General features: G+C 41.0%; 54 protein-coding genes, 1 pseudogene and 1 other annotated feature (1 of these 56 running past the window's edge). Of the genes and pseudogenes, 45 read left to right on the top strand and 10 right to left on the bottom strand.

All coding sequences use genetic code 11. The features are described from left to right. Positions 1 to 534: 534 nt before the first annotated feature. The 5 genes from CSV74_RS04855 to CSV74_RS04875 all read left to right on the top strand — a co-directional run bounded on the left by CSV74_RS04855 (position 535) and on the right by CSV74_RS04875 (position 9,034). A complete protein-coding gene (locus CSV74_RS04855) occupies positions 535 to 1,800 on the top strand; it encodes a YbfB/YjiJ family MFS transporter (RefSeq protein WP_158231748.1) in 1,266 nt (421 codons plus the stop codon). 210 nt (positions 1,801 to 2,010) lie between these two features. Beyond that, complete coding sequence (locus CSV74_RS04860) at positions 2,011 to 4,314, top strand: PAS domain-containing sensor histidine kinase (RefSeq protein ID WP_099690786.1); 2,304 nt, start codon at positions 2,011 to 2,013, stop codon at positions 4,312 to 4,314. Between the two features lie 162 nt (positions 4,315 to 4,476). After that, positions 4,477 to 6,156 (top strand): hypothetical protein, encoded by a 1,680-nt coding sequence (locus tag CSV74_RS04865; RefSeq protein ID WP_099690787.1) that lies wholly within the window; start codon positions 4,477 to 4,479, stop codon positions 6,154 to 6,156. Between the two features lie 301 nt (positions 6,157 to 6,457). After that, the gene (locus tag CSV74_RS04870) at positions 6,458 to 7,249 is read left to right on the top strand and encodes a gluconate 2-dehydrogenase subunit 3 family protein (protein ID WP_099669280.1); all 792 of its coding nucleotides are present in this window, start codon (positions 6,458 to 6,460) and stop codon (positions 7,247 to 7,249) included. Positions 7,250 to 7,276: 27 nt separating this feature from the next. Then, positions 7,277 to 9,034, top strand: a complete 1,758-nt coding sequence (locus CSV74_RS04875; RefSeq protein WP_099669281.1) for a GMC family oxidoreductase — start codon at positions 7,277 to 7,279, stop codon at positions 9,032 to 9,034. Positions 9,035 to 9,112: 78 nt separating this feature from the next. Here the strand turns inward: CSV74_RS04875 and CSV74_RS04880 are convergent, their stop codons facing one another. After that, complete coding sequence (locus CSV74_RS04880) at positions 9,113 to 9,811, bottom strand: pseudouridine synthase (RefSeq protein WP_099690788.1); 699 nt, start codon at positions 9,809 to 9,811, stop codon at positions 9,113 to 9,115. A 242-nt stretch (positions 9,812 to 10,053) separates the two neighbouring features. Here CSV74_RS04880 and CSV74_RS04885 point away from each other — a divergent pair, with 242 nt between their 5' ends. The 4 genes from CSV74_RS04885 to CSV74_RS04900 all read left to right on the top strand — a co-directional run bounded on the left by CSV74_RS04885 (position 10,054) and on the right by CSV74_RS04900 (position 13,506). Further along, entirely contained in the window at positions 10,054 to 10,575 is a 522-nt protein-coding gene (locus CSV74_RS04885) for a GNAT family N-acetyltransferase (RefSeq protein WP_099690789.1), read from the top strand. 210 nt (positions 10,576 to 10,785) lie between these two features. Beyond that, a complete protein-coding gene (locus tag CSV74_RS04890; protein WP_029054604.1) occupies positions 10,786 to 10,986 on the top strand; it encodes a cold-shock protein in 201 nt (66 codons plus the stop codon). 105 nt (positions 10,987 to 11,091) lie between these two features. Then, positions 11,092 to 11,607 carry a peptide-methionine (S)-S-oxide reductase gene (locus CSV74_RS04895; protein ID WP_099690790.1) on the top strand — a complete coding sequence of 172 codons (516 nt, stop codon included), beginning with the start codon at positions 11,092 to 11,094 and terminating at the stop codon, positions 11,605 to 11,607. 90 nt (positions 11,608 to 11,697) lie between these two features. Continuing rightward, positions 11,698 to 13,506 (top strand): M3 family oligoendopeptidase, encoded by a 1,809-nt coding sequence (locus CSV74_RS04900; protein WP_099690791.1) that lies wholly within the window; start codon positions 11,698 to 11,700, stop codon positions 13,504 to 13,506. Between the two features lie 57 nt (positions 13,507 to 13,563). Here the strand turns inward: CSV74_RS04900 and brnQ are convergent, their stop codons facing one another. Next, the gene (gene brnQ / locus CSV74_RS04905) at positions 13,564 to 14,865 is read right to left on the bottom strand and encodes a branched-chain amino acid transport system II carrier protein (RefSeq protein WP_099690792.1); all 1,302 of its coding nucleotides are present in this window, start codon (positions 14,863 to 14,865) and stop codon (positions 13,564 to 13,566) included. Between the two features lie 247 nt (positions 14,866 to 15,112). Beyond that, positions 15,113 to 15,363: a binding site (T-box leader), on the bottom strand. Positions 15,364 to 16,103: 740 nt separating this feature from the next. Continuing rightward, a complete protein-coding gene (locus CSV74_RS04910) occupies positions 16,104 to 16,664 on the bottom strand; it encodes a TetR/AcrR family transcriptional regulator (RefSeq protein WP_099690793.1) in 561 nt (186 codons plus the stop codon). Between the two features lie 264 nt (positions 16,665 to 16,928). Here CSV74_RS04910 and CSV74_RS04915 point away from each other — a divergent pair, with 264 nt between their 5' ends. From CSV74_RS04915 to CSV74_RS04955, 9 genes are all read left to right on the top strand, one after another. After that, the gene (locus tag CSV74_RS04915) at positions 16,929 to 17,852 is read left to right on the top strand and encodes a DsbA family protein (protein WP_199170320.1); all 924 of its coding nucleotides are present in this window, start codon (positions 16,929 to 16,931) and stop codon (positions 17,850 to 17,852) included. A 2-nt stretch (positions 17,853 to 17,854) separates the two neighbouring features. Beyond that, positions 17,855 to 18,160, top strand: coding sequence for a monooxygenase (locus tag CSV74_RS04920; RefSeq protein ID WP_099690795.1), 306 nt, complete (start codon positions 17,855 to 17,857; stop codon positions 18,158 to 18,160). 72 nt (positions 18,161 to 18,232) lie between these two features. Then, the gene (locus tag CSV74_RS04925; RefSeq protein WP_099690796.1) at positions 18,233 to 18,970 is read left to right on the top strand and encodes a pirin family protein; all 738 of its coding nucleotides are present in this window, start codon (positions 18,233 to 18,235) and stop codon (positions 18,968 to 18,970) included. 376 nt (positions 18,971 to 19,346) lie between these two features. Next, positions 19,347 to 19,943, top strand: a complete 597-nt coding sequence (locus CSV74_RS04930) for an NADPH-dependent FMN reductase (RefSeq protein WP_199170314.1) — start codon at positions 19,347 to 19,349, stop codon at positions 19,941 to 19,943. A 151-nt stretch (positions 19,944 to 20,094) separates the two neighbouring features. Then, positions 20,095 to 20,619 (top strand): YceI family protein, encoded by a 525-nt coding sequence (locus CSV74_RS04935; protein ID WP_099690798.1) that lies wholly within the window; start codon positions 20,095 to 20,097, stop codon positions 20,617 to 20,619. Positions 20,620 to 21,193: 574 nt separating this feature from the next. Next, on the top strand, positions 21,194 to 21,547 hold the full coding sequence (locus tag CSV74_RS04940; protein WP_099690799.1) for a hypothetical protein: 354 nt from the start codon (positions 21,194 to 21,196) through the stop codon (positions 21,545 to 21,547). A 167-nt stretch (positions 21,548 to 21,714) separates the two neighbouring features. Continuing rightward, positions 21,715 to 22,629 (top strand): conserved phage C-terminal domain-containing protein, encoded by a 915-nt coding sequence (locus CSV74_RS04945; protein ID WP_099690800.1) that lies wholly within the window; start codon positions 21,715 to 21,717, stop codon positions 22,627 to 22,629. Between the two features lie 153 nt (positions 22,630 to 22,782). Further along, positions 22,783 to 24,246, top strand: coding sequence for an MDR family MFS transporter (locus CSV74_RS04950; RefSeq protein ID WP_099690801.1), 1,464 nt, complete (start codon positions 22,783 to 22,785; stop codon positions 24,244 to 24,246). Positions 24,247 to 24,408: 162 nt separating this feature from the next. Next, the gene (locus tag CSV74_RS04955; protein WP_099690802.1) at positions 24,409 to 25,665 is read left to right on the top strand and encodes a YeeE/YedE family protein; all 1,257 of its coding nucleotides are present in this window, start codon (positions 24,409 to 24,411) and stop codon (positions 25,663 to 25,665) included. A gap of 84 nt (positions 25,666 to 25,749) precedes the next feature. Here the strand turns inward: CSV74_RS04955 and CSV74_RS04960 are convergent, their stop codons facing one another. Further along, a complete protein-coding gene (locus CSV74_RS04960) occupies positions 25,750 to 26,589 on the bottom strand; it encodes a pyridoxamine kinase (RefSeq protein WP_099690803.1) in 840 nt (279 codons plus the stop codon). Between the two features lie 298 nt (positions 26,590 to 26,887). On the opposite strand from CSV74_RS04960, the gene CSV74_RS04965 reads away from it, so the two are divergent. From CSV74_RS04965 to CSV74_RS04995, 6 genes are all read left to right on the top strand, one after another. Then, a complete protein-coding gene (locus CSV74_RS04965; protein WP_369823685.1) occupies positions 26,888 to 27,373 on the top strand; it encodes a YkvA family protein in 486 nt (161 codons plus the stop codon). 503 nt (positions 27,374 to 27,876) lie between these two features. Then, the gene (locus tag CSV74_RS04970; RefSeq protein ID WP_099690805.1) at positions 27,877 to 28,701 is read left to right on the top strand and encodes a transporter substrate-binding domain-containing protein; all 825 of its coding nucleotides are present in this window, start codon (positions 27,877 to 27,879) and stop codon (positions 28,699 to 28,701) included. 39 nt (positions 28,702 to 28,740) lie between these two features. Then, positions 28,741 to 29,406, top strand: a complete 666-nt coding sequence (locus CSV74_RS04975; RefSeq protein WP_099690979.1) for an amino acid ABC transporter permease — start codon at positions 28,741 to 28,743, stop codon at positions 29,404 to 29,406. 14 nt (positions 29,407 to 29,420) lie between these two features. Further along, on the top strand, positions 29,421 to 30,146 hold the full coding sequence (locus CSV74_RS04980; protein ID WP_099690980.1) for an amino acid ABC transporter ATP-binding protein: 726 nt from the start codon (positions 29,421 to 29,423) through the stop codon (positions 30,144 to 30,146). Between the two features lie 340 nt (positions 30,147 to 30,486). After that, the gene (locus tag CSV74_RS04985; RefSeq protein WP_099690981.1) at positions 30,487 to 32,097 is read left to right on the top strand and encodes a catalase; all 1,611 of its coding nucleotides are present in this window, start codon (positions 30,487 to 30,489) and stop codon (positions 32,095 to 32,097) included. 723 nt (positions 32,098 to 32,820) lie between these two features. After that, positions 32,821 to 33,273 carry an SgcJ/EcaC family oxidoreductase gene (locus CSV74_RS04995; RefSeq protein WP_369823686.1) on the top strand — a complete coding sequence of 151 codons (453 nt, stop codon included), beginning with the start codon at positions 32,821 to 32,823 and terminating at the stop codon, positions 33,271 to 33,273. Between the two features lie 217 nt (positions 33,274 to 33,490). Here the strand turns inward: CSV74_RS04995 and CSV74_RS05005 are convergent, their stop codons facing one another. After that, a complete protein-coding gene (locus tag CSV74_RS05005) occupies positions 33,491 to 33,802 on the bottom strand; it encodes an SRPBCC family protein (RefSeq protein WP_099690808.1) in 312 nt (103 codons plus the stop codon). A 235-nt stretch (positions 33,803 to 34,037) separates the two neighbouring features. Here CSV74_RS05005 and CSV74_RS05010 point away from each other — a divergent pair, with 235 nt between their 5' ends. Then, entirely contained in the window at positions 34,038 to 34,406 is a 369-nt protein-coding gene (locus CSV74_RS05010) for a spore germination protein GerW family protein (RefSeq protein ID WP_099690809.1), read from the top strand. A gap of 199 nt (positions 34,407 to 34,605) precedes the next feature. On the opposite strand, the gene CSV74_RS05015 is transcribed toward CSV74_RS05010, so the two are convergent. Both CSV74_RS05015 and CSV74_RS05020 read right to left on the bottom strand, forming a co-directional pair. Next, positions 34,606 to 35,832: an AI-2E family transporter gene (locus CSV74_RS05015; protein WP_099690810.1), complete on the bottom strand. Its 1,227-nt coding sequence runs from the start codon at positions 35,830 to 35,832 to the stop codon at positions 34,606 to 34,608. Positions 35,833 to 35,877: 45 nt separating this feature from the next. Continuing rightward, a pseudogene (locus tag CSV74_RS05020) lies at positions 35,878 to 36,560 on the bottom strand (MOSC domain-containing protein). 206 nt (positions 36,561 to 36,766) lie between these two features. Between CSV74_RS05020 and CSV74_RS05025 the strand changes: the two are divergent. Further along, a complete protein-coding gene (locus CSV74_RS05025) occupies positions 36,767 to 37,009 on the top strand; it encodes a hypothetical protein (RefSeq protein WP_099690811.1) in 243 nt (80 codons plus the stop codon). 44 nt (positions 37,010 to 37,053) lie between these two features. On the opposite strand, the gene CSV74_RS16995 is transcribed toward CSV74_RS05025, so the two are convergent. Beyond that, positions 37,054 to 37,188: a hypothetical protein gene (locus CSV74_RS16995; RefSeq protein WP_255408325.1), complete on the bottom strand. Its 135-nt coding sequence runs from the start codon at positions 37,186 to 37,188 to the stop codon at positions 37,054 to 37,056. Positions 37,189 to 37,504: 316 nt separating this feature from the next. Here CSV74_RS16995 and CSV74_RS05030 point away from each other — a divergent pair, with 316 nt between their 5' ends. From CSV74_RS05030 to CSV74_RS05060, 7 genes are all read left to right on the top strand, one after another. Continuing rightward, complete coding sequence (locus tag CSV74_RS05030) at positions 37,505 to 38,875, top strand: PepSY-associated TM helix domain-containing protein (RefSeq protein ID WP_099690812.1); 1,371 nt, start codon at positions 37,505 to 37,507, stop codon at positions 38,873 to 38,875. A gap of 332 nt (positions 38,876 to 39,207) precedes the next feature. Beyond that, positions 39,208 to 40,197, top strand: a complete 990-nt coding sequence (locus CSV74_RS05035; protein ID WP_099690813.1) for an Rpn family recombination-promoting nuclease/putative transposase — start codon at positions 39,208 to 39,210, stop codon at positions 40,195 to 40,197. A 772-nt stretch (positions 40,198 to 40,969) separates the two neighbouring features. Next, a complete protein-coding gene (locus tag CSV74_RS05040; RefSeq protein WP_099690814.1) occupies positions 40,970 to 41,803 on the top strand; it encodes a squalene/phytoene synthase family protein in 834 nt (277 codons plus the stop codon). Positions 41,804 to 41,835: 32 nt separating this feature from the next. Then, positions 41,836 to 43,599, top strand: coding sequence for a LytS/YhcK type 5TM receptor domain-containing protein (locus tag CSV74_RS05045; protein ID WP_099690815.1), 1,764 nt, complete (start codon positions 41,836 to 41,838; stop codon positions 43,597 to 43,599). After that, positions 43,565 to 44,296, top strand: a complete 732-nt coding sequence (locus tag CSV74_RS05050; protein WP_099690816.1) for a LytR/AlgR family response regulator transcription factor — start codon at positions 43,565 to 43,567, stop codon at positions 44,294 to 44,296. The genes CSV74_RS05045 and CSV74_RS05050 overlap by 35 nt, the downstream gene beginning before the upstream one ends. Positions 44,297 to 44,434: 138 nt before the next feature. Beyond that, complete coding sequence (locus CSV74_RS05055) at positions 44,435 to 45,889, top strand: carbon starvation CstA family protein (RefSeq protein WP_029053780.1); 1,455 nt, start codon at positions 44,435 to 44,437, stop codon at positions 45,887 to 45,889. 214 nt (positions 45,890 to 46,103) lie between these two features. Continuing rightward, positions 46,104 to 46,559, top strand: coding sequence for a helix-turn-helix transcriptional regulator (locus tag CSV74_RS05060; RefSeq protein WP_099690817.1), 456 nt, complete (start codon positions 46,104 to 46,106; stop codon positions 46,557 to 46,559). Between the two features lie 52 nt (positions 46,560 to 46,611). Here CSV74_RS05060 and CSV74_RS05065 read toward each other — a convergent pair whose 3' ends face one another. Next, positions 46,612 to 47,391 carry an NRDE family protein gene (locus CSV74_RS05065; protein WP_099690818.1) on the bottom strand — a complete coding sequence of 260 codons (780 nt, stop codon included), beginning with the start codon at positions 47,389 to 47,391 and terminating at the stop codon, positions 46,612 to 46,614. 218 nt (positions 47,392 to 47,609) lie between these two features. On the opposite strand from CSV74_RS05065, the gene CSV74_RS05070 reads away from it, so the two are divergent. The 8 genes from CSV74_RS05070 to CSV74_RS05105 all read left to right on the top strand — a co-directional run bounded on the left by CSV74_RS05070 (position 47,610) and on the right by CSV74_RS05105 (position 55,710). Next, positions 47,610 to 48,362, top strand: coding sequence for a DUF2087 domain-containing protein (locus CSV74_RS05070; RefSeq protein WP_099690819.1), 753 nt, complete (start codon positions 47,610 to 47,612; stop codon positions 48,360 to 48,362). Between the two features lie 78 nt (positions 48,363 to 48,440). After that, the gene (locus CSV74_RS05075; RefSeq protein ID WP_099690820.1) at positions 48,441 to 48,854 is read left to right on the top strand and encodes a pyridoxamine 5'-phosphate oxidase family protein; all 414 of its coding nucleotides are present in this window, start codon (positions 48,441 to 48,443) and stop codon (positions 48,852 to 48,854) included. A gap of 201 nt (positions 48,855 to 49,055) precedes the next feature. Then, positions 49,056 to 50,306 carry a Y-family DNA polymerase gene (locus CSV74_RS05080; RefSeq protein ID WP_099690821.1) on the top strand — a complete coding sequence of 417 codons (1,251 nt, stop codon included), beginning with the start codon at positions 49,056 to 49,058 and terminating at the stop codon, positions 50,304 to 50,306. Positions 50,307 to 50,477: 171 nt separating this feature from the next. Then, positions 50,478 to 52,238 (top strand): ABC transporter ATP-binding protein, encoded by a 1,761-nt coding sequence (locus tag CSV74_RS05085; protein ID WP_099690822.1) that lies wholly within the window; start codon positions 50,478 to 50,480, stop codon positions 52,236 to 52,238. After that, on the top strand, positions 52,231 to 54,003 hold the full coding sequence (locus CSV74_RS05090) for an ABC transporter ATP-binding protein (protein WP_099690823.1): 1,773 nt from the start codon (positions 52,231 to 52,233) through the stop codon (positions 54,001 to 54,003). Before CSV74_RS05085 ends, CSV74_RS05090 begins: the two co-directional genes overlap by 8 nt. Positions 54,004 to 54,133: 130 nt before the next feature. Next, complete coding sequence (locus CSV74_RS05095; protein ID WP_099690824.1) at positions 54,134 to 54,844, top strand: cytochrome c biogenesis CcdA family protein; 711 nt, start codon at positions 54,134 to 54,136, stop codon at positions 54,842 to 54,844. 31 nt (positions 54,845 to 54,875) lie between these two features. Continuing rightward, positions 54,876 to 55,205, top strand: coding sequence for a thioredoxin family protein (locus CSV74_RS05100; protein WP_099690825.1), 330 nt, complete (start codon positions 54,876 to 54,878; stop codon positions 55,203 to 55,205). After that, positions 55,198 to 55,710, top strand: coding sequence for a CcdC family protein (locus CSV74_RS05105; protein WP_099690826.1), 513 nt, complete (start codon positions 55,198 to 55,200; stop codon positions 55,708 to 55,710). The genes CSV74_RS05100 and CSV74_RS05105 overlap by 8 nt, the downstream gene beginning before the upstream one ends. Positions 55,711 to 56,206: 496 nt before the next feature. Here CSV74_RS05105 and CSV74_RS05110 read toward each other — a convergent pair whose 3' ends face one another. Further along, positions 56,207 to 56,617: a DUF2621 domain-containing protein gene (locus CSV74_RS05110; RefSeq protein ID WP_037561795.1), complete on the bottom strand. Its 411-nt coding sequence runs from the start codon at positions 56,615 to 56,617 to the stop codon at positions 56,207 to 56,209. Between the two features lie 133 nt (positions 56,618 to 56,750). Here CSV74_RS05110 and CSV74_RS05115 point away from each other — a divergent pair, with 133 nt between their 5' ends. From CSV74_RS05115 to CSV74_RS05130, 4 genes are all read left to right on the top strand, one after another. Continuing rightward, positions 56,751 to 56,972: a DUF1659 domain-containing protein gene (locus CSV74_RS05115; protein WP_099690827.1), complete on the top strand. Its 222-nt coding sequence runs from the start codon at positions 56,751 to 56,753 to the stop codon at positions 56,970 to 56,972. Positions 56,973 to 56,995: 23 nt separating this feature from the next. Next, the gene (locus CSV74_RS05120) at positions 56,996 to 57,214 is read left to right on the top strand and encodes a DUF2922 domain-containing protein (protein WP_099690828.1); all 219 of its coding nucleotides are present in this window, start codon (positions 56,996 to 56,998) and stop codon (positions 57,212 to 57,214) included. Between the two features lie 75 nt (positions 57,215 to 57,289). Beyond that, positions 57,290 to 57,418 carry a YvrJ family protein gene (locus CSV74_RS05125; protein WP_081657891.1) on the top strand — a complete coding sequence of 43 codons (129 nt, stop codon included), beginning with the start codon at positions 57,290 to 57,292 and terminating at the stop codon, positions 57,416 to 57,418. A 119-nt stretch (positions 57,419 to 57,537) separates the two neighbouring features. Beyond that, positions 57,538 to 57,671 carry the start of an SCO family protein gene (locus CSV74_RS05130; RefSeq protein WP_099690829.1) on the top strand. The gene runs 457 nt beyond the window's last position, so 134 of the gene's 591 nt are visible here — the first part of the coding sequence; it begins with the start codon at positions 57,538 to 57,540; its stop codon lies beyond the right edge, outside the window.

Here is a 57,671-nt window from a genome sequence, read left to right on the forward strand (position 1 = left end):
GATTCACTTTAGAATTCATGTGAGTCCTCCTTGGTTATTATTAGGGGTCAAGTAGTCGATGCCTTGACACCCCCGAATCATACCAAGGGGACTTTTCTATTTCAATAGGGCTCCACTAACCAAACAGGAATGCTCCCGGAGGATCAGCGTGCGCCTTGAGACCCTGGTGAGGTGCCTTAATTTCTGTAAAGTACACAGAAATACGGCAAAGCAAACCCTGCGCTGTTCGCTTGGCTCAAGCCACGCCCTCGGGAAAGCGTCCACCTGGAACGTCGATCAACGGTGCCATCCTACTCGCTTTTCATTTCAATCTTTTAATAATATTATTATGTAAACTAGAATGAATTTCATTATAAAGAAGTTGGAATATTCTATCACGAATGCTATAGTGTAAATGTTAGAGTTCACACATTAGACATATGTTAACCATTTCAGAAATGTTGCCAAACCTACTATGATTAAACACCCTGACGCAACTCTGAGTGAATATCTTTACTAGAAATTTTACGATGAATGAAAAAGGGTGGGATCCGCATGCTAGCTAAGGAACACGAACAAAACATTTGGAAATACGCATTTGCAAGCGTTGCCGTCACCGTTAGTTCTCTCGGTTTTGGACGGATGTCATATGGAATCCTTATGCCGTTCATGAAAGAAAACCTCGCCATGTCCTATAAACAAGCAGGACTGCTCGCAACGACGGTGTCAATTGGCTATTTAATGATGGTGATATTTGTTGGATTGCTTGTGACTAAATACGGTGCGAAAAAGCTCGTGATTTTTGGAACAGGTCTCGTATCATTTGGACTATTTATGCTTTCATTCGTAGCTGGTTATGGCTGGACACTATTCGCCATGCTGCTCCTCGGAATAGGAACCGCTTTCACATATACGCCGCTCATCACCATACTTGTCGGTTGGTTTCCGAGGAAGCGTGGGATGCTTATCGGATTTCTCGTTAGTGGCATGGGGTTAGGAACACTCATTTCAAGTGCGTTAATTCCGTTCTTCACCACATGGTTCGGCGATATGGGCTGGCGCTATCTATGGTTCTTCTATGGCGCTCTGTCGATTGTATCTATCATCATCGCGATGATCATTTTACGTGATCCACCGATACCGTTACTGCCAAAGGAAACGCAGAAACGTTCATTCTGGACGAAAGTATATTTAGATAAACGTGTACTTCGTGTCGCATTCATTTATGGACTCGTTGGATTTGCCTATTTGGTCCCACAAAGCTTCTTGTTCAGCTATATTCTCGAAGTGGGATTGACGAAGTTCCAAGCAGGGCAGATCATGGCAATCAGCGGAATCATGGCGATTTTTAGTGGTCCATTATGGGGCGGAGTATCTGACCGGATCGGAAGAAAATCTGCGTTGCTAGCGACACTCGGAATAGGTGCAGTTTCACTCATTATTCCTGTGATTTTCCCCGTGTATAGTGGACTTATCGTCAGTCAATTCCTATGGGGTGCGACAATTGTCGGGATGCTGTCGCTCTGCCAAGCGTTGTCTACGGAACAAGTGCATCCGACGTACGCACCGGTTGCACTAGGCTATGTAACGTTCTTCTTTGCGGCAGGACAGTTGCTCGGACCGGGCATCGGTGGCTGGATCATCGACCGTTTCGAGCAAATTCCACTCGCGCTAATTATGTGCAGTGTCCTACTCGCTTTGGCGTTCTTGCTGACGATTCGAATGAATGCGCATGCGGTGGATGTGGATGTGACGGAGTTGAAAGCGAAGCCTGTGTTGGCTACTTTTTGTAAGAAAGAAACTTCTACTAAGGAAGTATAAAAGAGCATTGCTTTAGTAATGTGTATTTTCTAATAAAGTACGTGAGCCTGACAACAGCAAATTTGTAAAAATAAAAGGTATCAGCATCCCACAAATGAAGGGATCTGGTACCTTTTTATCTCGTTTAATGGTATAATAAGTAAAATTAATTTGAATACTTCGAACCATTACCAAATAGCAGTAAAGTACAAAACATGGAGGTGAGAGATTATGAAAAATGACGTAGAGAGAGTAGCTAAAAACCCACACCTATATACTAAAGACAATATAATTCATTACGTGAGCAATGGATTCCTGGAATTAACTGGGTATGAAGAGTGTGATGTATTAGGAAAATCCCTTAGTGATATAGATGCATTATTACGATCTGAACACCAAATATCTATTCAAGAGATTAAAGTGACAGATTATTTATATATTTTCACTAGGAATAATTTGCCAATGGAAGTTGAAATAAGTATTGAATTCGTAAATAATGGAGACGCTAAAGTCTATTACTTTAAAGAAATGAAAGATTCAGCATTAAAATTTACATTAGATAACTTTGTTTGTACTGATACTTATAAAAATGGATCTGTAGCAATATTTAGCTATCCGGATGGTATTCTTCTACAACATGATGAGAACTATATTCATACATTGTCCTTAATGAACATGATTTCAGAAAATCCACTAGGTAAACATCCTTCATTTTCGAATAATATTTTAGATTTATTAAAACAAGGCACTTCTTTTCATGAATTTGAGGTGGAATCAAAAGGTTCTAATGGAGTAGCGACTTATTGGGATATAAATGTAAAAATGATATGTGGAAATAAAAACAACAAGTATGCAATATTTTCTATTTACCATGTGACAGACATCAACCGTGAAAGAAAACGTACTACTAAACAAAGATGCGAAATGGAACTACTAGTTAGCAACACACCAAATATTGCAAGTACTATAGATACAGTAGACAATATGTCAAATATTATAAATGGCATAGATATGGACGGACGACATACCGATATAAAAAAAGTCGGCAGGCAAAACCTATCCCAACCTATCCCACAGCATGTTCCGGATATACACTCAGTAACTAGTGAAATAGCATATAACTCTTTTGAAATGAACGATGTGAATGGGAATAAAATACTCTGTGAAGATACTGCCAATCAAAGGATATTCCGTGGAGAAAAGCTTATTGATCATACGGGAATTGTAAAAAGTGAATTTCTCACTACTTATTTTGGATGTGATCGAACGCCTAATTATAAAGAGCAAGGAAATGTAGACAGTGGTATTCTAAACTATAAAAATATAGAAAATATTTATAATACTGAAGAATATAAAGCTTTGCAGGAAAATGTAGAAGATATTTCACTTTATTATGCGTCATTCTCTCACAAAGACTTCAAAATAACATATATTAATGACTATGCATTTGAAATATTTAAAAAAGAAATACCCGATGTACATACAGAATTAGATGTAATCGGGAAAAGTTTTTTTAGCTTTTATAAGACTTTAGATGTAGATGAATTGATTAAAGAAATCTATAAATCTATTGAAAAAAAATCCTCGTATACACATAAACTTAGTTTTTGTGTAGATGGGACTACTCACTATACAAAAACCATTTTTCAACCTATGTTCAATCAAAATAATGAAGTAGAAAAGATTATTGCCTTGGGGTTAGATATTTCCGATGAAGAATTAGCTAACAAAAGAATGGAAAAACTTCTTACAGCCCAAGAAGAATTATTCATCAACACATCTCACGAACTAAAGACACCATTAAGTGTAATATTTAGTGGAGCTCAATTATTGAATTTATATTTGGAAAATGATTCTCTGGAAGATTGTAGAGACGATATTTTTAATATGAATAAAACAATAATAGGGAATTGTTATAGACTAATCAAACTCATAAATAATATATTAGATATTTCAAAAATAGAATCGGGACTAAATGAATTATACTTATGCAATTACAATATTGTGGAGATCATAGATAGTATTGTACAATCAGTTTCAGAATACACCAAGTCTAAAGATATTCAAATTATATTTGACCCAGATGTGGAGGAACTATTAATAGCATTGGATGTGTATAAGTTTGATAGAATTTTACTCAATCTTATTTCGAATGCAATAAAATTCTCTATTACGGGTAAAGTTATATTTATACAGCTAGAGGTAACAGATCATCAAACAGTAAGTATTTCTGTAACTGACGAAGGTATAGGTATAGCTCCGGAGAGTATGGGCTCTATATTCGGAAAGTTCATACAATTAAACAGGAATTTAAATCGTATATCTGAAGGCACTGGGCTTGGTTTACCCTTAGCTAAGTCTATGGCTGAACTTCATGGAGGGAGTCTAACCGTAGAAAGCATTCTCGACAAAGGGAGTACATTTACTATTGAACTTCCTATTAAGACAATAGATACTACAAATAGTAACCAAGAAGATACGACTGACATTGATCGAGTTGAGATAATAAAATATGAATTCTCAGATATATATTAAAAATGAGTGCCTATGTGAGAAACTTACGTGAATGTATAAACATCCATGAAAGTTTCGTGCATAGGTGCTTTTTTACAATTTCAATAAATATGAAACAATTTCCCACCTTATCCGTATACGTAGTAGGAAACAAAATCTAGTAACCGGAAAAGAGTGTTGGATATGTTAAGTTTACTACTATTTTCATTACTTGTAGGGGTTGTGGCAAGTGCGATGATCGTGCCGTTCCTCTCTGTAAATAACAAAAAAGAACCATTGTCTTTTAACCGCTGGGTCGCTTTTGGGTCACTGACGGTGATCAGTTCGATTGGGGTATTCATATTTTATTACGTGACGAATTTAGATCGCAACTGGACCTCGTTGTGGGCATTGCTACTGATCGTTGCTATTTTAGGGGCAGTTGTTTCCCAAGGTATGGAGCGTAAAGTCAAAATGGTCGTATCGTTGGCTGCGTTACTCGTTGGAGTGTATGTGTTAAGTGCACCTCTTTTCAACGCAAATAAAAAGTATGAAACGGTTGCGATGACGCAAAAAGTGGAAATTACTGCGTTTGATGAAACGAAAACGCCGGCTAGTGTACCACCAAAGTTTGCGCGCAATAAAATGAAAAAAGCGTTTGGTCAAGTACCGGATACGAGTTATTATGAACTGGGACATTTACAAATTCAAAAAGTGAATGACGAATTTGTCTATATTGCACCTGTTGAGTTTTCAGGGTTTTTCAAATGGTTTAATGGCAAAACAACACCTGGTTACTTCACGATGAGTGCAACGGATTCATCGGATAATCCGAAATTCATTAAAACGGAAATGGCCTATACGACATCTTCTTACTTCCATAAAAAAGTGTATCGTAAAATGCGTATGGAAATGCCGGATTTGATTTTTTACGGAGATGTTCAATTAGAAATTGATGATGAAGGGAAGCCGCATTATATTCGCACGTATGGGGAATTCATTACGGCGCGTAACGGATTTAACGCCAAAGGAATTGTCATGTTGGATCCTGAAACAGGTGCTACGAAGAAGTATGCGTTAAAAGATGTTCCTGAATTTATTAATGGAGCGGTTTCACCTGAAGCGGTAAGTCTTCAAAATAGCTATTTCGGGAATTACATTCATGGTTTTTGGAATTCACTTGTTGGGAAAAAAGATGTGAAGATTCCTTCAGATGAAGGGACAGAAGCGAATGTTAGCCCGATCTTTGATGCGGAAGGACATATGTATTACTTCACTGATTTCACCAGTCCGAAAGAAGGCGTGGATTCCATGCTTGGCTATGCGTTAACAGATGGTCGAACAGGGAAAGCTACGTATTATACGGGGGATTTGGAAGAGTCGTACATGGATTCACAAGGTGCGCTCCAGATTATTGAAAAGAAGTTTATCGAAAAGAAATGGAATGGTGAAATGCCTGTCTTGTATAACTTCTACGGTGAAGCAAGCTGGTTGACGCCGGTACTCGATTCAAATGGATTCTTGCAAAATTACTTTATTGTTTCCGCTGCGAATCCTGAGATCTCGGTATTTGCAAATTCACCAAACGAAGCGTTGAAATTGTATAAGACAGCACTTCAACGTGGTGGTAGTACAGTCGATGGAAGTTCTGATGCAGAAGAAGCGAAAGCGACGATTACAGCGATGCGCGTGTTTAAAGAACGCGTCGGTGATTTTACACTCGTTTCAATCTTAGCAAAAGATGGTCGAAACTTCCTTGTTTCATCGGAAGTCGAGCCTCTTTCGATTTATGTGGAAGAAGGCGATCAGCTAGCAGTGACGTATTTGGAAACGGGTGAGTTATTCTTACCTGTCAAGGAATTGGTTAATAACAGTGTGAAATAAATGAGTAAGAAATGGCTTGACAGCGCATTAGCGTTGTCAGGCCTTTTTAATTATTCATGTAATTTTATTTAAATGGCTCTTATCTCTATATTTAATTATCAAATAATTTAAAAATATACATACATAACGTATTGAATAGCAAAATGAACTGTGGTAAGGTCGGGGGACTATGGTGAAATTGCTAACATTTTGTCAATATAGGTAATCTCTATTTTTGTTTGAATAAATTAACATTTTCTCTATGTGGCAATAAAGCGATGGATACTAGTAATGACTACTTTTCATGCATAGGAGTGATTAAATGGCTGATAACAATAACCCAAAAACAGAAAGTCATGATCCAGGGCGTAGAAACTTTCTGAAAAACACCGGTCTAGTTGTAGGTGGCGTAGCAGGTGGATCTTTACTAGGTGGTTTATTTACGAATCAGATGAAATCAGATGACGGAAAAAAAGGAATGAATGAAGAAACGGCCAAAGTGGATCCGTCCCATGCACGGGTGTTTTTCGGGCGCTTTGAAGACTTTATCGTGCTAGCAACGGCTACAGAATTGATTTTCCCTGAAGACGACAACGGCCCGGGGGCTATCGGTTTAGATGTACCGTATTTTATCGATAAACAACTAGCTGGGACTTGGGGTATAAATGGCGACGACTATCGCCAAGCGCCTTTTACCAATCTTGAAGGTTTGAAGAAGATCGAGAAGGCTGATGAAAAAGTGAATCATTCACGGGCGAACCGAGGGAAAATTTTCTTGGAAGGTTTACGCTTGATGAATGCAGAAAGTATGAAGCGGTTTGATGCTTCTTTTGACCAGGCTACTGAAGAGCAACAACATGAAATCATGGGTGATCTTGCAGCGGGTAAGCTCGACATGAAATCTATTCCTTCAGATGCGTTCTTTGCGCTACTCAAGCAAGCCACATTAGAAGGTGCGTTTTCAGATCCTTTATATGGTGGCAATAAAAACATGGACGGTTGGCGTATGAAAGAATTTGCTGGGGCTCGACCATCTTATGCAGACGTCATTGAAAGTGAAGAATTTGTTAAACTAGATCCAATTAGTTTGACGGACTATCAAAGAAAGAAATAAATTCAACATTTTCAGGAGGTAGAAGATATGGCTGAAGAACTAAAAAAAGTGGACGTAGTAATTGTGGGTACTGGCTGGGCTGGTGGAATTACTGCTGCTGAACTCTCTAAAAAAGGCTACAAAGTGGTGGCGCTTGAAAGAGGTAAAGAACAATCACGAAACGACTTTATTGGTGCGAAAGATGAATTAAAGTATTCCATTCGTTACGATATGATGCAAGATTTATCCAAAGATACTGTGACGGCTAGAGGTAGTATGGAAGAAACTGCAAAGCCGGTCCGAAATAATAACTATGCACGATTTGGAAATGATACAGGCGGCGCTAGTGTCCACTGGAATGGCGTCAGCTTACGCTGGTTACCGTATGACTTTGAGATTCATAGTCAAACAGTTGAAAAATACGGCGCAAAAAAAATTCCGGAAAATTGTACAATTCAAGACTGGGGCATTACATACGATGAACTAGAACCGTATTATGATAAATTCGAAAAAACGGCTGGAGTGTCTGGTGAAGAAAACCCTGTTGGACCTCCACGTTCGGATAAGTATCCCAATCCACCTTTGAAAACAACTCCATCGATTGAGTTGTTTAAAAAAGCTTCGACAAATCTTGGATATCACCCGTATCGTTTGCCAGCCGCTAATATGTCTGAGACTTATACAAATCCAGACGGGGAAACGATCAATGCGTGTATGTATTGTGCGTTCTGTGAAGAGTATGGTTGTGATTTCGGCGCCAAAGGAGATCCAATCGTAACGGTATTGGAAACAGCGAGAAAGACAGGGAACTTTGAAATTCGTAATGAATCCACAGTAACTGAAGTCATTCATGATGGAACGAAAGCTATCGGGTTAAAGTATATTGATAATATTACAGGTACTGAATATATCCAGCCTGCAGATATTGTCGTGTTAGCTGGATTTGTCTTTACGAATAATAAATTATTATTAAAGTCTAAAATAGGTAAGCCGTATAATCCGGAAACACAAGAAGGTGTGATCGGGAAAAACTTTACAGGTCACTTTAGTAATATTAGTACCTACATAGGTGCACGTGGCTTCTTTGATAATGAAAAGTGGAATTTATCAATGGGTACAGGCGCACTAGGTGCAAAAGTGGATGACTATGCAGGTGATAACGTAGATCATACGGACCTTGATTTCCTTCATGGTTATGAAATCCGTTACTACCATTTGGGGCAACGTCCGATTGATAATAACCACGTTCCAGAGGGCACGCCTGCATGGGGTAAGGAATACAAAGAGAAAAATTTGTTTTATCATAACCGTAGTTTAATCATTCGAGCGAAAACTGCTTTCCTGCCTAACCGCTATACGTATCTGGATTTGGATCCTACGTATAAAGATGAACTAGGCGATCCGCTAATTCGTGCGACTGTGCATTATGAAGAGCAAGACATTAAACGTGCACAACATGGCGTTGAAACGTGTAAAGAAATCATGACAGAAATGGGCGCGGATATTATTGACCTAGTCGACGTGCCGGACGACGTGAAGTTTGATAGTAAGTTTTATACAAACCACTTCCTTGGTGGTGCCATAATGGGTGAAGATCCTGCTACATCCGCTGTGAATAATTATTCGCAAATGTGGGATATGGACAACTTGTTTGTGCTTGGTGGATCTTCCTTCCCGCATAACAGTAACCATGATCCTACTGAAACAATCGGTGCGTTCGCTTACCGTGCTTCAGAAGGTATGATCGAGTACCTTGGCGGTGAGGGTGGCTTGTTAGTAGAAGCCAAACAAACGAGCAAAGCGTAATTTTACAACAGCACGTGTAGGAATGCCTATCATAATAGCCTAGCGTCGCAAATGCGATGCTAGGCTATTTTTAACGAATTAAAGTTTCAACTTCGCTATCTCTTCTTCAGTCAAATAACGCCACTGTCCACGTTCCAATGGCCCAAGCACAATATGCTTGATACGAACCCTCTGCAAGTGCGTAACGGTATATTGAAACCGTCTGCACATTCTACGGATCTGTCGATTCAATCCTTGTGTCAATGTTATGCGAAACGTAAAGTCATCCAACTGAGTAACGGGACAAGGGTTAGTCGTCGTATAGCCTTTTGTTCTTGGATTATAAATAGCTACACCATTTGATAAATCTTGTATAAACGTCCTCGTGATTTTTTTATTGACGGTTACGACATATTCTTTTTCCTGCTGGTTTTCTTCTTTCATTAACTCATTTACAATACTGCCATCATTGGTTAATAAAATGAGACCTTCCGTTTCTTTATCTAGTCGTCCAACGGGAAATATACGTTCAGGATAGGATATAAAGTCGATAATATTACCGGCAATAGCAGGAGAGGCTGTACAAGTGACCCCGCTCGGTTTATTAAGCATCATATAAATGTCTTGTGCCGTGTGCGTGATGGTGTGTCCGTCTATTTCGACGTAATCATCCTCTTCAACAAAATAAACATGTGAGGCAATCTCACCGTTCACTAGAACCTTCTCTGCCGTAATATAGCGCTCCGCTTGTCTTCGGGAACAAAATCCCGAAGAACTAATATATTGATTCAACCTCAACGTGTCCGCTCCTTGTCTATCTAGGTGTTTCTTTTATTATAACATGTTTGCTATTTCACATAGTGACTTCAAGTGGATTACTACTATAGAAGGAAATCAACTTACAGCATCATTTTATAAATGATGCATGTTCTTTATAGTACGTAGAAAGCATGTAGTTATATTATAATGATAGTGTCTAAAGCGTAATCGTTAAAAATGGTCATCAAATTGCAGAACGTAGAAAACAGGAGGTGCTGTCAATGAATATTGAAATTATACCATTAACCGAACCAACATCCATCCTTGTGAATACATTCAATCGATGGGGGAACGACCTGAATTTAAAATCATTGTCTCAACCTAATCCAAGTAGAGCGGAATTGGAACGAGAAAGCATTTTGACTATAGAAGATATATGCCATCGTTTAAAATACCAACATGTATACCTGATTTATTTGGAAAACCGATTAATAGGTGAAATGAGTTATACCGTTGACCCTGAACATCTGTTTCACAAGAAGTCGGAAACAGCATGGATCAGTATTTTGATTGGTGAGCCTGAATGTCGCGGAAAAGGGATTGGTGTAATGGCTTTGGAGTACTTGGAAGAGCAAGTGAGAAAGCATGGTCTCGAGCGAATCGAGCTAGGCGTATTTGTGTTTAATGAGCCTGCGTTGAAGCTGTATAAGAAATTAGGATATCAAGAAATAGGACGCATAGAAAACTTCACATATTATGAAGGAGACATGTGGGCTGATATCCGTATGGAGAAGTGTTTTTAATCTTTGAAGGATGTTCTTCTTGGTCTTTAATTCACAAAAAATATTTGAGTTGCTTTTTTATTTAATCTCTGTTATATTTAAAGAGTATTATCTTTGTTCTTTTTCAGATCGAGAATATATTTCCAGTAAATATATTTTGTTTTTCGTCTAAAGTTTTGAGCAAGTATAGTAACTTATTGTGTGGACAACCACACTAGGAGGCAATTAATTATGGAACAAGGTACAGTAAAATGGTTTAACGCAGAAAAAGGTTTTGGCTTCATCGAACGTGAAGCAGGGGAAGACGTATTCGTACACTTCTCAGCAATTCAAGGCGAAGGTTTCAAATCTTTAGACGAAGGTCAAAGTGTAACATTTGAAATCGAACAAGGACAACGTGGCCTACAAGCTACAAACGTTCAAAAAGCTTAATAACAGCTTGAAAGAGACCCTACTTGTAGGGTCTTTTTTTATTTGTTAAAATTTATTTATTAATATTCATTATGTCGATTATTCACACATGAGAGGAGTCTCAATATGGAAGTTGTATATATTGCCGGTGGCTGTTTGTGGGGAGTACAGGCTTTTATAAAAACCTTACCTGGCGTGACGTGTACGGAAGCTGGGAGGGCAAATGGATCGGGCCGTACACTGGAAGGCGATTATGATGGGTACGCTGAATGTGTAAAAACAGAATTTGATCCTACAGTTGTAACAATCAAGAGATTAATGGAGTATTTATTTGAAATCATTGATCCATATAGTTTGAATAAACAAGGGGCAGACATTGGCGAGAAGTACAGAACAGGTATCTATAGTGAAAATCCTGAACACTTGAAAGAAGCAAAAGCGTTTCTTAAGGAGAGAAGTGATGCTGACCGTATAGTGGTGGAAGTACTTCCTCTTACAAATTATGTGAGAAGTGCAGACGAACATCAAGACAGATTAGCTAAATGCCCAACTGATTATTGTCATATACCCGATAGATTATTAAATAAGTATGCCAAAGAAGGATACCGACTTGAAAACAAACTGAATGAAAACACTGTATGACGAGTTGGTTTATAATGGACTCAGTTAACAAAACTTTCTTATTTGAGTAACAAAGTTTACAGTAGAGAGATCAAAGGAGAGTGACATACAGTGAAATATAGTAACACGTGGGATTTAGAAAGTATTTTTGCGGGTGGAACTAATTCTGAGGAAGTACAAACAAAACTTTTGGCTGTCAAAGAAAATATTGCCCTTTATGCAGATGAGTTAAACGCGTGGAACAGTGAGCCAGCAAACGATGCCGCTACTTTGCAAGAACTATTAAAAAAGCAAGAAGTCATCGGTAAAAGTCTGGGCCAAGTAGGAACATTTATCAATATGTGGCGTGACGCCTTTATGGATGATCCATATGCAAGCGTTGTCAAAGGCCAAGTAATGGAACTAAGCAGTGAAATCCAGCAACTATCTACAATCTTTACTAAAAAATTAGTAGCCATCTCGGATGAACACTGGGATACACTTCTTAAAAACGATAATTTACACGTAATTAGTTTCTCGTTAAATGAAATACGTGAAGACGGTAAACGTCTATTATCAGAAGCAGAAGAAAAGCTCATTGCTAAATTAAATAAAGATGGTCTCGCTGCATGGAGTGATCTATACAATACAGTAGGCTCTACTATGACCGTTCCCTTTACAGATCAAGACGGAAAAACAATCGACTTGTCTATTGGGCAAGCTATGAACAAAATGTACGCAGATCCTGATGTAGAAGTGCGTGCAGCGCTTTTTGAGAACTGGGAAAAGACATGGTCGACAAACGGACCAATTTTTGCAGACATCTTGAATCATTTAGCGGGGTATCGTTTAACGTTACAAGAGGCTCACGGAAGAGAGGGCCATTTAGAAGAGCCCCTTGAATATAACCGAATGTCTGAAGATACGCTTACTGCGATGTGGTCCGCAGTGGACGCGCAGAAGCAAACATTTATTAATTATTTAGGAAGAAAAGCAGATTTGTTTGGCATGGATCAACTCGGTTGGCAAGACGTGGCGGCTCCAGTTGCGGTAGGCGAAACGAAGCCGACACGTTTCACATATGACGAAGCTTGTGATTTTATTATTGATAACTTCGCTTCATTTGGTCCGAAATTGACTGAATTTACGAAACACGCAATAGAAAATCGCTGGGTTGAAGCGGAAGATCGTGCAAACAAACGTCCAGGTGGTTATTGCACAAGCTTGCCTGAATTTGAAGAGTCACGTATTTTCATGACGTTCACGGGTTCACCAAGTGATACGAGTACATTAGCGCATGAATTAGGCCATGCATTTCATAGTCACGTAATGAAAGATTTACCGACACTGAACCGTAGTTATGCGATGAACGTCGCAGAAACAGCGAGTACATTTGCTGAAACGATTATTGCGGATGCGACGGTGAAAAATGCTGCATCGGATGAAGAAAAAATCTCTCTTTTAGCCAATAAATTAGAAGGCGCGACAGCGATGTTTTTAAATATCCGCGCTCGCTTCTTATTTGAGGACCGCTTTTATACTGAACGTGCAAAAGGCATTGTATCAGAAAATCGCTTGAATGAATTAATGGTAGAAGCACAAAAAGAAGCATTTGGTACTAGTTTATCTACTTATCATCCGCATTTCTGGGCAGCCAAATTGCACTTCTTTATCGATAGCGTGCCGTTTTATAACTTCCCGTACACATTTGGGTACTTGTTCAGCCTAGGGATCTACGCAGAATACTTGAAACAGCCTGAAGGATTTGAAGAGAAGTATATTGCGCTATTGCGTGATACAGGATCGATGAAAGTAGAAGACCTAGCGAAGAAACATCTAAATGTAGATATTACGAAAGAAGATTTTTGGGCAGCCGGCATTGCGCTAGTTGCAAAAGACGTAGAAGAGTTTATTGGATTGACGAATACAGTACAGAAGTAACCCTGAAGACAAAAAATCCCGCTCCTTTTATAAAAGAAGCGGGATTTTCTATTTGTTTTACTTATTTCCTTGCCGGCCGAACTTATCGATTATGTAACCAGCCAATGCTGCGACGAAAGCTGGTAAAGCCCAGCCAAGTCCGTATTCGAAAAACGGGATAATTTTTAACCACTCGGTAACCCGATCCGGACTGTACCCTGTGCTAGTCAATACTTCGTATAACGCAAAAATGGATGTAATACATATGGAAAGCCGATACATCATCTTTCCGCCACCTGCGACATGTTGGACTAAAGACAAAATGATTAACACAATAGAGATTGGATAAATAAATACTAATAAAGGGATTGCCAATGCTAATATAGCATTCAATCCTAAATTAGATACTAACAAGGCGAATAATACAAAAATCGCGACATATGCCTGGTAACTGATCTTCGGATATATTTCATTAAAGAATCTTGAACAGGCATTAATTAAACCGACACAAGTCGTTAAACATGCCAGCATGACAATGACTCCGAAAAGAAGTCCACCACCGCTTGGGAACAACATGCGGGCTGCTTCAGTTAATACTTCAGCGCCATTTCCAAGAGCTTGTTCTTTTGGAATCACCTTGCCAATCCATCCTAGTGAGAAATAGACAGTGGCCAATCCGATGCTAGCTATGATGCCGGCACCAAACGTGCCTTTAACAAGTTCCGACTTCGACTTCGAACCTTTATCTCTTAAAGCATTGATTACGACAATTCCAAACGCCAGCGCTGCGACAGCATCCATCGTGAAATAGCCTTCCAAGAACCCGTTAACAAATGGAGCTGACGCATAATCTTCTTTCGGAGCAAAGGATATATTATCAAATTTGATAAACGCTTGGACGACTAGCACTCCTAAAACCAACAATAGAATAGGTGTTAAAAATTGGCCGATACGATCCACGATTTTTTTAGGGTTTAAACTGATGTAGTATGTTAAGGCGAAAAATAGTATAGAGAATACAAGCAAAGGGAAATTGCCATCGACTTGAACTATTTGTTTGAACCCTAACTCATATGCAACATTTGAAGCTCTTGGTATGCCGTAAAAAGCTCCGATTGACATATAGATGATAATCGCGAAAACGATTCCAAACACTTTATGTACCCGGCTACCCATCGATAATAGACCGTTATCAGACAAGGCGATCGCCATGACCGCCATAAACGGTAGTAGAACGCCTGTGATGAGAAAGCCAGCAATTGCCGGGGCAAAGTTCGTTCCTGATTCTAACCCAAGAAATGGGGGGAAGATGAGATTTCCAGCTCCGAAAAATAAAGAGAAGAGCATGAATCCTGTGAATAGTATGTGTTTTTTACTCATTAGAGTACCTCCTGATGTTTATCTGTCTAGAACAAAAATGAAAGTATATAATATTGAAATATAGTGTAATTGTAATATAGAATATTGAGACTTTGCAAAATATAGTGTCAATTATGTCGGTTATTTTACCGACACAGTTAATTTCGACCTATACATTTCACTGCACAAGATGATTCCTGTCAACCTGGTGCGGTGTGCATCTTCAATCTTCTCTTCTTTATTTTTGCGCATAAAAAACTCGCCCCCTAATAGGGACGAGTTTTACTCGCATACCACCTATGTTTCAAAAAACTTCGTAAAACGATGAAAAATCTGACTCTAAGTCATCGTACGATTAAACGTGTTCCATGTAACGTTGGAAATCCGGCAAAATTTACTGTTTTCAACTTTGCATCTAAGAGATGATTTTCGGATATGATCTGTCCATCGACTTTCACCAAACGCCGACTCTCTGGGGAACAAGTTTCTTATCGTACTTTTTCTCGTCACTGAATATTATATACTACAATATAATTTAACAGACAACTATTAGAAAGGTCAATACCTTTTAATATATTCAGAATATTAACACGGAATTATTTGCTTGAATAGGAGGAAAATTCAGCCAAAAGTGGAAAGTTTAGAGTTTTTCTATCGTAGTATCGAGAATAGGTTTAATAAATCGCCGATTACAAGGTTTTTTTTGCTAGTTAATACTTTTCCTTGGTATCTATTAAGTAACGCTTTGACTAGCGTCGAGACACTCAAAACGACCTCTACGTTCATTCCATTTAGCATCGCTTGCAGGTAGCGCTGCAAAGATTATTGCTCATTTAGCGGAAGGTTCCCTAAAAAATGATATATGAAAGTAGCAATATAAAAGGTTAGCACTCCGAGTCCTAAAAAGACTTGATCAAGTTGCTGCAACGAAGCGGCTACTACAACAAACCCGATTTACGCAGAGCGGGCATGGCGGAGTTGGTGTATGCAAAGACGATTCCAGCCATCATACTAATTGTTAATACAACGATAAGACTTTTAAGAGTGATGAGCCATTGTCACGCTTTTGCACATCCTGTTCATGAATCAACCTTTTACTTAAGGCTATGGATTTCAGCGCGCTGTGGGATGCATTGTCCGAAGCAAGAACTATCGATGGCAACAGCAATACGCAGAGATTGACTAAGACAGCACGAAACCCTGTATAATAATCCAATCATATATTTTCATAACTCGTCTATTATGTACAGGTTACATGTTTATACACCGTTATCCCTTGGCAGTAAATGAGGGATGGCTAATTGAATAAAATCTTCCGGTGTAATTTCGTTACTCTTTCTTTTCCATTCTACAGAAGCTCCGTAAATTCCCCAGCTTAATATAACAGCGGTAATTTTCAACCCTTCATCTTCTTCCGTGTGATGTGGTTTTAACAGCATTTTATAAAAAATGATTTCGAGCTGTTCTCTAATATTCCGAGCAATGGTATCCTCATATCCTCTGTGACAACGATTCGATAATGATTGTTGGAAGTTCGTGATCGCTACAAATATACTGGTGATGACTTCTTCATTTAATTCCTTGTGTTGGTAATTACTACAATCCAAATTTACTAATAATACTTCCGATAGTACCTTTTCCAATAAGTCATATATATCTTCAAAGTGGTAATAGAACGTGGCACGATTAATCATCGCTTCAGCTGCAATATCTGTAATGGTAATATCTTTAAATTCTTTTTTACCCGACAGTTCCATAAAAGAATCCATGATTAATTTACGAGTTCGTTGAATTCGTGGGTCCGTCTTTGGTTGATTCATGTTGTTATCCCTCCTACTTTTCCAACAATTTCATCAATGTGTTGCATAAGCGACAAAATCCAGTTTCTATTGGTGTTGATAAATTTCATTATGTTATAGAATGTAGTTGTATTCAAATGATTAACCCGTGAAGTAATGAATACTTCTTACAATATGCATACACAGTAGGAGTAAACACGATCAGTAACTTAATTTAAGCGGACGAAATTGATCGATACGTATTGTATAGAAAAGAGGAATAATTCATTGAAAAACAACAAGAATATGATATGTGATATAGAAACAGGTGTATGTGGAGAAGCTGGAAATGAGGAGATGGAAATCATCGACTTTAATCAGCCGGCAAAAAAGATTAATCTTTATTACGTGACGGATCCTATTTGTTCTCATTGTTGGGCGATTGAACCTGAGCTCCGTCGTTTTGTAGAGCAGTATGGTAGTTATTTCAACATGCATACGGTGATGGGCGGTTTGTTAGAAAAATGGCATGATGGGCCTATTGATCGCGCAAATGGAATTTATAAGCCAGCTGACGTCGCGGGTCACTGGAGAGAAGTTGGAGAACATTCAAGAATGCCGATTGATGGTAGTGTAATGATTGATCATCCCGTACAATCTTCGTATCCACCATCTCGTGTATATAAAATCATTCAAAAAAACCATAGTGACGCACTAGCATCTGCTTATCTACGTCGTACAAGAGAAGAACTGTTCGTATTCAATCAAAATATTTCGGAGCGCTCTGTAATGGTGGAGATCGTCAATACACTAGGCCTGGATGGGGAAGCGGTTGTCAATGAAGCTGAACAACCAATCGGACAACAATTATTGAATGAAGACTTTGCTTTAGCTAGAAGTTTAGGCGCTAGAGGTTTCCCAAGTATTCTGATGATCAATGCGGAAAATAAGGGCGTGAAAATTGTAGGTGGCCGTCCATTTGAATCATACGTAGACGGATTAAAAAAAGTGCTAGACGTGGAAGTACTTCAGCCGAAGGAACAACCAGCACTTTCTAGCTTACTTGAAAAAGAGAGACTACTTTTTTCAAAAGAAATTGAAGTCATGTACGATGTTGAACAATCCAATATACCTTCCTATGTAGAAAAAGAACTACCATCAAATCGTTATCAAGCAATAGAAATGCTAGGAGAAATCTATTTCACAACGACTGAATCCAAAGGAGAATGATCATGACATACGTATTACAAGTCGATTTTAAGATGAATGGGCCATTCGGACAAGAAATGGCAGAGGGCTTTGCTGACTTAGCGAAGAGTATCAATGAAGAAGAGGGATTCATTTGGAAAATATGGACAGAAGATCCTGAAGCAAATGAAGCCGGTGGAATTTACAATTTCGAAACAAAGGAATCAGCTGAAAAATATGTAGAGATGCATACAAAGAGATTAGCTAGCTTTGGCATCACTGACATTAACACGAAAATCTTTGCTGTCAATTCTGCACTTACTGCGATTAATAGAGGACCCGTAAAATAAAAACTGAAGTATTTGTATAAACACTTTGGATAGTCGATTTTATTATATACGGTGAAAAAGGGGGAGTTACTAGTGTTACAAAAACTTGCAGCAGGAAATCATACGGTGCCGTTTAGAGGGCCATTCACCATTACACGCATTCAACCGGGGAATATTCTTGGAGATGAAACGACAGACACTGCATTTGGACCGTTAGCGATCATTGATCATGCGGTAATGAAAAAAGGGTTAACGATTAACATGCATCAGCATATAAATGATGAAATCTTAAGCTATATTAGCTCAGGCGTCATGCATCATCGAGATTCGGCGGGTTTTGAAGCGCCTATTGCACGAGGAAAATTAATGATGATGAATGCAGGGGCTGGCTTTTGGCATGAAGAAAAAGTGAAAGAAGATGAGGTCGAAATGCTTCAAATCTTCATCCGACCAAATGAAACCGATCTCTCACCAGAAATTCAATTTCATAATAAGCCGGTAGACAATGAGGATTGGTATGTCATGGTAGGTCCTAAAGGAAGCGAAGCACCTCTTTATTTGCGACAACACGTCTACATACTAGACGCGCATCCTAGAGCGGGTGAAGCGCTAGACGTTCCAGCCTATACAGGTCTTACACCTTTTCTATACGTCATGAATGGGGAGATCACGATGCAGCATCTCACAATCGGCAAACAAGAAGCGGTAACCGATGTAGTCAATCCACTCCCATCGTTTATTGCGAATGAAGACGCTACTATTGTATTGTTCTTTGTTGATCTGAATGCGCCCATGTCTATAGATGGAACTATTAGTGGTTGGACGAACTAGCCGACGGATTCATTAACATAATTTAAAGTGTTGACATATGAAATGGACCCATGGTATATTTATATCGAATTCGAGATAAATTAATTAATTGCAAATATAGTCAGATTTCCAATTCACGCAATCTCATTTTTTTGAGTGAAATTACCTCGAATTAATAATAAATTAATTCAGTCTAATGATAGAGGGGAGTATTTCGTATAAATTAAAAGCAATTTATTACGTAACAGCTATATTTAGCTATGGTAAAGAATTATAAATTTTTCACCTATATATTAGAAATGCGTTTCGTGAAAAAATGGTTTCATTGAAAGGAACAAAATGATAGCAGCAGTGAAACCAATCGATAAAGAGTAATTGTCTGGAGTTGGAATGTAAAATGGGCTTTTTCAGTAAAATATTTGGAACAACACAAGAGGAGGAAATAACTATGACAAAATCAAACATAGGGATAATTTTAGGATCAACACGTGAGGGACGCGTTAGTCCACAAGTGGGAGCATGGGTAAGGAAATTGGCAGATCAACGTGGAGACGCACATTACACGATTATTGATATCGCTGATTATAAATTACCACTTTTAGGTGAAGCGGGTGGCGATGCATCAGGCGCAGCTGCTTGGTCAGAAATCATCGCAAAACAAGACGGATTCGTATTCATCGTACAAGAATACAATCATTCCATTTCGGCTTCACTTAAAAATGCATTAGACTACCTTCGTGTAGAGTGGAACGACAAAGCAGCAGGTATCGTTTCATACGGTTCAGTAGGCGGAGCTCGTGCTGCAGAACATTTACGTGGTATTTTGAGTGAATTATCCGTGGCACATGTTCGTGTTCACCCTGCATTATCATTATTTACAGACTTTGAAAACGGCACAGAACTCAAACCAGCTGATGTGCAAGCTGCTTCAGTCAATCAAATGTTAGACCAAGTCATCCCATGGACGACGGCATTAAATACAATTCGTAAATAATGCAATAGTAAAAAGTCTTTAAATGGTTTATAGGAGTAGAACTATGAACTAAGTAATCATGATTTAAGTTATAATCAAACAAAATATATTGAATTAGAGATAATTACGCTATGTGATCATCTTAACACTTATAAAAAGAGGAGAGTTTTAAATGACAAAATGGAATGTAGATGCAGCGCACACGAACGTAGGATTTTCGGTTAGACATATGATGGTGTCAAATGTGAGAGGTAGCTTCACTGGACTTGAAGGGTCAGTGACTGGAGATCTAGACAATTTAACAGATGCAAAAATTCACTTTACGATTGATGTGAACACCATTCATACAAATAATGAAGATCGTGATAACCACCTTCGTTCAGCTGATTTCTTTAATGTAGAACAGTATCCGAATATTACATTTGATTCAACTGAAATTGTTAAAACAGGAGAAGACGAATATGATGTGACAGGGGATCTGACAGTTAAAGATGTTACGAAGAAAACTACGTTTAACGTGACGCGTACCGGAGCTGGAAAAAATCCTTGGGGTGTAGATGTAGTTGGTTTTGAAACAGCAATAAAAATTTCTAGAAAAGAATATGGTTTAACTTGGAGCCAAACACTAGAAACAGGCGGCGTATTAGTAGGCGATGATATTAAAATCACAGTAGAACTTCAAGTGAATCCAGCATAATGAATTTGCAATTGTTGAGTTCATTTACAGAAAAGGCGATCAACCACTACAAAAAATGATGAGAAAGTGTTCATTGCCAGTAGTAGCATTACGTATGGGGTAGATTAGTTAGAAAAGAAAAACGTGTTAAGAAGATAACCGTGTCCGAAAGTTCGTCAGGTTATATATGCTACAATAAAATTTGTAGTTTTATCCTTTGATATCTCGAATTCATAATAAATGGTTTGGTGCTAAATGTATAGTGTTTCGACTGGAGCGCTAACGTTTTGGGAACAACGGGTAGACGTATGTAACGAAGACTAAACGATCTAGTGGCTTTAGAGAATAGTTAGGGCGTAAATTACAACACATCTACTGATCTTTAACTGATGTATATACTAAAAGAAGCTAGTGATTAGAGTTTAAATGTTCGTGAAATCTTTAACAAACGACATTTTCATTCTGAACTAGCTTCTTTTAGTGCGTATCTTTAAAAAATTTTAAAAAGGTGTATCCTTATTCAAAAAGCTCTCTATATAGCTAGTGAAGAGGCAAATAGCTGTCGCTTACAACTAGTTAGTAGGGGGAAACCATAATGCAAATGAACCATGAAGAATTTCTACAATTTCATCCACACACAGCAGCGAAGATCGGACTCAATGAATCGATGTTCCTGCAACAAATCCATGAGCTATCTTTCGGCCCGAATGATACGGAAGAAGGAACGCAGTGGGTGAGTAGGTCGTATAAGGAGTGGCATACCGTGATGAGTTTCTGGTCAATGGCTACGATTATCCGCGCGATACGAAAACTGGAGAAATCCGGCTACATTCGTTCAAAGCGACAGAACTTTGGGGAAAAGATGTATCTCATAAATTATGAAGTATGTGAGTCGAATGCGATACATCTGCTACAACCAGCGAGTGAAGAAGTATTGAACATCAATTAACGACTAATACAGAAGAGTGGAGGCCTAACGCATCCGCTCTTTTTTCGTGTGCTTTTGTAACTCGAAAAAATATTTTCAAAACCAGTATCCTTATGCAAAAAGCCTTCTATATAGTAAGTGAAGTGGTGGATTGCTATCACTTACATACATTCTAGGAGGAATTCAATATGAAGTTATTAATCAATGAACAGCCATTACAATTACTACCATCACTTGTACATTTAGTGGGTTTAAATGAGGCGTTATTTCTGCAGCAACTGCATTTCCGTTCACTCATTTCAAAAAACGTGCGCGACGGCCATCAGTGGGTGTATAAAACGTATGATCAATGGCTAGAGGAATTTTCGTTCTTGTCACGTATGACAATTAAACGCACGATCTATAATTTGGAAAAACAAGGATACCTCATTTCGACTTCAGAATACAACAAGATGAAAATTGATAAGACGAAATGGTATCGGATTGATTACACCAAACTACCCGCTTTTTCTATTCAAAATGATACGTCGGTTGAAGAAGTGATGCCGGCAAATAGTGAACTGGAAATAGATCATGCGACGTTTCAATCTGATACATCAACAGATCAAAAAGAAGACGATGCGATGTTTCAATCTGATACAACGGACGTTTCACTTCGAAACGCTGTGTCGTACCAAAGTGAAACGAAGGACTGTACCAATGTGGTACGGCCTATAACCAAAGAACTTAAAGAACTTAGAAAAATAAAGAATAAAGAGCTTGTCGAGAAGCCTCTCGACGTTACGCATTTCGTCATTGCTTATTTGAATGAGAAAACCGGTAAGCAATTTAAAGCTACATCCGCAGCTACTAAGAAATTTATTAACGCAAGAGTGAAAGAAGGCTATACACAACAGGATTTCGTACAGGTCATTGATCTCAAAGTGTCGCAGTGGAATAACAATCCGGAATACCGAGCATACTTACGTCCTTCGACGTTATTCAACCCGACGAACTTTGAAAACTATTTGAATGAACAACCGGCAGTTCCTGTACAAGCTACGCAAAGACACGTGCCTCAGTCACCTGTATTGGATTTTAGCCAAGGGGAAAATTTAGGCTAGACCGCCTGTGTAAACGAGAAACTATAACGTTGAAAAAAGATTGTCATTTTGGATCTCGAAAGATTGACACGTCGCCTATAAAAAAGCATGATTAGAGTAAATGTACGGTAACTATATTGCCGAATACACGTGATCAACGAAAGAGGTTTTGAGATGGAAGAACAGAAATACGAATACTTGGCGGATAACCCAAATAGTAAAGTAATGCCTATTATGTTGGCTCTTATTATCGGTGCATTTTTCGCCATTTTGAATGAAACACTATTGAACATTGCACTGATCACACTGATGGATCAGTTTTCCATCACGTTACCGACCGTGCAATGGATGGCAACGGGCTTCATGCTTGTCATGGCAGTCGTCATCCCGATCTCGGCTTTACTTTTACAATGGTTCACGACGAGGCAATTATTCCTCGGTACGATGACCGTATTCACGATTGGAACGATCGTAGCTGCGAGTGCTCCGACGTTTCCTATTCTATTAATGGGTCGCCTAATACAGGCTGTTGGAACAGGGTTACTGATGCCGATCATCTTCAACGTATTCTTACTCATTTATCCACCGCATAGACGCGGCAAGGTTATGGGCATCATCGGACTCGTCATTATGTTCGCACCAGCGATTGGTCCCACGTTATCAGGTGTAATCGTGGAATATCTTGGGTGGCGTTACTTATTTATCCTCGTCATTCCATTCGCATTATTTTCTATCGGATTCGGTTATAAATACTTGATCAATATTACGGAAGTTACAAAACCTAAAATTGATTATATTTCATTGGTCTATTCATCGATTGGTTTCGGATCACTCGTGTATGGATTCAGTTCAGTCGGTGAAAGTGCAGATGGATTTGCGAATCCTCGCGTCTTGCTGTTGATTGGTGTCGGTGTAATCGGAATTGCGCTTTTTGCTATAAGGCAACTAAAGTTGAAGGAGCCGGTCATGGATATGCGCGTGTTCCGTTACCCAATGTTCACGCACGCGGTCTTCTTGTTCCTGATCATTATTATGGCGATGTTCGCTTCTGAAATCATCTTGCCTATCTATATGCAAGGACCACTGGCACTTAGCGCAGCGACAGCAGGTTTAATCCTACTGCCAGGCAGTATATTGAATGGTATTATGTCTCCATTCATGGGGTCATTATTCGATAAATTTGGTCCACGTGTGCTGATGATTCCAGCCACAATCGTTCTTAGTGGAACGATGTTCATGATGAGTCGATTGACGCTCGATACACCGATTTGGGTTGTTGTCACGAGTTATATTTTGCTTATGCTCAGTGTCTCTGCGATTATGATGCCAGCCGAGACGAATGGACTGAATCAATTACCTAAGCGGTTATATCCGCACGGCACGGCCGTGATGTCGACGCTACAACCTGTTGCTGGAGCTATTGGCGTGTCGGTATTTATTAGTATTATGAACGCGAGACAATTGCACTTCTTAAAGAAGTCTACGACGCCTGAAGACGCACTTACTGCTGATTTGGCTCTCGTTGCTGGTGTGGAGCTTGTGTACTTTATCGCGTTTGCCATGTCGCTTGTGGCGGTTGTGCTGTCGTTTATTGTGTACCGTGCGACTCCACGGGAAGATGTGGAAGGAATCAAATAACTGAAGAATCCTCAATCCTTACAAAAGGGTTGAGGTTTTTTATGTGGTTTACTGCAAATCTATGTAAAAACCGCTATAAGCTCAACAAGTTGACTTTAAAAACATATAATACTAATATGAATTAGTATACCTAGTAAATTAATAGGAAAAGGGTGTTATACAATGACTACGATAAGAGTACAACCGGTCAATGACGTAAAAGGACCGGTTGAACGGGAAGATCTTTTATTGAATCCTCCGCAAAAACTATTGATTGCGGGTGGCGTACTTGTGGCAATAGTGTTATTCGCTTATTTACTAGCCACTCAGCATATTTCTCAATCGATGCTTCTCGGCATTGGGTTATTACTTGGCTTCACTCTCTTCCATGCACGCTTTGGCTTTACATCCGCATTCCGGCGCATGGCGTCAGTCGGAAACGGCCAAGCGATGCGATCGCATATGCTAATGTTGGGCATAGCGGTAACGTTATTTGCTCCGATTTTAGCTTATGGCGCTACATTTTTTGGTGGCCCGGTAGCCGGCTATGTTTCGCCTGTAGGTGTTAGCCTCATCGTAGGTGCCTTTGTCTTTGGAATCGGCATGCAGCTTGGCGGTGGCTGTGCTTCCGGTACACTGTACGCTATAGGTGGTGGACGTACTGTTATGTTCGTAACTCTAGCATTCTTCATTGTCGGTGCTACAGTTGGCGCGTACCACTTACCATTCTGGACGGAAGAAATGCCTGCATTCGCTCCAATTTCATTGGCTACTTCTACTGGTTTAGGCTATGGTGGCGCTTGGCTTGTGTCGATTGCACTATTTGGATTCATTGCCTGGATTACTTTGATTATCGAGAAAAAGAAAAAAGCGCCGAAAATGGCAACACTTCCTACTGAAAGAGGATGGAAACGAATTTTTCGTGGATCTTGGCCTTTGTTTGCAGCTGCAATTGTATTAGCAGTGTTGAACGCATTAACATTACTTACGCGTGGTACGCCTTGGGGCATTACTTCTGCTTTCGCATTATGGGGTTCCAAAATAGCTTCTATTCTGGGCTTTGATGTAGCGAGTTGGGGGTATTGGCAAGGGGCCAACGCATCCGCGCTAGAAGCATCCATTTTCACTGATTCCACTACGGTATTGAACCTTGGGGTTATAATCGGAGCATTCGTCGCTTCAGCAGCTGGCGGTTTATTCAAATTCACACGCGTGACTGTTGGTAATTTCGCAGCTTCTGTCATAGGTGGTTTGATGATGGGCTATGGCGCACGTCTTGCATTTGGCTGTAATATCGGTGCCTACTTCGGCGGCATTGCATCATTTAGTTTACACGGATATATTTGGGGGATTCTCGCACTTGCTGGAACGTTCTTGGCCTTATATCTCCGGCCTTTGTTCGGACTTACGGTACCGAAATCCAATGATTCTATTTGCTAATGAAAATGAAACAATGAAATTCACAAAAAAGCACCAGATCCACAATATAGTTTCGTGGATCGGTGCTTTTATAGTATGTACTTCTCACAACAACATCCGCAAATACTTCTCAAAATTCACTCCCGCCTCTACTGACGTATCGTATAAAGCAGTATCTTCTATGGCAGCGAGCAAAAATTCCTTTGCAAGCGTGATCGCCTGTTCCATGCTCACCCCACGAAGTCGACTGCCCATCAGTACCGATGCGAATAAATCACCAGTGCCTGAATAACTTTTACCATTGTACGGCACCGTAGTGAAAAGTGAATCCGTCTCGTTAATATACATATTGCCGATAGAATCTTGCCGGCTAGGTGGCTGGATTCCTGTAATGATAATTTCAGCGCCGGTTGATAGTTGGAGTTGTCTACCTGCGTCCTCTACGCTCTTCAAGTAATCCTGTTCATCCATGCAGCTGTGCAATACATCATAGCTATAACCGGTCAGCAAACAGCATTCCGTAATGTTCGGCGTAATAATATCCGCCCGCGCGACAAGAACCTTCATTTGATCAAGAAGTTCTTCGTCGAAATTATCATACGCTTTTCCATTGTCACCAAGCACCGGATCCACGAGCAAAAGTGTCCGATCAGTATAAAAACTTTCGAGAAACGTGAGGATTTGGTGAATTTGCTCTTTGCCCGTAATATAACCGGTATGAATGCCGTCAAATGAAACATTGAGCTTCTTCCACTCCTCCGTATAGCGCGGTATGACATTCGTAAGATCATGACAGTAATAGCTCGGATATTCTGTTTGTGCAGACAGAACCGCTGTAGGCAATGGACACGCTTGCACGCCCATTACGGAAAGTACTGGAATCGCGGCCGTGAGTGAACATTTACCGAATGAAGACAAATCTTGAATAATTGCAACCTTTTTCATGGGGAATCCTCCGTAAATTGCTATGTATTATACGTATCATAGCATAAAGAATGCAGTGGATTGTTGTAAGAGAACTAGTGATAACTAGTTCATTCATTACATATCATTCTTTCGATAAACGAGAAATTTTCAAAAGGTGTATCAAGCATATTTTATAATCAAATTTCATGGGTTACAATACAGAGCATGGAGGGTATACATATGATCAACCGAACGTTTCGAGTCGTTGAGGTGATGATAGGGAATGAAAATAAACAAGACATACAAACTCAGAAAACAAAAGAAAGTAGGTAATATCTTGGTTAATAATAATGAAGATTATTCTAGCCATTTCTCAGAAGAAAAGTTTTGGGATAAAATTCTTAAGTTTGGTAAAAAAGCAGGAGTGAAGTTAACGTACGGGGCTCTATTACTATTCTATACATTTAAAAAGCCAACAGTTCCGAAGAAGGTAAAGTCTACTATTTTGGGTGCTCTAGGATACTTTATACTACCGGTGGATCTTATACCAGACTTCACACCGATCGTGGGATATTCCGATGATTTGGCGATCGTTGTGGGAGCATTGCTAGTCGTAGCTACGTATATTGATGAAGATACAAAACAACTCGCAAAAAATAAAGTAACTGACTGGTTTGGAGAAAATGCTATAAAAGATACCGATTCCTTGGATGATGAAATGGTAAAGACTATACAAAGTAAGAAAGAGAAGAAGGAGATGAAGATAGAGAATAAGAAAGTGAAGAAAGAGAATAGGGAAATTAAAAACATCCCCAATGAGTAAATACTCATTGGGGATGTACAAGTGTACCTTTTTTAATGTACTGATTAAATAGTATAGGCAGTTATATAAGCGTAACATAGTAAAAAAAGAAATATTGTATTTATTGAGATGAATAAAAAGATTATGTGAATATGTAATTAAACGTACACTTTTCTATGATATGATGGTTTAATAGTAAATAACTTACTAGTTAGAAAGTGAGGAGAGAGTATTGAGGATTCGAAGTTCACTTCGGTTATATGATGAATTCATTTTGAGTTTAGTATCTTATGAGTCTCGATGAAAAAGGGGGAAAGGTATAATAATAGAATGAAATAATCTCAACGACCACCATTCATTGTAAGCGGTTTCAAACTGGAAAGCATATTTAGCCTCGAAACAAATCCATACCCTCACTTCAGAAATAAAAGCACGTCTCGTAATAGAAAATTTCACTAAAAAAGAAATCATTCATGAAATGTAAAAATTAGCGATGTTGCTAACTAAAAAGGGAGTTTTGGAAAATGAAGAAATTCATACTGATGATCGTACTACTAGCTGTATCTGTATTAGTACTTGCCGCTTGTGGTACCGATGACGAGAAAGCATCTGAAGGTACTGAAGATCAAGGCTATAAATTAGTGAATGAAGGAAAATTCACATTTGCTGCAAGCGGGCTGTATAAACCATTTAGTTTTGAAGAAGACGGTAAACTTACAGGCTTTGATATAGAAATTGGAAATGCGCTTGCTGAGAAAATGGGACTTGAAGCGAACCCCGTGACGAATCCATTTGAAACGATTTTACAAGGGCTAGTTGGGAATAAGTTTGATGCAATTATTGGTTCTATGGCGTATACAAAAGAACGTGCAAAGCAAGCGGACTTCACCGAGCCTTACTATTATTCGGGTGGAATGATTTTCGTTGCAAAGGATAATAACGAAATTACATCTCCCGAAGACTTAAATGGCAAGAAAATTGGTGTAGTAGCTCAGTCCACATATGAAGAACCTGCTAAAGAATTGTCGGACGATATCCAGTATTACAGTAGTGATGTAGTAGCATTAAAGGATTTAACCGTTACAGGTCGTTTAGATGCAGTGATCACTGCGGACATCGTGGGCTATGAAGCGATTGAAAACGGATTTGAAATCAAAGAGGTCGACAAGCCGATGTGGGTAGAACAACCTTCTGTCGCGGTGAATAAAGAAAATCCAGAACTAACAAAAGCGCTTGATCAGGCATTACAACAGATGATTGACGATGGGACGTATGAGGAAATCTCAAATAAATGGTTCGGTCGTAATTTACTTGATATTGATTTAGAAGGTGTCGAGTTATTGGAGTAAATACAATATCCACCCATTTTTTAGAAAGTTGGTGTGCCGGTGCCTGAGTTTTTACTAACATTTTATGTCGTATTCAAAAATACGTACAAAGGATTTTTACAAGCAGGTTTACTAACCATCGAAATTACGGCGATCGCAGTTGTAATCGGAGTGGTCTTAGGTGTCATTTTCGCCCTTATGAAAATTTCAAACTCCAAAATACTGCAGATGATCGCAAATATTTATATTACGCTAATTCGAGGAACACCGTTAATTGTTCAGATTATGTTTCTATACTTCGGTATCACATCCATTATTGTTTTAGATAACTTTTGGGCAGGTGCCATTGCATTAGGTGTCCACAACGGTGCGTACATTGCAGAAATTTTCCGTGGATCTATTCAAGGAATTGACAAAGGGCAACGAGAAGCAAGTCTTGCACTTGGGATGAATAGTTCATTGACGATGAGACGGATCGTCTTTCCGCAAGCTTTACGTCGTGCGATTCCGCCGCTCGGAAATCAATTCATCATTACATTAAAAGATTCGTCACTAGTCTATGTCATTGGTGTATCTGAAATGTTTGGTGTGGCAAATCGTGTAGCTGCTTCTAACTTTAAACAATTCGAAACGTTTCTCGTAGTGGGTCTTTATTATCTAATTCTCGTTCTTATTTTTAGCGCTCTATTAAGATGGTATGAGAACAAATTGGATGTGGATAAATAATGGGGGCAGATACGATGATTAAAGCAGAAAATATTCACAAGTCATTTGGAGATTTGAAAGTGTTAAAAGGTATCGAAATGGAAGTGCACCGTGGAGAAGTGGTGGTTCTCATCGGGGTCAGTGGTTCAGGAAAGAGTACCTTCTTGCGGTGTTTAAACTTTTTGGAATTGACAAATGAAGGCGTAATCACAATTGATGGAAAGCAAGTCAATCAGAAGAAAGACAATTTAGCCAAAATCCGAGCGGAAGTGGGAATGGTGTTTCAACACTTTAATTTATTTCCGCACAAAACCGTCTTAGAGAATGTAATGGAAGCGCCTTTAATGGTCAAGAAAATGGACAAAGTACAAGTGAAGAAGATGGCACACGAGATATTAAAAAAGGTCGGTCTATCCGAAAAAGCAGCAGTCTATCCTAATAAATTATCTGGTGGTCAAAAACAACGTGTTGCGATCGCTCGAGCACTTGCCATGGAACCGAAAGTCTTATTATTCGACGAACCAACTTCTGCTTTAGACCCTGAACTGGTTGGGGAAGTGTTGCAAGTCATGCAAAACTTAGCGGAGGAAGGGATGACGATGATCGTCGTTACACACGAAATGAAGTTCGCGAAAAATGTTGCAGATCGAGTAATTATGCTAGACGAAGGAGTCATCATTGAAGATTCTGATGCAGAGACGTTCTTTAATCACTCAACAAATGAACGAACACTGCAATTTCTAGAAATGGTGGACGTATAAGAACGGCAGAAAAGCTTGATTCCTATTTTCACAAGAGGCACCAGATCCCCGAACAGTACTTCATTGTTCAGAGATCTGGTGTCTTTTGCTTTACATCTACGATCTGTACTGCTCCCGTTAAATGCGTACTTCTGAGATTTCCCGGGAAACCTTGAAGCGTTGAAAATTCATAAGAAACCCAATATACGTCTAACCTATCGTAATAATTGAAACGATTATCCTTCGATGTATAGGTGTTTATCTATTCTTTGTTCTGGTCATACTGTTAGTAGAAATGGTAAGCACTTTGTCGAGGAGGAATACAGTGGAAAAGAAACAACATAAACAGAACGAGGGTCAAATGGAAGAGCGAGAAATACTTACGACGCGCCAAGGTCATCCGGTACAGGACAATCAAAACATCAGAACAATTGGCGACCGTGGCCCTGCTACGCTTGAGAATTATCATTTTATCGAAAAAATATCTCATTTTGATCGTGAGGAAATACCTGAACGAGTAGTCCATGCAAGAGGCTCGGGTGCGTTTGGTTATTTTGAGACATATGGGAAAGCTGGGAATGAACCAGTTGAAAAGTACACCCGTGCCAAAGTGTTTTCGGGTGCTGGAAAGAGAACGCCTTTAGTCGCGCGTTTCTCTACTGTAGCGGGCGCTAAAGATTCACCCGAAACTGCACGAGATCCACGGGGATTTGCGGTGAAGATGTATACAGAAGATGGCAACTGGGACTTAGTAGGTAATAATTTGAAGATATTTTTCATTCGGGATGCAATGAAATTCCCCGATATGATTCACGCATTCAAAGCTGATCCAGCTTCCAATATACCGCATCCACAACGCATGTTTGATTTTGTCTCGCGATCCCCAGAATCTATCCATATGATTACGTTTTTGTTTTCACCATGGGGCATTCCCGCCACGTATCGTCACATGCAAGGCTCTGGTGTGAATACATACAAGTGGGTCAATGACAAAGGCGAAGCGGTACTAGTGAAGTATCATTGGGAGCCAAAGCAAGGTATCCGTAATTTAACACAGGAGGATGCCGATGCGGTACAGGCAAAAAACGTTGCACATGCGACGCAAGATTTATCTGAAGCTATTGAACGTAAAGAGTACCCTGAATGGGAACTTTTTGTGCAAATTATGGAAGATGGATATCACCCAGAACTGGATTTTGATCCGCTTGATAATACAAAGCTTTGGCCGGAAGAACAGTTTCCTTGGCTGCCAGTAGGGAAGATGGTGTTAGATCGCAACCCTGATGACTTCCATATGGACATTGAGCAAGCGGCTTTCGGAACCGGAGTACTTGTAGATGGAATGGATTTTTCAGACGATAAAATGCTTCAAGGCCGTACATTCTCGTATTCCGATACACAACGTCATCGAATCGGCACGAATTATCTCCAGTTGCCTGTAAATGCACCGAAAAAAGAAGTACGGACAAACCAGCAACGTGGTCAAATGGACCAACGCGACGCCAACGAGTCGGGAGACAATCCACATATTAATTATGAACCATCCATGCTCGGTGGATTTCGAGAAGCAACAGGGGAAAGCCGGCCTCCGCACAGACCTACGTATAACGCAGCGGCAATGAGCGCGCCAATTGACCGACCGAATAATTATGGGCAAGCAGGCGAGACGTTCCGGCAGTTTGAAGAATGGGAACGAGAGGAATTAATCAATAATCTTTCCGATGCGCTCGCAGCGTGTGATGTACGCATACAAAAAGCGATGATCGAACACTTCACGCAAGCGGATTATGAATACGGGCGTCTTGTACAAGCGGGTATTGAACAGAAAATAAAAGAACTGGAAGGATCGGCGGCAGAACCTAACATCCCTGGTCGTGAGTCAGGTCAATCAAAATTTGGACAGGGCACACCTGATTCTAAAACGGCTGTGAAAGATGCAGTGGACAAAGGCCATGAAGCAGATCCTTATTGATTAAAAGGTTTAGCGTCTTTTATCCAAGCTGAAATATGTTGTGAATGAAGAGTGAGTAGCATCTGTATAGGAAACGAATGTGATTGTGCAAGCAACTACATTTGTGTCGTATATAGATGCTTTTTTATTTTCAGATCCTATTTTTCACTTTGACGGTTTTATGCAGAGTTTAATGAAATAAATGACAGAGTAGTTAGAATATTCACCAGAGAAATGATATACTTTATACTAAGTAGTGTCTGTAGGTGATTGCACTGAATGAGTAACATGTGCAAAAGATGCAAGTGGAACTAGAGTAGAATACTTGTTTTCATAATAAAAATATCACTTACAACCCGCTAAGAAGATTGAGAGGTGAAGTTGTGAATAAGACCTTTTGGATTCCATTAATAGTTTCATTTGGAACGATGATAGTACTCTATATCATAGGCTTTATAGCGAATATAGATAGTCTTATATTTAATATTTCACTCTCGCATACTGAGATTTCACTAGTACCGATCGGTGTTGGCATAGTCATGGGGTTTATTAGTGAACGGATAACCAAATCGAAATCACATGCCAATTAATCTTAAATTAGAGCATGATCTAGCATCGCACGTAGAGTACGAGTTAACTTTTTGAAAAAATGCAAGTAGATATTTATGGTGAAGTATGTAGTGGCTACCGTTGTTCAACAAGCGAAGTACAAAAAAATCCTAATATGTAAAGGTGGAACAGTGCTTGAATATCTCTAAAATAGATGAAATCAATAGTCTTTATCGAAGATTAATAGAAGCATGGAACAAACGTGATGCAAAAGGAATGGCTGAACTATTTACAGAACAAGGCATTCAAATTGGTTTTGATGGAAGCAAAATGGTTGGACGAGAAGATATCTTATCGCATCTCGCATCCATCTTTGAAAATCATCGCACTGCCTCTTTTGTAACTAAAGTAAAAGACGTTCGGGCAATAGGAACTGATACGGCAATAGTACAAGCTATAGCAGGGATGATTCCACCTGGAAAAACAGATATTGAGCCCACAGTAAACGCCCTTCAAACTCTCGTCACAGTTAACAAAGACGGTAATTGGAAAATTGAGCTCTTCCAAAATACGCCCGCTCAATTTCATGGGAGACCGGAATTAGTTGAGCAAATGACAGATGAGTTAAGGCGATTAATTAACGAATGATAAAGTCGTAACCGCGTCATGTAATGTGGCCATGAAGTAGAGAAACTTAGCTTCGTGCTAATCATTATCTATCCCTATATATTCTTTAAGAGCGAGCAGGTTTTCGTCCCAATATGGTCCAAAGAAACTAAGCCAGCCCCTTAATTCAATCAACGGCTCGGAATTAAGCATAAAGCGGGTTTCATGTCCAACCCTCTGACGTCTGACAAGACCTGCATTAACAAGAATATGAAGATGCTGATTTACTGCTGTGCGGCAGGAAATTTCTCTTTACAATCCGTTCCCAACCGCTCTCCATAAATCCACGAACGACTGTGTGGGGTTGTTCAAATTCAGTTACTTTAGAAGGTGAATCGCCAAATTGCTCTGTATGAAGTACAGATTCAGATCCTACAATCGGTTTACGTGAATTTAGCATCCACCATGCTGCAATGCCCTCTAATGTAGAAACTGCTTCCCTTACTTTTTCAAGCTGCGCATTGAGTATGACGGTTTTACGGATATCTTCTACTTTTTCTTGTGAATTCATCATTCATACTTCTGATCCGAATATAGATAATTGGCATCGGTATAAATAAATATGACTATTTGATTAAACATCATTACTTAAACAAACACGAGAGTTTGACTCGAGGCGCTCTGATTTCCGTGTTGCTGACGAATATCTGCTCTGCGTATTGGATGACTGATTGGATTCACTGAAGCATATAGATTGAAGGTGATTGATCGAAAAAGGCGAATGAGTAAAGTAGGGGGGAATATATATGAATAATGGACAAGCTCAACCGAACGAGAATGCTGGGAAGAAAGAGTATATCGAAACACCTGTTAAAACGATTTTCAATAAATTTGCCAACCAAAAAGACGTGACCTTCATATACGGAGAACCGATTGAACTTGGTTTGCAAAAAGTAGTCCCTGTGGCGAAAGTTAAATATGCAGTAGGTGGGGGTGGTGACGGTAGTGGAGGGGAAGGTGGAGGCGGTGCTTTCACGATTAAACCCATTGGCGTTTATGTAATTACACCAGACCAGGTGAAGTTTGAGTCTACGTTGGATGTGAAGAAGCTCACTGCGTTGACTGTGGTTGTTGGTGGAGTTCTAGGCTTATTGGCACTTTGCAAGGGGAAATGAACGAAGCTCGAAAAAGTTATAGCTGTTCGATTTGTTCCATTCATTACGCTAATCTAATTTATGAAATGAGAACTTTTAGAGCGTGTCTTCTAGGTAACTTACAACCCTAGAAGACACGCTCTATTATTCAACACCCTATGGATTTTGGAAAGAAGAGCTGTCTCATTTCGGGCTTGTACTTTTCCGTGAGCAGCATAATCTAACGCTTTTTCCATAAATTAAAACCCTTACGCTTCTTCACTTTCCTTTTCTCAATGGGAACATTCGGCGTAGGTGCAGGGTTGTAGGGCTCTACATATAGACCCGAATAGGATTTATACCATGTAAAGATATGCTCGGCAATTACCTTAATAACAGCATAAGCTGGAATTCCTAGTATAACACCTGGCACGCCGAATAATTTCCCAGCTGTCAGCAACACGATAATAATAGTTACGGGATGTATTTTCAAATTACTCCCTAAAATCAAAGGCTGGATCAATCTGCCTTCAAGTGCTTGTTCAACGGCAAACACAATAATGACTTTCACCAACATGAAAGGTGAAGATGCTAATGCAATAATGACAATCGGTATAATCGCAAGGAACGATCCTAAATAAGGAACTAAGTTTAGGACTCCTGCTACGATCGCAAGTAGAACGGCATACTCAAGGCCGACAATCGCTAAACCAATCCAGAACATCAATCCTACAAAAAACGCTACTAATAATTGCCCACGGATATATTGACTGATTTTCGTATTGATTTCTTTTAATACTTGATACGTAGTGGCACGCATCTTCGTCGGCAACAGTTTCATTGTATGATACGGTAAATCACGTCCATCTTTCAATAAAAAGAATAAAAGAATCGGCATAGTGAGCAATGCGATGACCACATTGGTCACAGTTCCGAGTATGTTACCGATACCCGATAAAGCAGAATCCATGAAACCCTTCGTTTGTTCTGTTATCGAATCTATAATACTTTGATCGATATCGTCCAACTTTCCTTGCAATTGAGAAAATAAATTACTGCTTAATAAGCCTTCAAATTGTGCCAATAATTGAGTCCAATATTCCGGCCAGTTTTGAATGAGGCTTGTAGCTTGCTCGCGTATAATCGGAATGAGGATGATCACGCCCCATGCCACTAATCCACTGATGACCATGAAGACTAGTGCAATTCCCCAAACACGCTTGATCTTCTTTCTTTCCATCATATCGATCAATGGATTTATTAGATAAAATAGAATCCCCGCCATGATGATAGGTAATGCCACTACACTGAGAAACTCTTTTACAAAATGAAACATATGCATAACTTTCGAAAAAACTAGTAAGTTCAATAAAATGACTAATGATATCAATAATATAGCGACTACTTTATTATCCAAAAACCAGTTTCGGAACCAAGTAGTCATTGTTCGTATTTTATCATTTTCCATGTTTTGCACCTCTTCTCGTGAAATAACTTGGATTCAACATCCACCTTATGTCTCACCAGAAATCCGTTCGCTAGTATCTACATCTTGACCCGCCAACCGCTTTTCAAAAGTCTTCCGCCAGCTAGGGGACAACTCTTCAACTTCCAGCAATCGACGCACCGATTTCAAGTCATGCTTGTCCTGATGCATCAGCCGATTCGCTTCCGCTACTGAAATAGCAAGTGCTTGGCGTGTTAACGGAACTAACCGATCGGTCGGCGAAACCAACCCTTCTTGCAACACGCGGAAATAAAAGCCCGTAAAACCTGTATCCTGTACAAGAAGCGGCAAATCTTTTCGGTCATAGACAAGCGCCAACTTAAAACAAGGCTGGCGAGGCTGACTCACTTGAACAATCGCTTCGCCGAGATGAAAAGAATCACCGATACATACGTCTTCTTCCGTCATCCCTGTTAGGGTAAGGTTTTCACCGAACGCACCATACGGAAGCGTTCTTTCCAATGCTCGTTCCCAGTGATGATAATGTTTATATGGATACACACAAACTGCTTTATGAACACCACCGTGATGAACGAGATCTCCCTGACCATCTCCAATGAAGTGTACAGAGGATAAAAAACCGCTTGCTGCACCCGCTCTTTGAAAAAGCCGGTCGTAACAGATTTCTTTCCAAAATCCATATCTTTAGGTTTCCCTACATTTAATGAAAGAATCTCCACCTCATTCATGGAATCAACCCCCCAGTAGAATCAATATATCACTTGGATATAAGTGTATCACTATCACTAGAACTTGTTAAATATCTTTCGGGATCTACTCTTCGTCTTTATTCAACACTTCTACACATGTTCAAACTAGTAAACTAAAGAGAGTACGCCAGACTTTAAAATGAAAGAAAACCATACGCCATAAACTATATAAGAAGGTAAGCCCGATGAAATTAAAAACGATCTACGTAACAACCACATCCAAAAGAAAGTTGGATGACATATCTTCCATCGTTGTCACGACACTTTATCGAAAAATTATAGAATGGAGCGAAGGAGTAAGCGTCTCAGGTGTACATGGCCTTTCGGGTCCTGCATTGCTAAACTTCCGCGGACAGTTGGAAGCCTACTTAGCTTTCACATACATTCTTCAAGACGATTCATTGCTAGAAGACCGATCCAAGGCATAACCTCTCGCTCGTGTATATAGTGTATTGTCAGTCGATGCCCATACTTAGTCCGTATTTGCCGGAATAGAAAGCAGTTGTTTGCCTATCGTGGTACCGTGGACTAACCCCTGCATCAATAATTCTTTTATAGTTTCAAATCCAAGCAATCCAGTTCCGCCCAATACAAATACATGTTTCATCCCGCTTCACTCCTCTTAAATCACCTCTTTACTTTCTACCCTCTTGTTTAAAAAGTATTCAAATTAGAAAAAGAATCTACTTACTATTAATAAAGAAGTCCTTGGTACTGAATAATAGAAAATGAAAAAAATGTTCTCTAATTCATTTATAGTTCATATCTTCCTGGTTTAATTACATAAGCTTATATGCAATTGATCATGCTTTCGTTCACTTCATTCTTTAAAAACGCCCATAATGTTGAAGATATAGTGATCCAAAATGAGATCGATTGCGTTAGCTATAAAATGATAACTAACTAGATGAGGAGGGGACACAATGAGAAAAGGTACATACAATCGTTTTTGGAGATGGCACTTCTTTGGTGCATTGTTCATGGCTCCACTTCTGATTACGCTTACGCTGAGCGGAATTGGGTACTTGTTTTACAATGATGTTGAAAACGTTGCCTACAAGGATCTTTTCTTTGGTACTAGCGAAGAAACGTCTCAACTGACGATCGACGAAGGAATTTCTCTTGTGAAACAGGAGAACGAAGGATTTGAAGTTTCGAAGATCATGATCCTGGATGAGCCTTATAATACGAGGCTGACGTTGAAGTCCGAGTCAGGTGAAGAGAAATACGTATTTTTAGATGACCATAACGAAATAGTCGGCTCTCAAAATCCAAAGTATACGTATTCTAATATTATGAGAAATGTTCATAGTTCACTTTTTGTGGGCGGAACTGTCGTCAATTACTTAGTTGAATTAGCTGCATGCTGGGCTATCTTTTTATTATTTTCCGGACTGTATATGACATTCAAAAGCCGTGCGCTAAAGAAACCGAAGAAATCAACACGTCGACTCCAATTTAAACGGATTCATGCGTTAATCGGTACAATCATCACTATTCCCATGATTATTCTCATATTCACAGGTCTTCCCTGGTCCGCATTCATGGGGAATTACATCTATACCGCCTCTCAAGAACATCCTTCTATCGGAACACCGTTGCTAAAACAACAGCCACCCACTTCTGATATGAGTGAGATTCCTTGGGCAACTCGTAAAGAAGAAGCCCCTACATCCGAAAAACCAGATCCTCACGCGAATCACGGTGGGAATGGGGAAATGCCTGGAATGGAAATGGGCCATAACGGGGTTTCTGTTGAAGAATTGATGGGGAAAGTACAGGATGAAAGGATTTCGAAACCGTATTCAATCGTCTATCCGTTTTCTGAAGATGGTGTGTTCACGGTATCCAAAGGTAGTAACACCGGCGTAACGGGGTTAGATGTACATCCTTCTGAAGAGATGACTTCTTATTTCGATCAATACAGCGGCAATTTGATCTCCAAAGTAGGCTACGGGGAGTATGGAATCTTGGCGAAGTGGTTTACGTGGGGAATTCCGCTGCACGAGGGTCATCTGTTTGGCTTGCCGAATAAAATTATCAATTTAATTGTCTGTCTGGCATTTTTATTCCTGATATTCTACGGCTTCAACATGTGGTTGTCACGCAAGAGAAAAGGAAATATTTCGGCACCACCTAAGACGACGAGTAAAATTTCGATAGGGTTTGTTGTGCTGATGGTGATTTTAGGTATCATCATGCCACTCTTTGGGATTTCATTGTTGGTTGTACTTGCGGTCGAAGGGATTTTGTATTTGGTTCGTCGTGGGAAAGATGATACACGGACTGAGTAATAGCGAAAATAGAAGAAGCTACCTAGAAAGTCAGTACGTTGACTCTAGGTAGCTTTTTTCAAGTTCTGTTTCGTCGCAGTCAGAGAACTACTACATTCTTTTATAAAAATATGAACAATTCAATTTCGCCTTCAAAAAACACCTCAAAAACGAATTCTCGAAATCAAATTCCTCATATCTACCGCATTCTCTCCCTTACACAATTCAATTTCCACGTTTTGACAATTTTCTGCTCCTGTCATATGCTGATTTCAATACAGCTACTAACAGAACAGTTAGAAAAGTAATCGGAAAAATGATATACTCTATTCTAAGAAGTGTGAGGAAAACACATGAACAAGCGGGCAATAAAACGGATTTATTTAAAGAATCTAGTCGATTTGAAAATTGATTTTGCGTTTAAAGAATTGTTTGGCAGCGAGAAGAACAAAGCAATTACGATTGTTTTTCTGAATGCCATTCTCAAACGAACCGGCCGGGATTCCATTAAAGAAGTAACCTTCAGAAATCCGGAAATCGGCGCGGTATATGAAGACGACAAGCTATCGCGTCTGGATATTCTTGTCACCACGCAAGACGGACATCCTATTAATATTGAAATGCAATTTACCAATCAATACGACATGGTCAATAGAAGTCTCTATTATTGGGCCAGATTATACAGTGAGCAAAACAAAAAAGGAATGGCATACAAGACGCTACAACCTACGATCATGATGAACATCTTAAACTTTGACTTGATTACGCAAACCGATGCGTATCATTTACACGAGGATGAAAAGAAATTTCGTATAGCGGACGGATTGGAGTTACATTTCATTGAAATACCTAAGCTACTTGCGCATTGGTATGATGAAAAGTTGGATCCGTGGAGTGATGTATTGGCTCGTTGGTTGCTTCTGTTGAGTATAGTGGATCAGCGGAAACAACATATTTACGAAGACATATACAAAGAACTGGAGGCGATTGCGATGACTGACAAACATTTAGAGGAAGCATTTACGAGCTGGAATGAAATGAGCCTCAATTCGGAAGAACGACTTGCTTATGAAGTGCGCTTGAAACAGGTGCTAGATCAGGAAGCTGCGGTCAATGAAGCAAAGTGGAGATTAGAAGTTGCTGAAAAAAGAGCAACGGAACGAGGAATGGCACGAGGAATAGAACGAGGAATAGAACGAGGAATAGAACAAGGAAAAACAGAGGAAAAGGAACATATAGCACGTAAACTTATACTGAAGGATCTGGATATTGAACTTGTAGTTGAAACAACGGGGTTATCGTTAGAGTGTGTACAAGAGATGAAAGCAAAATTAGGATTGTAAATTGTAGCGAATGAATTTCAATGTTTCAGAAACTGGCACTTCATATACACGGCATAGTTGATAAGACGCCTACTTTCGACCTGTTATAGGGGAGAGTAGATGTCTTTTTATTATTGAGGTGGGGGTGAAAAATAATTAGTACTATCTAATTAAACATTCTTAATAAAACAAACGTGTAAACTTGACGAACAGGTACGTCTTAAGTGGCTCGAAAATAAACCAACTAACCTTAACGTTTAAGTGTGTCGGTTTTCAATTATATTGCAATATATTTCTTACCTACAAACTTACAACGTCATAATCTAAGTTACTGTAGCATTCATCACAGCAGCGCCCTCCACCTTTAAATGAAACACTTTGCTCTCTTCGCAAAAACACGACATCAATACAATAACCTCCTACATCTTATTTAGTATTCCTGAGGCCAATGATAAAATATCGACTTTTCTAACGGAATCAATCTCCAGTAGAACTTATATATCATCTGGATATATGTGTATAATGATCATCAGAAATTGGTGAATGTCTTTCGTAATCAGTACTTCCAGCTGATTGAATTCGAAAAATCATTTGTGCTATTAGACCACTGGCTAATAATTAAATACATCACAGCGAAGCGAAACAGCGCTAAAGCCCTTCTCATTTCATTGACTGCAATCCAGCTTTTCCACCTCCAACACCTTTCCAGTCGCACCCTCAATACAATCAATGCTATAATAAACACATTCTATATAATCACTACCTGTGCAAAGATTGATGGAGGGAACCTTACATGAAAACCGAAGCGAAACTACAAAAAGAAGCAATGAAAGTCCTTAAAGAGACAAGCCGTACATTTTACATACCAATTAAATTACTCGAGCCAAACGTTAGAGAAGCTGTTGCGTCTGCGTACTTGTGTATGCGTGCAATCGACGAAATCGAAGATCATGAACAACTAGACGTGACGATCGTCATTGACTTACTGAATAGAGTAAGCGACATACTAGATCACACGATTGCAACAGGTGAATCGATGGCGTCTGCATTGGACGAGTTATTCGCACCATACCGCGACCAGTTACCTGAAGTGACGTTACGTCTCGCTGACTGGGTAGAGTTCTGTCCGGAAACAGCACGTAATAAAGTCCTCGAATCGACTGTGATCATGGGGCGTGGCATGGCGGAGTGGGCAGGTAAGGACTGGGTGATCGAGACGCGTGAAGATCTCGATGATTATACGTATTATGTCGCTGGATTAGTGGGCGTTATGCTTGCGGATATTTGGCGCTGGTATGATGGCACCGAGACGGATCGGGACCTTGCGATAGGCTTTGGCCGCGGGTTGCAGTCTGTTAATATTCTTCGTAACTACAAGGAAGACGCAGTGCGTGACGTGAACTTCTTCCCGAATGACTGGAAGTTGCCGGAAATGTTTGCGTATGCTGAAGAGAACTTAGCACTAGCGGATGCGTATATTGAAGACATTCATACGAAGACGATTTTGAACTTCTGTAATATACCATTGGCACTTGCGCATAGTACACTCGATGCATTGAAAGAAGGACGCGAGAAAATGTCGCGGATCGAAGTCGTAGCAGTCGTGAACAAAGCGATTCTAAAGTAATGCATAGTTAATCGAATGAATGGAGGATTGCGATGCTAGATTTACTGATCATTATGTTCGAGCGGGTCGGAATGATTGTGGCGGTCGCTTTCCTTCTGACTCGTTTTCGGTTTTTCCAAAATATGATCCATCAAGATGTATTGGATCGTCGGCAAGAGCTGACAGCGATACTCTTTTTTGGATTGTTTGGCATTTTCGGAACGTATTTCGGTGTGGCACTGGATATGCAGACGTTTCATTTTGAAAATATGTCGTGGCAACTTGAGACTGATGAGGCGATTGCGAATTCCCGTGTGATCGGGGTGGTCGTCGCAGGTTTACTTGGTGGCTATCGACTCGGGATCGGTGCAGGACTCATCGCCGGGATTCACCGGATGTCTTTAGGTGGATTCACGGCTATTTCGTGTGGGATTTCCACTATTATTTCTGGTATCCTTGCAGGTTACTTCTATAAGAAGGGCAAGCACATCAGTCCACTTTTAGCATTCGCGATTGGTGCGGCTGCGGAAGCGTTGCAGATGTTGCTCATTCTCGTTATTGCGGACCCGTTTGAGAAAGCGTTTGCATTGGTACAAGCGATTGGCTTGCCGATGATTTTAGCAAACGGTATGGGGGCTGCGTTATTCATGCTGATTGCGTATAACGTGATTAGTGATCAGGATAAAAAGACAGCGTTGCAAGCGCAGAAAACATTACGTATCGCGGATCAGACGCTTGGCTATTTACGGACAGGTATGCGAAAAGATACCGCTTCGGCCGTGTGCGGTATTCTCATGAACGAGTTGCAGCCAGGTGCTGTCGCGATGACAGATAAAACGGATATTTTGGCGTTTGTCAGCTCCAAAGGCACGATTATGCAAGGCTCGATTCAGACGGATTTAACACGTCAAGTAATTCAAGAAGGACGGCTCATTGTCACGGATTCCGTCGCGCATGATCACCCGAGCGTCTCGACATCAGGGGCCATCGTCATTGCGCCACTCAAAACGCGCGGTGAAACGATCGGAACGTTGAAACTATTCTATCCTTCACGTAAAGCGATTACGGATGCCACGATTGAATTAATATCGGGACTCGCTGAATTACTCAGTAACCAACTTGAAATTGCCGAAGCGGATCATGCTTATCAACTAGCGAAGGAAGCTGAAATTCAGGCGTTGCAAGCGCAGATCAGTCCGCATTTCCTGTTCAATTCAATGAATATTATCATATCGTTGATACGGACAAATCCGGATGAAGCGCGGAAATTGCTGTCGTCGTTGTCGTTCTTCTTGCGTCAGAATCTTGAAGGGACGACTGCGAAGATGGTTACGTTACAGCAAGAGCTTGCGCACGTCGAAGCGTATTTGATGATTGAAGAAGCGCGTTTCATTGATAAACTGAAGATTTGTATCGACGTCGATCCGAGCGTCATGCAAGAGAAGATTCCGCCACTGACGTTGCAGCCGATTGTTGAAAATGCGATTACGCACGGAATTAAAGATTTGGACGCAAACGCGGAGGTTCATATTTCGATACATGAAAGTGGAGACGTCATTCATATTATGGTGGAGGACAACGGTGAGGGAATTGTTCCTGAGCGTCTCGCCATGCTTGGGCAGGAACAAGTTCAGTCTGAAAAAGGTACTGGACTCGGTCTTTATAACGTCAATCGACGATTACTGATGACGTTTGATAAGAATTCAGGACTCACAATAGAAAGTACACCGAATAAAGGAACGAAGATTTCATTCTACATTCCGAAGTCGGAGGTGAACGGATATGACGGAAATGATTCGCGCATTGGTCGTGGATGATGAAAGATACGCGCGCGAAGAAATGATTTATTTGCTTGAGCAATTTGAACGGGTGAAGATTGTCGGGGAAGCCGATTCCGGAGAGTTAGCGATTATTAAGGCGATGCAACTGCAGCCGGACGTGGTTTTTCTCGACATAGAAATGCCGAAAGTTGATGGTATGGAAGTGGCAAGGACACTCGGCTCGCTAAAGAAAGTACCGCTGGTCGTCTTTGCGACAGCCTATCCGCAATTCGCGGCCGAAGCGTTTCGTGTTCATGCAATAGATTATTTACTGAAGCCGTATGATGAAGAGCAATTGCGGCAGACGATTGCCCGTGTGGAACAGTTGCTGCTACAGCCAAAAACCGATGCGTCACCGAAACGAATCGATCGATTGCCGGTTGAAATGGAAGGTGAGATCCACTATATCCCGATTGGCGACATTCTCTATGTACACCGGGAAGAAAATTGGACGAAGATTGTTACGCCTACGCGAGATTACGAAACGCGCATGACATTAAAAGAACTTGAGAACAGATTGACATATTCATCGTTCTTCCGTATCCATAAAAGCATTCTCGTGAACCTCGTGCACGTCAGTAGTTTGACGCCGTGGTTCAACGGAGCGTATCAACTAGAGGTCGATCAACGTCCGGAGAAATTGTCAGTTAGCCGAAATTATGTCAAAGAATTACGTCAACGTCTCGAGGGATAAAAAATCTCGTAACATGTTAATCTCCCGGAGTGCATCTTACTTCGCGATACTGACATGTTGCGAGATTTTGTCATCATTTGGACACCTTTCTATTATAGTTAATGTAAGCGTTATCACTATAAGGGAGGGAAAGAAGCAATGATTACATTTTTATTTTCTATTGTATTATTAATAGTCGGATATTTTACGTATGGTAAGTACATCGTCAAAATGTTCGGCGTCAAGGAAGAACGTGCGACACCGGCGTATACGAGCGCGGACGGAGTCGACTATGTGCCAATGAGTACTAGCAAAAACTCATTGATTCAATTACTAAATATCGCAGGTGTAGGCCCGATTTTTGGCCCGATTATGGGAGCGTTATACGGTCCCGTCGCATTTATCTGGATCGTCGTCGGGGCAATATTCGCAGGCGCTGTACACGATTATTTGACAGGTATGATCTCCATCCGAAACCGCGGAGCACACTTGCCTGAACTGGCAGGAAAATTCCTCGGGAAATTTATGAAGCACGTCGTCAACGCATTTGCACTTTTATTACTCGTTCTAGTCGGTACCGTATTCGTTTCGGCACCAGCAGGATTGCTGTACAACCTGATGAATGGTTGGATGGCTATGGGAATCATCCTTGCACTTATTTTCCTTTATTATATTTTGGCCACACTATTACCGATCGATAAAATCATCGGTCGTTTCTATCCAATCTTCGGCGCACTACTCGTGATCAGTGCAGTTGGTATCGGCGGCATGATGGTCATCAAAGGTGTTCCGATTCCGGAATTGACATTTGCGAACTTACATCCAGATAATATTCCGATCTTCCCGTTATTGTTCTTGACGATCTCATGTGGAGCGCTATCTGGTTTCCATGCGACTCAGTCTCCGATTATTTCCCGGACAACGAAGAATGAAAGCCAAGGTCGCAAAATTTTCTACGGCATGATGATTGCAGAAGCTATTATTGCGATGATCTGGGCAGCGGCTGGTATGGCGTTGTTCAACGGTGTAACATTGAATGAATTGCTTGCAGCTGGCGGACCAGCAGTTATTGTCAGCGAAGTATCCATCACGATGCTTGGTGCTGTCGGAGGAACACTTGCGGTAATTGGTGTTATTATCTTACCGATCACGTCAGGCGACACAGCCTTCCGTAGTGCACGCATGATTATTGCGGACTACATTAAGTACCCGCAAGCGAAAATCATGAGCCGTCTATGGATTGCGCTTCCGATGTTCGCAATCTCGATTGCCTTAACTCAAATAGACTTCAACATCCTATGGCGCTACTTCTCTTGGGCGAATCAGTCAACGGCCGTCATTGCGTTATTTGTCGGAGCGATGTATCTCTTCATTGCCGGTAAGAACTACTGGGTCGCACTTATACCTGGGACGTTCATGCTGATGGCGACGACGACGTATATACTAAACGCAGCCATTGGATTCGGCTTACCGATGAATGTCTCCCTGATTGGTGCAACTGTCATCTCGATCTTCTTAGTAGCTCTGTTCTTTAACGCGGCAGTAAAAGCTCGAGCTGCACAAATTCCACTAGAGGAAGATATTACAAACTGGGATTCTACAAGAACAATTTAATACGCTATATTTACAACCTGTTGAGCTTCGGTTCAGCAGGTTTTTCTATGTAGATTTATATAGTAATTTAGATTGTGATACACTGTTAGTGGAGTTAAAAGACCATTTACTCGAATGAAGAAAATACACACAAAAGATATCTAGATTACAATTTAAATCACTTAAGTAACTAATAGTGTAAATATACACTTAAGTGAAAGGGAGGAATAAAGCGTTGAATAAGCAGACGGTTATGGACTTAGTGTCGCCCCGCTTGAAGTTAATTCGGACAGAAATGGACTACACACAAGATCAAATGGCGGAGATTATAGGCATCTCAAAGAAGACATTAGTACAGCTAGAGAAAGGCCGACAGGAAATTGGTTGGGCTACAGCGGTAGTAGTTTGCGCCCTATTTCGTGAGAGTGCTCTGTTGCGCTCGGTCATGGGAGAAGATCCGATTGAGTTAGCTGAAATGGCAGTACATACAGAGATTCATTCGCGAGAAACTGCTGCGAGTGCATCTATTAATTGGTGGACGGAGATTGGACAATGGCAGCAATATAAGTTGCAACAACATACCGCGGGTGGACATTATCGCATAATCGGAGCGGATCATAAGCGTTTATTTAGTACGGGGGACCGTGAAAAAGCTTTAGCTGAATTCAAAAAGTATATGGACATACTGTAATTATTATATGAAAATAATGTATGAAAAACAGATAAAAACCGGCTGTACTCCTTTAAGAGTGAGCCGGTTTTTCAATGTGAAATGAATATTTTTGAGTGGTTGTACATACGCCTTTTTCGTATGTGCGCTCTTCGAATTCTACATGATCTTCGCTATCTATTGTCAGTACCGTTGTGCAACGTGTGCCATAGTCTTTTGACGCAATAAAGATCGAAGACAGTAAACTCTCGAGATCTTCACCAACGCCAGTATCAGGTAGTTGTTCGGTCGGAAATCGTTCCGCTCGTTGCATCATGCCGAATAATACATTCGGATCAATCGTCTCCGTCTGTTCCAAATATTCCGCCAGCAAAGCTTTCGTTTTATCCACCTTAGGCCACGGAGTATTTAGAAATGCATTACTCAGTCCGTGTGTGCCATGGGTTAGCTGTTGGATAGATCGCTCGACGTTCGAGTAGTAATACATCTCTTTAGCTGACCCGGCAAGTACGTTGCAACCAGCGTAATCCTCTCGGTTTGTATGCAGTTGCTCCATGAATGCGCGTGCTGATAGCTCCGATTGTAGATAGGAAGATACGATGTGACCGCGTGAGAGTTTGCCTGTTTCTGGTAGCGTGAAGTCACGATAATTCGTCAGCGCAGCGACTTTCCCTTGTTTATTAATGCCGAGCCACGTGCCCATTTGTTCGAGATCGCGCCCTGCTAAAATGTCGGGATAATCGCTCCAGAAGTTGGCTGGTGCTGTCGGACGTCCGTACGCTTCATCTCGGTTCGCCATCATGACGAGTTGATACTTTGGATGGCTTTGTAATTGAAATGCAAGTAAACACATAATGTCACCCCGTTTGTGTACGTATGAAATTAGTGTATCACGTGCGAATTTGTTTGGCGACTGTATGGATAGTGCTGTAAACTAGTGAGTAAACAAAATGATATATTGTTTGCTACACTATTGAAGTCGTAGTATATACGAGGTATCATAGATCATAACAGATAAACAAATAGTGATTTTGTTTGTTAGTGCTTAAATGTAATAGGAGTGTGGGATGCATGGAGTTTACGGAAACGTTTTGGGATGCTTCGTTAACGGAATTAAAGCAAGGGTATATAGAAAGTTCCACATCGTATAATTGTTTATTATGCGGTAAACAAATCGAAAAAGGTGTCATTTATCCGTACGAGAATGCATTGTATGAAGCGGAGCGATTTATGCATGTGCATATCGAACATTCGCATCAGTCGGTGTTTGCCTATTTGCTTGAACTCGATAAGAAATGGTCAGGCATTACCGATCATCAAGGTGATCTGTTGCGTTTATTCTATCAAGGAAAAAGCGATAAAAGTATACAGGAAGAATTGGAGATTGGCAGTGCGACGACTGTGCGGCATCATCGCTTTGCATTAAAAGAAAAAGAACGGCAGGCGAAAGTGTTCCTTGCGATGATGGAGTTATTGAAAGAACGCGAATCGTACGAGCAGGCATTTATTCCACCGCATAAGGCATCTCAGTTATTCCACGATGATTATTTGGTTGCCGAGGATGAGCAGCAAGCGATACTACGAACGTTTTTCCCTGAAGGAACCGATGGCCAGTTAAAAGAGATGCCAGCGACAGAAAAACAGCGAAGAATTATTGTCCAGGAAATTAGTAAGCGCTTTGACGGTGACATTTCGTACAGTAAGCATGAGATGAATGATCGGCTTTCGGAAATCCATGAAGATTTCATTACACTTCGGAATTATTTAATTGAATACGGCTATTTCGGTCAGACGCGCAACGGCAGTCAATATTGGCTGAAGTGAGTTGCTTGCAATCCTTTTAAGGTTTAGAAAATGTCGAGGTGGGAAGACTAGGAGTAATCGCGAAAGGAGCGGAAATAAATGACTGCAAAAGACACAGTACAGAAAATCTTGGATGAGAGCATGACCGGAACGATGGCAACGGTGGATAACAATAAACCGTACAGCCGGTATATGACGTTCATGAGTGATGGTTTGACTTTGTATACACCTACTAATAAGAAAACGGAAAAGGTGGATGAGCTCGAAGATAATCCTTATACGCATATTCTTCTTGGCTATGAAGGCGAAGGATTTGGTGATGCTTTTGTGGAGTATTCGGGTCGTGTCACGATTTCCGATGACGAAAGCTTAAAAGAGAAGATTTGGAACGATCATATGAAGGCATGGTTTGATGGTCCTGAAGATCCGAATTTAGTTATTTTGAAAATCGAACCAGAAGCGATTCGTTTGATGAATAAATCAGGCCAACCCCCTCAAGATATTTCCCTGTAAATAATTACTATACCAAAAAAGTATACATGAATAGTATATCCCGAAAGTGAGAGGTCGCACTCTGATTTTCGGGGTATTTTTGTCTGGTTGGAGAATTCACCACAAATACACGCAAATCCCGCTAATTTCCATTGCTTGAACGCAATAAATGGGGGTATACTACTCATAAGAACATGCGTTCCTTTGAGAGGTGAATACCATATGAAACCATTACCGAATAGAAAAATTGCGTGCCTTGATATGCGCAGCTTCTACGCGAGCTGTGCCGCGGCAATGGAAGGACTCGACGTAATGGAAGTGCCGATTGCGATTGTCGGCAATATCGAAAGAAAAGGCGGTGTCGTACTGGCTGCTTCTCCGCCATTGAAAAAGCGATTTGGCGTGACGACAGGTATGCGTCTATATGAGATTCCGGACGATCCAAGCATTCGTTTAATTGAACCAAAAATGCAGTTTTATATCGATGTGTCGATGGAATTAACGAGGTTGTTGAACCGCTATGTGCCAAAAGAAGCGATTCATGTGTACAGTATCGATGAAAGTTTCGTCGACTTTACGGGTACGGAAAAATTGTGGGGACCTCTTGAGACGTTGATTTACCGAATTCAGGATGAGTTGTACCGGCAATTCGAGTTGCGTTCGGCGTGCGGAGTCGGGCCGAATATGTTGCTGTCGAAGCTTGCACTAGATCTAGAAGCGAAGAAAACGGGGATTGCGCATTGGACGTATGAAGATGTACCCGAGAAGCTATGGCCTGTTGCCCCGCTTCATAAAATGTGGGGCATCGGCAAGCGAGTGGAGCGGACACTTGAAGATATGGGCATTTATTCAGTCGGTGATCTCGCGCACACGCCGCTTGAGAATTTGGAGAAGAAGTTCGGTGTGATGGGTAATCAACTCTATTATCATGCACACGGCATCGATTATTCCGACCTCGGCTCCGTGTTGATCGAGGGGCAAGTGAGTTATGGCAAAGGCCAGACGTTGTTGCGCGATTATACGACGACTGACGAAGTGTTAGCCGTTTTGCTTGAGATGTGCGAGGATACGGCGATGCGTGCGCGGCTTGCGAAAAAGAAAGGGCGCACGATTACGTTGTCGTTCGGTTATTCAAAGCACGCGCTCGGTGGCGGTTTCAATCGTCAAAAAACGTTGCCAGAAGCGACGAATGAAACGATGGCGATTTATCGCGTCTGCCAGGAGCTGTTTGAGACGTTCCATGACGGGCGTCCCGTGCGCCATATTTCCGTCAACTTGTCGAATCTTGAAGAACATGACAGTTTCCAACTCAGTTTATTCGAACCGATGAACTGGAAGCAACAGAAAATCGGTCAGGTGATGGACGAAATTCGCGTGAAGTATGGATCTGCTGCTATTCTTCGCGCAGTTTCCGTTACGCCAGGCGGTACCGCATATAGAAGGAATCAATTAATCGGTGGTCATTACAAATGAAATCAGTCGAATTAAGTCGTATAGTCTCACTATATAGAAAGAATTTTTTTCAAATGCTGAAATATCCCAGTTCCGGAACTTTCGATATCCTAAAACTTTTGCTAAACTCAAATAGCGAACATTGTAAAAAATACTGCAAGAGAAGTGGTGCAGAACAAAGGAGGAAAGCCAGTGAAAGTATTACTGGATTTACGCTGGTTTTTTTCTGAGAGAAAAAAACAATACAGCATAGGGATCACGGCCCTAATGATTGTTGCGTTACTGCAACTGGCACCGCCAAAAATTATCGGCTTTATTGTCGACGCGGTCGCGAAAGATGAATTGACCGCAGAGATGCTAACACGCTGGATGATTATTTTGGCAGTAGCGGGAATCTTGATGTATGTCTTGCGCTATATTTGGCGCGTGATGATATTTGGTTCATCGGTATACCTCGCACGCGTCATGAGAGAGCGTCTATTTACACACTTCACGCGCATGTCGCCTTCATTTTACCAGCGACGACGTGTCGGAGATTTAATGGCACACGCAACGAATGATATCAATGCGGTGCAACAAACGGCAGGGTCAGGAATTCTGACACTCTTCGATTCGATTTCGACAGGTGGTTTCGTCATCTTGATGATGGCGTTTTCGATTAGTTGGAAATTAACGCTGATCGCCCTTCTACCGATCCCGGTGATGATCATCTTGACAAGTTATTATGGACGGTTATTACGTAATCGATTCCGTGTGGCGCAGGAAGCATTCTCCGATTTGAACGACAAAGCACAAGAGAGTATTTCAGGCATTAAAGTGCTGAAGACGTTTGGCCAGCAAAAAGAAGATGTCGAATCGTTTACGAAACGCTCCGAACAAGTCGTCAAGGAAAATATGCGCGTGGCGAAAGTGGATGCGTTGTTCGATCCGACGATTGCGGGGATTTTTGCGATCTCATATGTTCTATCCTTTTATTTCGGAACGCGCTTCATTTTATCAGGTGAGTTGTCGATCGGGGATTTGGTCGCGTTCACTTCCTATTTAGGACTGTTAACATGGCCGATGTTGGCAATTGGTTTCCTATTCAATATTGTCGAACGAGGAAATGCATCGTACAGCCGAATTCAGGATTTACTTTCGGTTGAGCCAGGCATTCAAGATCGTCCGAATGCGGTGAGTCAATTACCGCATGGAGATATCGTTTTTGATATCGATACGTTCAAGTTCCCAGACGATAAACGGGCATCATTGCGTAATTTACACTTTACGATCAAGCAGGGGGAAACACTTGGCGTTATCGGAAAGACTGGTTCAGGGAAAACGGCGATTCTTAAGTTATTAATGCGAGAATTCGAAGGGTATACAGGAACGATCACGTATGGTGGTATTCCGATTACGCGATATAAGAAGGAATGCTTGCGCCAGGCGATCGGTTATGTGCCGCAAGACCATTTCTTGTTTTCCACTACACTCGGTGAAAATATTGCCTTTACGAACCCAAAGATTGATCCGGAGAAAATTGTGGCGGCTGCAAAATCCGCGCATATTCATGATGATATACTGACGTTTGAAGCAGGCTACGAAACGATGGTCGGAGAACGTGGGGTATCGTTATCCGGTGGACAGCGTCAGCGTGTGTCGATAGCACGTGCGTTGCTCATGGATCCGGAGCTATTGTTGCTGGATGATTCATTATCCGCAGTAGATGCCCGGACGGAAGAAGCGATTCTTCGTTCATTGAAAGAAGAAAGAACGGGTAAGACGACCATTATTACGTCGCACCGCTTAAGTGCTATTCAGCATGCTCATCAGATTATCGTTCTTGATGAAGGCGAAGTCGTTGAAATTGGCGACCATGACAGCTTAATCGCACAAAACGGGATGTATAAGGAAATGTACGATCTGCAACAGCTAGAGTCGATCGTAGAGCAAGGAGGCGGCGCAGATGAATAACAAACAGAAGATGTCCGCCAGAGATCAGTTCAAAACGTTCATGCGGCTAGCGAAATACGTCTTGCCGATGAAGAAAAGTGCACTGATTGCGATTCTATTATTGCTGTTGACGGTGACATCGACGATTCTTGGACCTTTAGTAATCCAGCGATTCCTCGATGACTACGTTGTACCACTAGATTTCCCAGCGAAAGAAGTATGGATCATTGCACTCATTTACATCGGGCTACAACTCGTCAACATTGTCGGGTCGTATTTCCAAACATTGCGGTTCCAGGAGCTTGCCCTCGCAATTATCCAGCAAATCCGAATCGATGCATTCTCGAAAGTCCAGAAGCTTGGGCTACGGTACTTCGATCAGACGCCTGCTGGTGGAATCGTTTCACGTGTAACGAATGATACGGAATCGATTAAAGAAATGTTCGTCAGCGTGGCAGTTACGTTCATGCAGGCGATCTTCGGAATTGTCGGCGTCTATATTGCGCTCTTTACGCTGGATGGGAAACTTGCGCTCTATACACTGATCCTGTTGCCACTATTCCTGATTCTCGTATCGGTCTATCGCTATTATAGTGCAGACTTCTATCAGGATATAAGGGAACGGCTCAGTCAGCTGAATGCGAAAATCTCCGAGTCATTATCCGGTATGGACATGATTCAGGCCTTTCGCCAGGAGAAGCGCTTGTCAGACGAATTCATTGAAGTCAATGAAGGACATTACCGCTTCGGACTGCGAAATATTCGTTTTGACAGTTTGATGCTAGGGCCATTCATCGACTTGATGTATGCAGGTTCGATCGTTGCGGTGCTTAGTTATTTCGGAACGGCATCTCTTACGTCGGTCGTCGACGTCGGGATTATCTATGCATTCACTACGTTGCTAAGACGTCTATTCCAGCCGATCAATCAAGTAATGCAACGTTTGTCGATGTTCCAACAAGCAATCGTATCTGCGTCACGAGTATTCGCGCTGATCGATAATCCGGAAATTGAACCGAAACAAAAAGCAGCGTCTACTCATAAGATTCAAGAAGGTACGATCGAATTCCGTAATGTGACGTTCAGTTATGATGGTAAAAATGATGTGCTGAAAGATATTTCCTTTACTGCGAATGCAGGCGAAACGGTCGCACTTGTCGGTCATACAGGAAGCGGAAAGAGTTCGATCATCAATCTATTTATGCGTTTCTATGAATACGAGCGCGGCGACATCTTCATTGATGGCGTATCGCTAAAAGAGTATCCAATAGAAGAATTGCGGAAGAAAGTAGGACTCGTCCTGCAAGATCCGTTCATGTTTTACGGTGATATCGCAAGCAACATCCGTCTGCATAACGAAGAGTTAACGGATGAAGATGTGCGGGAAGCTGCAGAGTTCGTACAAGCCGATCACTTTATTGAAGAGTTGCCGAACGGCTACGAACAGAAAGTGACAGAACGCGGTTCGACGTTATCGAGTGGACAGCGTCAATTGATCGCGTTCGCACGGACGATTGCGATGAACCCGAAAGTTCTTGTGCTCGACGAAGCGACAGCGAATATTGATACGGAAACGGAAGTGGCGATCCAGAAGAGTTTAGAGAAGATGCGAGAAGGCCGTACAACGATTGCAATCGCTCACCGTCTAAGTACGATTGCCGATGCAGAATTAATTCTCGTACTTCACCACGGCGAGATCGTTGAACGTGGGACACACGCAGAGTTGCTTGCGCAAAAAGGCTTGTATTATACGATGTATGAGTTGCAAAACGGTGCGCAAGCGTAAATTTCTGTGATTGTCAAAAAGATTTCACAATCAAATGGAGCGTAATCTAGCCTCTTGTTTGGTACGATAGAGTGGGAATGTTGGTGCTTGCCGGCATTCTACTTGTCCTACTGTTAAAGGAGGAATTTTGTTGGGGACGGATGTTAATATTTTCTTTGCGTTTGGAGCAGGTTTCCTAAGTTTTATTTCTCCATGCGTACTGCCACTATACCCGGCATTTATATCGTATATCACCGGCATGTCACTGGATGAACTCGGAGATAAGAAAAAAGGAATGAACCGTGCAGGCATGTTGCACACGCTGTTCTTCTTACTTGGATTCTCGATTGTATTCATTATTTTAGGATTCAGTACGTCCTTTATCGGATCCATCTTCTTGCAATATCAAGATTTGATTCGTCAGGTAGGTGCGATTTTCATCATCATCTTCGGACTGATGACGATTGGACTATTTAAACCAGAATTTCTAATGCAAGAGAAAAAGCTACAATTTAAGAATCGTCCTGCGGGTTACTTCGGTACAGCGCTGATCGGTCTAGCTTTTTCCGCTGGATGGCAGCCATGTATGGGACCGATCATCGGTGCCATCATCTATCTAGCAGCGACGAATCCGGCATCTAGTATGTTGTATATGATGCTCTATGTACTTGGTTTCGCGATTCCATTCTTCTTCTTGTCATTCTTCATTACAAGAATTGGCTGGATCCGCAGACACAGTATGAAGATTACGAAAGTAGGCGGCTACTTGATGATCGTGTTCGGTATTATACTGTTCTTTAACGGAATGGTCTATTTCACAAGTTGGCTTAGCCCAATCTTTGGCGACTTCCAAGGCTTTTAATGTAAGCTGATAAGCAGAAAAGAGGTGTATGATGAAAGAAATTACTTCTTTTGACGAGTGGCAGCATGTATTGAATGAGACGCCGCAGTTTCTGTTGTTCGTGAAGACGAATAATTGCTCTGTCTGCGAAGGACTTTATCCGCAGGTGGCGGCACTTGAAAGCAATTATCCGTTTGACTTCTACCGCGTGAACGCAGCGGAAGTTCCGGAAATGGCTGGACAATTGTCACTCTTTACAGCGCCGGTCGTATTATTATTTAACGAACAGAAAGAGTTGACGCGTTTCGCACGGATTGTTCCAATGAATGACCTGAAAAAACGCCTCGATGAGCTGGTGCAGTGGGGGAACACAGATGCATAAAATACAAGAACTGATAGATTATGTCTTCACAAGTATTCCATCAATTTACTTGATTATCGGTTCGACCGTAATTTTCGTAGTGATGACGACGTTTGTCTATACGATGCGAGCGAAGGCGTCAAATAAGCCGATTCTGGCGAAGAAGATCATCTTACCGCCATTGTTCATGTCGACGGGGATGTTAATGTTTTTGTTCGACGAGTTCCGTGTGCCATGGACGCAAGTGCTCGAGGCGAGTCTCGTCGGTATACTATTTTCTGCGTTTTTGATTTATACGACAACGTTCGAGATGAAGAACGACAGGATTTACATGAAAAAGTCGAAGGCGTTTCTGATCATCTTGCTCGGCTTGCTGGTCATTCGCATGGTCGGCAAGATCGTACTCAGTAACACAATCGACGTCGGCGAGCTCGGGGGCATGTTCTTCATCCTCGCGTTCTCGATGATTCTACCGTGGCGAATCGGTATGTTGGTGAAGTATAAGAAGCTTGAGAAGAGTATGTAGTAAGGGAGCTGTCCTTGTGGCGGCTCTCTTTTTTATATCTTAGAAGCAAAAGTTCAGAGCAGGGAAGTAGAGGGCGGTGGTGTTCGTGGGGCGATTGGCACTTCGAAGGGGACGCGTGGCGGAGAGCTAACCTATTTCGCTAGTGTAAAGATGTGCATCTAACGCTTATCGTTACTTATGAAAGGTAGGAATATACTAAAAGTTATACCACAATAATTCAACTACAATTGCAAGCAAGCGATCTATCTCCATCCCACTTTTAACGTAAGGATTGCAACGGAAGATGGGGGCGACTCCCGGAGGATCAGCCCGATCAGGTGAGACAATCAAAGGGAGCTTGCGACCTGATTGGCTCACCGCGGGCCCTCGGGAAAGCGTCCCCCATCTGTAGTTGTAATCCCGTGATGTAACCTACCTCACATAGCAATGACTTGAATCTTAAAACCATGCAAAAAACAGGATGCCCCCTTCACTAGGAGACATCCTGTTTTGGTATTCAAGTAAATAAATGCTCATACGGCTGAATATCAATTTCCATCTGATTAAGCTTCTTGCGCAAGAAGTTATGGTCGCGCTTTGGCGTAGCCAGAATATAACCTTTGATAATATGATCAAACTCAATAGTTTTGGCGCGGTCTTCTAACGCAATCTCACCGATCTTGGCACCGATCTTCTGCTTCGCCACGTCGCGGAACAACTCCGGCACAGGCGTAACGAGTTCGTTGAGCATACTCTTCGCCTCGTCATTCCATAAATGCAACGACTCATTGACGTAATGCTCTTCCCAATCCAGTGTCGATTTTCCGTCTTCTTTCGGCAATACTTTGAGGAATTTCCGGAACATAAAGAATCCACCGATAGCGAATAAGCCGATCATCACAATACCCCAAAATATAATAAACCACATAAATAGGTCTGGCACGGTTTTTTCACCTCTTCCATTCTATCCTCCATTATAAAAGCAATTGAGAAATATTTCACTAACAAAGTATCCTTTTCATGATTTCTATCTATATAGCGGATGAAAGGAGGTGATACACATGGCAGCATCACTAGAATTCAGTCAGGCTACGGCTAAGATCCACTTTAACGCAGGCGTTAATGAGAAAGGTCACTTCATTCGCAAGATTAAAACGTACAAATTCATCAATGATGACGCAACACCAGCAAATATGTACACCGCTTTGACACAACTTGCTTCATTATCAAGCTACCCGTTTATTCAGCTCGAGAAAGTTGTAACAGAAGATATTCATAACTAAAACCGTACAGGAGGAGAGTGCATATGGCAAAAGTATTAGAATTAACATTTTTAACCGCGGCGAATAAGCCGGTGAAATTAACGGTGGATGAACCGCATGAAGACCTTACGGAAGGGCAAGTCGAGGCGGTGATGCAGCAAGTGATCGCAAACAATATCTTCCGCGTCGAAGAATCTCCACTCGCAACGATCAAAAGCGCACGAATCGTTGCACGCGATACACAAAACATCGTCAGTCGATAAGTTGCGGCCGGTTTTCAGTCACGTACTGGAAGCCGGCTTTTTCATTGAATGAAAACTGGAGAGGAGGAGTGAACAATGGAGGACTGGCTACAGCTTATACAAGATGTCGGATTTCCGATCTTCGTATCGTTTTATCTACTACATCGTTTGGAAGTGAAGTTAGAAGCGATTCATGGCGTTCTCTCGGATATCAAAAACAGATAACTTCATAGGAACTTCATGATTCGGACAAGATTTAGCCAAAATGGGGGACGCCTTCACCTTGTATGAGGTGTGAACTTTCGTTATGATAAAGTAACTATTACAAGGTGGAGGAATCGAAAATGTATAAAAAGCTTTTGGTACCGTTGACACTTATATTCGTGCTGATGTTGAGTGCATGTGGTGGCGGTTTTAAACCGGACCATAAATACAAAGTGGATTCATTTGAATTTACTAACCAAAACAATGAAACTGT

It is taken from the genome of Sporosarcina sp. P19, assembly GCF_002743165.1.
Taxonomy (GTDB): Bacteria; Bacillota; Bacilli; order Bacillales_A; family Planococcaceae; genus Sporosarcina; species Sporosarcina ureae.

What these genes read in the sequence shown, in the direction of transcription:
- CSV74_RS04865 (WP_099690787.1), top strand. Translation starts at nt 4,477, where the DNA reads ATGTTAAGTTTACTACTATTTTCATTACTTGTAGGGGTTGTGGCAAGT.
- CSV74_RS04980 (WP_099690980.1), top strand. Translation starts at nt 29,421, where the DNA reads ATGATTAAAGCAGAAAATATTCACAAGTCATTTGGAGATTTGAAAGTG.
- CSV74_RS05035 (WP_099690813.1), top strand. Translation starts at nt 39,208, where the DNA reads ATGAACAAGCGGGCAATAAAACGGATTTATTTAAAGAATCTAGTCGAT.
- CSV74_RS05080 (WP_099690821.1), top strand. Translation starts at nt 49,056, where the DNA reads ATGAAACCATTACCGAATAGAAAAATTGCGTGCCTTGATATGCGCAGC.
- CSV74_RS04895 (WP_099690790.1), top strand. Translation starts at nt 11,092, where the DNA reads ATGGAAGTTGTATATATTGCCGGTGGCTGTTTGTGGGGAGTACAGGCT.
- CSV74_RS05105 (WP_099690826.1), top strand. Translation starts at nt 55,198, where the DNA reads ATGCATAAAATACAAGAACTGATAGATTATGTCTTCACAAGTATTCCA.
- CSV74_RS05050 (WP_099690816.1), top strand. Translation starts at nt 43,565, where the DNA reads ATGACGGAAATGATTCGCGCATTGGTCGTGGATGATGAAAGATACGCG.
- CSV74_RS16995 (WP_255408325.1), bottom strand. Translation starts at nt 37,188, where the DNA reads ATGAAACATGTATTTGTATTGGGCGGAACTGGATTGCTTGGATTTGAA.
- CSV74_RS04960 (WP_099690803.1), bottom strand. Translation starts at nt 26,589, where the DNA reads ATGAAAAAGGTTGCAATTATTCAAGATTTGTCTTCATTCGGTAAATGT.
- CSV74_RS04940 (WP_099690799.1), top strand. Translation starts at nt 21,194, where the DNA reads ATGCAAATGAACCATGAAGAATTTCTACAATTTCATCCACACACAGCA.
- CSV74_RS04930 (WP_199170314.1), top strand. Translation starts at nt 19,347, where the DNA reads ATGGGCTTTTTCAGTAAAATATTTGGAACAACACAAGAGGAGGAAATA.
- CSV74_RS04955 (WP_099690802.1), top strand. Translation starts at nt 24,409, where the DNA reads ATGACTACGATAAGAGTACAACCGGTCAATGACGTAAAAGGACCGGTT.
- CSV74_RS04915 (WP_199170320.1), top strand. Translation starts at nt 16,929, where the DNA reads ATGATATGTGATATAGAAACAGGTGTATGTGGAGAAGCTGGAAATGAG.
- CSV74_RS05010 (WP_099690809.1), top strand. Translation starts at nt 34,038, where the DNA reads ATGAATAATGGACAAGCTCAACCGAACGAGAATGCTGGGAAGAAAGAG.
- CSV74_RS05100 (WP_099690825.1), top strand. Translation starts at nt 54,876, where the DNA reads ATGAAAGAAATTACTTCTTTTGACGAGTGGCAGCATGTATTGAATGAG.
- CSV74_RS04970 (WP_099690805.1), top strand. Translation starts at nt 27,877, where the DNA reads ATGAAGAAATTCATACTGATGATCGTACTACTAGCTGTATCTGTATTA.
- CSV74_RS05040 (WP_099690814.1), top strand. Translation starts at nt 40,970, where the DNA reads ATGAAAACCGAAGCGAAACTACAAAAAGAAGCAATGAAAGTCCTTAAA.
- CSV74_RS04935 (WP_099690798.1), top strand. Translation starts at nt 20,095, where the DNA reads ATGACAAAATGGAATGTAGATGCAGCGCACACGAACGTAGGATTTTCG.
- CSV74_RS05070 (WP_099690819.1), top strand. Translation starts at nt 47,610, where the DNA reads ATGGAGTTTACGGAAACGTTTTGGGATGCTTCGTTAACGGAATTAAAG.
- CSV74_RS04910 (WP_099690793.1), bottom strand. Translation starts at nt 16,664, where the DNA reads ATGAATCAACCAAAGACGGACCCACGAATTCAACGAACTCGTAAATTA.
- CSV74_RS05120 (WP_099690828.1), top strand. Translation starts at nt 56,996, where the DNA reads ATGGCAAAAGTATTAGAATTAACATTTTTAACCGCGGCGAATAAGCCG.
- CSV74_RS04950 (WP_099690801.1), top strand. Translation starts at nt 22,783, where the DNA reads ATGGAAGAACAGAAATACGAATACTTGGCGGATAACCCAAATAGTAAA.
- CSV74_RS05045 (WP_099690815.1), top strand. Translation starts at nt 41,836, where the DNA reads ATGCTAGATTTACTGATCATTATGTTCGAGCGGGTCGGAATGATTGTG.
- brnQ (WP_099690792.1), bottom strand. Translation starts at nt 14,865, where the DNA reads ATGAGTAAAAAACACATACTATTCACAGGATTCATGCTCTTCTCTTTA.
- CSV74_RS04885 (WP_099690789.1), top strand. Translation starts at nt 10,054, where the DNA reads ATGAATATTGAAATTATACCATTAACCGAACCAACATCCATCCTTGTG.
- CSV74_RS04860 (WP_099690786.1), top strand. Translation starts at nt 2,011, where the DNA reads ATGAAAAATGACGTAGAGAGAGTAGCTAAAAACCCACACCTATATACT.
- CSV74_RS05065 (WP_099690818.1), bottom strand. Translation starts at nt 47,391, where the DNA reads ATGTGTTTACTTGCATTTCAATTACAAAGCCATCCAAAGTATCAACTC.
- CSV74_RS05005 (WP_099690808.1), bottom strand. Translation starts at nt 33,802, where the DNA reads ATGAATTCACAAGAAAAAGTAGAAGATATCCGTAAAACCGTCATACTC.
- CSV74_RS04890 (WP_029054604.1), top strand. Translation starts at nt 10,786, where the DNA reads ATGGAACAAGGTACAGTAAAATGGTTTAACGCAGAAAAAGGTTTTGGC.
- CSV74_RS05075 (WP_099690820.1), top strand. Translation starts at nt 48,441, where the DNA reads ATGACTGCAAAAGACACAGTACAGAAAATCTTGGATGAGAGCATGACC.
- CSV74_RS05115 (WP_099690827.1), top strand. Translation starts at nt 56,751, where the DNA reads ATGGCAGCATCACTAGAATTCAGTCAGGCTACGGCTAAGATCCACTTT.
- CSV74_RS05110 (WP_037561795.1), bottom strand. Translation starts at nt 56,617, where the DNA reads ATGTGGTTTATTATATTTTGGGGTATTGTGATGATCGGCTTATTCGCT.
- CSV74_RS04855 (WP_158231748.1), top strand. Translation starts at nt 535, where the DNA reads ATGCTAGCTAAGGAACACGAACAAAACATTTGGAAATACGCATTTGCA.
- CSV74_RS04985 (WP_099690981.1), top strand. Translation starts at nt 30,487, where the DNA reads ATGGAAGAGCGAGAAATACTTACGACGCGCCAAGGTCATCCGGTACAG.
- CSV74_RS05025 (WP_099690811.1), top strand. Translation starts at nt 36,767, where the DNA reads ATGAAATTAAAAACGATCTACGTAACAACCACATCCAAAAGAAAGTTG.
- CSV74_RS05055 (WP_029053780.1), top strand. Translation starts at nt 44,435, where the DNA reads ATGATTACATTTTTATTTTCTATTGTATTATTAATAGTCGGATATTTT.
- CSV74_RS04875 (WP_099669281.1), top strand. Translation starts at nt 7,277, where the DNA reads ATGGCTGAAGAACTAAAAAAAGTGGACGTAGTAATTGTGGGTACTGGC.
- CSV74_RS05090 (WP_099690823.1), top strand. Translation starts at nt 52,231, where the DNA reads ATGAATAACAAACAGAAGATGTCCGCCAGAGATCAGTTCAAAACGTTC.
- CSV74_RS04870 (WP_099669280.1), top strand. Translation starts at nt 6,458, where the DNA reads ATGGCTGATAACAATAACCCAAAAACAGAAAGTCATGATCCAGGGCGT.
- CSV74_RS05015 (WP_099690810.1), bottom strand. Translation starts at nt 35,832, where the DNA reads ATGGAAAATGATAAAATACGAACAATGACTACTTGGTTCCGAAACTGG.
- CSV74_RS05125 (WP_081657891.1), top strand. Translation starts at nt 57,290, where the DNA reads ATGGAGGACTGGCTACAGCTTATACAAGATGTCGGATTTCCGATCTTC.
- CSV74_RS05030 (WP_099690812.1), top strand. Translation starts at nt 37,505, where the DNA reads ATGAGAAAAGGTACATACAATCGTTTTTGGAGATGGCACTTCTTTGGT.
- CSV74_RS04945 (WP_099690800.1), top strand. Translation starts at nt 21,715, where the DNA reads ATGAAGTTATTAATCAATGAACAGCCATTACAATTACTACCATCACTT.
- CSV74_RS04920 (WP_099690795.1), top strand. Translation starts at nt 17,855, where the DNA reads ATGACATACGTATTACAAGTCGATTTTAAGATGAATGGGCCATTCGGA.